The 57,671-nt window shown below is 43.8% G+C and carries 56 protein-coding genes and 1 riboswitch (1 of these 57 cut by a window edge); of the genes, 37 read left to right on the top strand and 19 right to left on the bottom strand.

Features of this window, described 5'->3' with window-relative positions; translation table 11 throughout:
* The 13 genes from ACR65F_RS02805 to ACR65F_RS02745 all read left to right on the top strand — a co-directional run.
* Positions 1-866, top strand: partial view of a M20 family metallopeptidase gene (locus ACR65F_RS02805; RefSeq protein WP_440503213.1) — the 3' portion only. The gene continues 562 nt to the left of window position 1, outside the view; the window shows 866 of its 1,428 coding nt (coding positions 563-1,428); its start codon lies off the left edge, out of view; its stop codon occupies positions 864-866.
* Positions 867-880: 14 nt separating this feature from the next.
* Entirely contained in the window at positions 881-2,404 is a 1,524-nt protein-coding gene (locus ACR65F_RS02800) for an AbgT family transporter (protein WP_125101841.1), read from the top strand.
* 18 nt (positions 2,405-2,422) lie between these two features.
* Entirely contained in the window at positions 2,423-3,709 is a 1,287-nt protein-coding gene (locus ACR65F_RS02795; protein WP_440503169.1) for an amidohydrolase, read from the top strand.
* 390 nt (positions 3,710-4,099) lie between these two features.
* Positions 4,100-4,786, top strand: coding sequence for an MgtC/SapB family protein (locus ACR65F_RS02790; RefSeq protein ID WP_039042511.1), 687 nt, complete (start codon positions 4,100-4,102; stop codon positions 4,784-4,786).
* Positions 4,787-4,870: 84 nt separating this feature from the next.
* Entirely contained in the window at positions 4,871-6,511 is a 1,641-nt protein-coding gene (locus ACR65F_RS02785) for a glycerol-3-phosphate dehydrogenase/oxidase (protein WP_440503168.1), read from the top strand.
* Between the two features lie 63 nt (positions 6,512-6,574).
* A complete protein-coding gene (locus tag ACR65F_RS02780) occupies positions 6,575-6,961 on the top strand; it encodes a DUF302 domain-containing protein (protein ID WP_440503167.1) in 387 nt (128 codons plus the stop codon).
* A 341-nt stretch (positions 6,962-7,302) separates the two neighbouring features.
* A complete protein-coding gene (locus ACR65F_RS02775; RefSeq protein ID WP_039042406.1) occupies positions 7,303-7,599 on the top strand; it encodes a rhodanese-like domain-containing protein in 297 nt (98 codons plus the stop codon).
* Between the two features lie 38 nt (positions 7,600-7,637).
* Complete coding sequence (locus tag ACR65F_RS02770) at positions 7,638-8,201, top strand: sulfurtransferase TusA family protein (protein WP_440503166.1); 564 nt, start codon at positions 7,638-7,640, stop codon at positions 8,199-8,201.
* A 4-nt stretch (positions 8,202-8,205) separates the two neighbouring features.
* Positions 8,206-8,601 (top strand): DsrE/DsrF/DrsH-like family protein, encoded by a 396-nt coding sequence (locus ACR65F_RS02765; protein ID WP_039042404.1) that lies wholly within the window; start codon positions 8,206-8,208, stop codon positions 8,599-8,601.
* A 33-nt stretch (positions 8,602-8,634) separates the two neighbouring features.
* Positions 8,635-9,756 (top strand): MBL fold metallo-hydrolase, encoded by a 1,122-nt coding sequence (locus ACR65F_RS02760; RefSeq protein ID WP_440503165.1) that lies wholly within the window; start codon positions 8,635-8,637, stop codon positions 9,754-9,756.
* A 19-nt stretch (positions 9,757-9,775) separates the two neighbouring features.
* Positions 9,776-10,003: a sulfurtransferase TusA family protein gene (locus ACR65F_RS02755; RefSeq protein ID WP_039042402.1), complete on the top strand. Its 228-nt coding sequence runs from the start codon at positions 9,776-9,778 to the stop codon at positions 10,001-10,003.
* A 61-nt stretch (positions 10,004-10,064) separates the two neighbouring features.
* Positions 10,065-10,841 carry a sulfite exporter TauE/SafE family protein gene (locus tag ACR65F_RS02750; protein ID WP_440503164.1) on the top strand — a complete coding sequence of 259 codons (777 nt, stop codon included), beginning with the start codon at positions 10,065-10,067 and terminating at the stop codon, positions 10,839-10,841.
* Positions 10,842-10,903: 62 nt separating this feature from the next.
* Positions 10,904-11,785 (top strand): DMT family transporter, encoded by an 882-nt coding sequence (locus tag ACR65F_RS02745; RefSeq protein ID WP_440503163.1) that lies wholly within the window; start codon positions 10,904-10,906, stop codon positions 11,783-11,785.
* Between the two features lie 59 nt (positions 11,786-11,844).
* Here ACR65F_RS02745 and ACR65F_RS02740 read toward each other — a convergent pair whose 3' ends face one another.
* Entirely contained in the window at positions 11,845-12,132 is a 288-nt protein-coding gene (locus ACR65F_RS02740) for a hypothetical protein (protein WP_039042399.1), read from the bottom strand.
* Between the two features lie 76 nt (positions 12,133-12,208).
* A riboswitch (SAM riboswitch) is annotated at positions 12,209-12,306 on the bottom strand.
* An 83-nt stretch (positions 12,307-12,389) separates the two neighbouring features.
* On the opposite strand from ACR65F_RS02740, the gene ACR65F_RS02735 reads away from it, so the two are divergent.
* The 5 genes from ACR65F_RS02735 to ACR65F_RS02715 all read left to right on the top strand — a co-directional run bounded on the left by ACR65F_RS02735 (position 12,390) and on the right by ACR65F_RS02715 (position 16,354).
* A complete protein-coding gene (locus ACR65F_RS02735) occupies positions 12,390-12,512 on the top strand; it encodes a hypothetical protein (RefSeq protein WP_440503162.1) in 123 nt (40 codons plus the stop codon).
* 530 nt (positions 12,513-13,042) lie between these two features.
* Positions 13,043-13,387, top strand: a complete 345-nt coding sequence (locus ACR65F_RS02730; RefSeq protein ID WP_440503161.1) for an antibiotic biosynthesis monooxygenase — start codon at positions 13,043-13,045, stop codon at positions 13,385-13,387.
* 123 nt (positions 13,388-13,510) lie between these two features.
* The gene (locus tag ACR65F_RS02725) at positions 13,511-14,521 is read left to right on the top strand and encodes a dipeptidase (protein WP_440503160.1); all 1,011 of its coding nucleotides are present in this window, start codon (positions 13,511-13,513) and stop codon (positions 14,519-14,521) included.
* Positions 14,521-15,747 (top strand): DUF819 family protein, encoded by a 1,227-nt coding sequence (locus ACR65F_RS02720; protein WP_440503159.1) that lies wholly within the window; start codon positions 14,521-14,523, stop codon positions 15,745-15,747. Before ACR65F_RS02725 ends, ACR65F_RS02720 begins: the two co-directional genes overlap by 1 nt.
* Positions 15,748-15,853: 106 nt before the next feature.
* Complete coding sequence (locus ACR65F_RS02715) at positions 15,854-16,354, top strand: DUF1648 domain-containing protein (RefSeq protein WP_440503158.1); 501 nt, start codon at positions 15,854-15,856, stop codon at positions 16,352-16,354.
* A 37-nt stretch (positions 16,355-16,391) separates the two neighbouring features.
* Here ACR65F_RS02715 and ACR65F_RS02710 read toward each other — a convergent pair whose 3' ends face one another.
* The 3 genes from ACR65F_RS02710 to ACR65F_RS02700 all read right to left on the bottom strand — a co-directional run bounded on the left by ACR65F_RS02710 (position 16,392) and on the right by ACR65F_RS02700 (position 17,309).
* Entirely contained in the window at positions 16,392-16,577 is a 186-nt protein-coding gene (locus ACR65F_RS02710) for a hypothetical protein (RefSeq protein ID WP_125101823.1), read from the bottom strand.
* A 28-nt stretch (positions 16,578-16,605) separates the two neighbouring features.
* Complete coding sequence (locus ACR65F_RS02705; RefSeq protein ID WP_440503157.1) at positions 16,606-16,869, bottom strand: excalibur calcium-binding domain-containing protein; 264 nt, start codon at positions 16,867-16,869, stop codon at positions 16,606-16,608.
* 113 nt (positions 16,870-16,982) lie between these two features.
* The gene (locus tag ACR65F_RS02700) at positions 16,983-17,309 is read right to left on the bottom strand and encodes a hypothetical protein (protein ID WP_440503156.1); all 327 of its coding nucleotides are present in this window, start codon (positions 17,307-17,309) and stop codon (positions 16,983-16,985) included.
* A 106-nt stretch (positions 17,310-17,415) separates the two neighbouring features.
* On the opposite strand from ACR65F_RS02700, the gene ACR65F_RS02695 reads away from it, so the two are divergent.
* The 5 genes from ACR65F_RS02695 to ACR65F_RS02675 all read left to right on the top strand — a co-directional run bounded on the left by ACR65F_RS02695 (position 17,416) and on the right by ACR65F_RS02675 (position 23,472).
* Positions 17,416-18,255, top strand: a complete 840-nt coding sequence (locus ACR65F_RS02695) for a MurR/RpiR family transcriptional regulator (RefSeq protein ID WP_039042392.1) — start codon at positions 17,416-17,418, stop codon at positions 18,253-18,255.
* 111 nt (positions 18,256-18,366) lie between these two features.
* A complete protein-coding gene (murQ, locus tag ACR65F_RS02690) occupies positions 18,367-19,260 on the top strand; it encodes an N-acetylmuramic acid 6-phosphate etherase (protein WP_039042391.1) in 894 nt (297 codons plus the stop codon).
* Between the two features lie 50 nt (positions 19,261-19,310).
* Entirely contained in the window at positions 19,311-20,690 is a 1,380-nt protein-coding gene (locus ACR65F_RS02685) for a PTS transporter subunit EIIC (RefSeq protein WP_039042390.1), read from the top strand.
* A 68-nt stretch (positions 20,691-20,758) separates the two neighbouring features.
* On the top strand, positions 20,759-21,841 hold the full coding sequence (locus ACR65F_RS02680) for a DUF871 domain-containing protein (protein ID WP_440503155.1): 1,083 nt from the start codon (positions 20,759-20,761) through the stop codon (positions 21,839-21,841).
* A gap of 197 nt (positions 21,842-22,038) precedes the next feature.
* Positions 22,039-23,472, top strand: coding sequence for a GGDEF domain-containing protein (locus ACR65F_RS02675; protein WP_440503154.1), 1,434 nt, complete (start codon positions 22,039-22,041; stop codon positions 23,470-23,472).
* Between the two features lie 122 nt (positions 23,473-23,594).
* Here the strand turns inward: ACR65F_RS02675 and ACR65F_RS02670 are convergent, their stop codons facing one another.
* The 8 genes from ACR65F_RS02670 to ACR65F_RS02635 all read right to left on the bottom strand — a co-directional run bounded on the left by ACR65F_RS02670 (position 23,595) and on the right by ACR65F_RS02635 (position 32,268).
* A complete protein-coding gene (locus ACR65F_RS02670; RefSeq protein ID WP_440503153.1) occupies positions 23,595-25,328 on the bottom strand; it encodes an AMP-binding protein in 1,734 nt (577 codons plus the stop codon).
* 92 nt (positions 25,329-25,420) lie between these two features.
* Complete coding sequence (locus ACR65F_RS02665; protein ID WP_440503152.1) at positions 25,421-26,899, bottom strand: aldehyde dehydrogenase family protein; 1,479 nt, start codon at positions 26,897-26,899, stop codon at positions 25,421-25,423.
* 257 nt (positions 26,900-27,156) lie between these two features.
* Positions 27,157-28,305, bottom strand: a complete 1,149-nt coding sequence (locus ACR65F_RS02660) for an acyl-CoA dehydrogenase family protein (RefSeq protein WP_440503151.1) — start codon at positions 28,303-28,305, stop codon at positions 27,157-27,159.
* 22 nt (positions 28,306-28,327) lie between these two features.
* Positions 28,328-29,521, bottom strand: coding sequence for an acyl-CoA dehydrogenase family protein (locus tag ACR65F_RS02655; RefSeq protein ID WP_440503150.1), 1,194 nt, complete (start codon positions 29,519-29,521; stop codon positions 28,328-28,330).
* Positions 29,522-29,744: 223 nt separating this feature from the next.
* A complete protein-coding gene (locus ACR65F_RS02650) occupies positions 29,745-30,179 on the bottom strand; it encodes a Zn-ribbon domain-containing OB-fold protein (protein WP_440503149.1) in 435 nt (144 codons plus the stop codon).
* Positions 30,180-30,192: 13 nt separating this feature from the next.
* Positions 30,193-31,356 (bottom strand): thiolase C-terminal domain-containing protein, encoded by a 1,164-nt coding sequence (locus ACR65F_RS02645; protein ID WP_440503148.1) that lies wholly within the window; start codon positions 31,354-31,356, stop codon positions 30,193-30,195.
* 17 nt (positions 31,357-31,373) lie between these two features.
* On the bottom strand, positions 31,374-31,817 hold the full coding sequence (locus ACR65F_RS02640) for a MaoC/PaaZ C-terminal domain-containing protein (protein ID WP_440503147.1): 444 nt from the start codon (positions 31,815-31,817) through the stop codon (positions 31,374-31,376).
* 1 nt (position 31,818) lies between these two features.
* A complete protein-coding gene (locus tag ACR65F_RS02635) occupies positions 31,819-32,268 on the bottom strand; it encodes a MaoC family dehydratase N-terminal domain-containing protein (RefSeq protein ID WP_440503146.1) in 450 nt (149 codons plus the stop codon).
* Between the two features lie 138 nt (positions 32,269-32,406).
* On the opposite strand from ACR65F_RS02635, the gene ACR65F_RS02630 reads away from it, so the two are divergent.
* Positions 32,407-34,449 carry a helix-turn-helix domain-containing protein gene (locus tag ACR65F_RS02630; RefSeq protein ID WP_440503145.1) on the top strand — a complete coding sequence of 681 codons (2,043 nt, stop codon included), beginning with the start codon at positions 32,407-32,409 and terminating at the stop codon, positions 34,447-34,449.
* Between the two features lie 52 nt (positions 34,450-34,501).
* Here the strand turns inward: ACR65F_RS02630 and ACR65F_RS02625 are convergent, their stop codons facing one another.
* Positions 34,502-34,828 carry a DUF378 domain-containing protein gene (locus ACR65F_RS02625; RefSeq protein ID WP_440503144.1) on the bottom strand — a complete coding sequence of 109 codons (327 nt, stop codon included), beginning with the start codon at positions 34,826-34,828 and terminating at the stop codon, positions 34,502-34,504.
* A 143-nt stretch (positions 34,829-34,971) separates the two neighbouring features.
* Positions 34,972-35,472, bottom strand: coding sequence for a competence protein ComK (locus tag ACR65F_RS02620; protein ID WP_440503143.1), 501 nt, complete (start codon positions 35,470-35,472; stop codon positions 34,972-34,974).
* A gap of 445 nt (positions 35,473-35,917) precedes the next feature.
* Between ACR65F_RS02620 and ACR65F_RS02615 the strand changes: the two genes are divergently transcribed.
* The 5 genes from ACR65F_RS02615 (at position 35,918) to ACR65F_RS02595 (ending at position 40,960) form a co-directional block, all read left to right on the top strand.
* Positions 35,918-36,364: a DUF4385 domain-containing protein gene (locus ACR65F_RS02615; RefSeq protein ID WP_440503142.1), complete on the top strand. Its 447-nt coding sequence runs from the start codon at positions 35,918-35,920 to the stop codon at positions 36,362-36,364.
* 174 nt (positions 36,365-36,538) lie between these two features.
* Positions 36,539-37,261 (top strand): GntR family transcriptional regulator, encoded by a 723-nt coding sequence (locus tag ACR65F_RS02610; protein ID WP_440503141.1) that lies wholly within the window; start codon positions 36,539-36,541, stop codon positions 37,259-37,261.
* A gap of 129 nt (positions 37,262-37,390) precedes the next feature.
* On the top strand, positions 37,391-38,797 hold the full coding sequence (locus tag ACR65F_RS02605) for a YfcC family protein (protein WP_440503140.1): 1,407 nt from the start codon (positions 37,391-37,393) through the stop codon (positions 38,795-38,797).
* A gap of 63 nt (positions 38,798-38,860) precedes the next feature.
* The gene (locus tag ACR65F_RS02600; protein ID WP_039042375.1) at positions 38,861-39,952 is read left to right on the top strand and encodes an NAD/NADP-dependent octopine/nopaline dehydrogenase family protein; all 1,092 of its coding nucleotides are present in this window, start codon (positions 38,861-38,863) and stop codon (positions 39,950-39,952) included.
* Positions 39,953-40,063: 111 nt separating this feature from the next.
* Positions 40,064-40,960: a diacylglycerol/lipid kinase family protein gene (locus ACR65F_RS02595; protein ID WP_440503139.1), complete on the top strand. Its 897-nt coding sequence runs from the start codon at positions 40,064-40,066 to the stop codon at positions 40,958-40,960.
* A gap of 446 nt (positions 40,961-41,406) precedes the next feature.
* Here ACR65F_RS02595 and glpK read toward each other — a convergent pair whose 3' ends face one another.
* A complete protein-coding gene (glpK, locus tag ACR65F_RS02590) occupies positions 41,407-42,900 on the bottom strand; it encodes a glycerol kinase GlpK (protein WP_440503138.1) in 1,494 nt (497 codons plus the stop codon).
* Positions 42,901-43,042: 142 nt separating this feature from the next.
* Entirely contained in the window at positions 43,043-44,056 is a 1,014-nt protein-coding gene (locus ACR65F_RS02585) for a YsnF/AvaK domain-containing protein (protein ID WP_440503137.1), read from the bottom strand.
* A 306-nt stretch (positions 44,057-44,362) separates the two neighbouring features.
* Here ACR65F_RS02585 and ACR65F_RS02580 point away from each other — a divergent pair, with 306 nt between their 5' ends.
* The gene (locus ACR65F_RS02580) at positions 44,363-46,183 is read left to right on the top strand and encodes a cation:proton antiporter (RefSeq protein ID WP_440503136.1); all 1,821 of its coding nucleotides are present in this window, start codon (positions 44,363-44,365) and stop codon (positions 46,181-46,183) included.
* Between the two features lie 19 nt (positions 46,184-46,202).
* On the opposite strand, the gene ACR65F_RS02575 is transcribed toward ACR65F_RS02580, so the two are convergent.
* Positions 46,203-47,114, bottom strand: a complete 912-nt coding sequence (locus ACR65F_RS02575; RefSeq protein ID WP_440503135.1) for a methyl-accepting chemotaxis protein — start codon at positions 47,112-47,114, stop codon at positions 46,203-46,205.
* A 343-nt stretch (positions 47,115-47,457) separates the two neighbouring features.
* On the bottom strand, positions 47,458-48,243 hold the full coding sequence (locus ACR65F_RS02570; RefSeq protein ID WP_440503134.1) for a YflT domain-containing protein: 786 nt from the start codon (positions 48,241-48,243) through the stop codon (positions 47,458-47,460).
* Between the two features lie 276 nt (positions 48,244-48,519).
* Here ACR65F_RS02570 and ACR65F_RS02565 point away from each other — a divergent pair, with 276 nt between their 5' ends.
* The 5 genes from ACR65F_RS02565 to ACR65F_RS02545 all read left to right on the top strand — a co-directional run bounded on the left by ACR65F_RS02565 (position 48,520) and on the right by ACR65F_RS02545 (position 53,934).
* Positions 48,520-49,956 carry a carbon starvation CstA family protein gene (locus ACR65F_RS02565; RefSeq protein WP_440503133.1) on the top strand — a complete coding sequence of 479 codons (1,437 nt, stop codon included), beginning with the start codon at positions 48,520-48,522 and terminating at the stop codon, positions 49,954-49,956.
* A 217-nt stretch (positions 49,957-50,173) separates the two neighbouring features.
* Positions 50,174-51,043 carry a tetratricopeptide repeat protein gene (locus tag ACR65F_RS02560; RefSeq protein ID WP_440503132.1) on the top strand — a complete coding sequence of 290 codons (870 nt, stop codon included), beginning with the start codon at positions 50,174-50,176 and terminating at the stop codon, positions 51,041-51,043.
* An 8-nt stretch (positions 51,044-51,051) separates the two neighbouring features.
* A complete protein-coding gene (locus tag ACR65F_RS02555; RefSeq protein WP_440503131.1) occupies positions 51,052-51,576 on the top strand; it encodes a GGDEF domain-containing protein in 525 nt (174 codons plus the stop codon).
* A gap of 249 nt (positions 51,577-51,825) precedes the next feature.
* Positions 51,826-52,632: an SDR family NAD(P)-dependent oxidoreductase gene (locus ACR65F_RS02550; RefSeq protein WP_440503130.1), complete on the top strand. Its 807-nt coding sequence runs from the start codon at positions 51,826-51,828 to the stop codon at positions 52,630-52,632.
* Positions 52,633-53,292: 660 nt separating this feature from the next.
* Entirely contained in the window at positions 53,293-53,934 is a 642-nt protein-coding gene (locus ACR65F_RS02545) for a class D sortase (protein WP_440503129.1), read from the top strand.
* 49 nt (positions 53,935-53,983) lie between these two features.
* Here ACR65F_RS02545 and ACR65F_RS02540 read toward each other — a convergent pair whose 3' ends face one another.
* On the bottom strand, positions 53,984-55,390 hold the full coding sequence (locus ACR65F_RS02540) for a trypsin-like peptidase domain-containing protein (RefSeq protein ID WP_440503128.1): 1,407 nt from the start codon (positions 55,388-55,390) through the stop codon (positions 53,984-53,986).
* A gap of 307 nt (positions 55,391-55,697) precedes the next feature.
* Here ACR65F_RS02540 and ACR65F_RS02535 point away from each other — a divergent pair, with 307 nt between their 5' ends.
* A complete protein-coding gene (locus tag ACR65F_RS02535; RefSeq protein WP_440503127.1) occupies positions 55,698-56,885 on the top strand; it encodes a hypothetical protein in 1,188 nt (395 codons plus the stop codon).
* Between the two features lie 28 nt (positions 56,886-56,913).
* A partial coding sequence (locus tag ACR65F_RS02530; protein ID WP_440503126.1) for a hypothetical protein occupies positions 56,914-57,671 on the top strand: 758 nt, incomplete at its 3' end.

The following is a 57,671-nucleotide window of genomic DNA, read 5'->3' as shown; positions in this document are numbered from 1 at the left end:
GCTTTAAAGGTGTACCATCACACGCCGCGAACTCACCGCATTTAGGACGTAGTGCACTTGACGCTGTTGAACTCATGAATACGGGTGTTCAATATTTGCGAGAGCATATGCCGGACCAGGCACGCATTCACTATGCCATTACGAATACAGGTGGATTTGCACCAAACGTCGTTCAAGCGAATGCGGAAGTGCTGTACTTAGTTCGTGATGTCAATACAGAACGTGTCATGGATTTGTTTGAGCGAGTGAACAAAATTGCAGAAGGAGCAGCCCTTATGACGGAAACTAAAGTAACCGTTGAAGTGGATAAAGCCTGCTCGAACTACATTCCGAACCGGGCACTTGAAGAGATTTTGTATGAAAGCTTACAAGAAATCGGAATTGAGCCGCCGACGGATGATGAAAAAGAGTATGCAAAAGGAATCTTTGAATCGCTATCAAAGCCAGAGCAGAAAGATTACCTTGGCGTGATGAAAGGGTTTGGCTATGTAGGGGATGGTTCTGAATTCGTAGGGAAATACGTCTCGGATTGCATTGCACCTTATGAAATTACAACTGAAATTTTGACGGCGTCTACAGACGTATCGGATGTTAGCTGGATTTTGCCGACCGCACAATTGTCGACTTCTACATCAGCCCTAGGAACACCGTTGCATACGTGGCAGATGACGAGCCAAGGGTTATCGTCAAATGCACATAAAGGAATGCTGCGAGCAGGGGCATCCATGGCACTCACAGCACTCAAAATTTTTGAAAACACAGATTTACTGGCGCCGATTCGAGATGAGTTTGTCGAGTTTGCCAAAGAAAATCCATACACATGTCCGATACCTGAAGGCGTTCAGCCTTCACCGCTCGGTAGCTGAAAAGAATAGGGGGAATGAGAGTGGAAACAGCAAAGAAGGGGTTTTTTAACAAAGCATTGAACGGCATCGAACGAGTGGGGAACCGTTTACCGGATCCGTTTATTCTATTCGTAGGCATGGCCGTAGCGGTCATGATTGCATCGTTCATCTTCAGTCTGTTTGACGCATCGGTGAAGCACCCAGGTACAGGAGAAACATTGCCGATCAACAACTTACTCTCGGGTGAAGGATTAAAGTACATTCTAGAATCCATGATTACGAACTTTACAGGCTTTGCACCACTTGGTATCGTGCTTGCGATGATGCTAGGGATTGGTCTTACTGAAAAAGTTGGCTTGTTCGATTATGCTATAAAGAAATCGATTATGAAGTCGCCCCCTTGGTTGCTTACATATGCGGTCGCATTCGTAGGGATTATGGGGAACATTGCGTCAGACGCAGCGATGCTTCTTGTTCCACCGCTTGCTGCAATGATTTTCTACAAAGTAGGACGTCACCCACTCGCAGGTCTAGCAGTTGGTTATGCTTCAGCGGGTGCTGGATTTACGGCGAACCTATTCATCGTTGGAACGGACGCTTTGCTTTCTGGTATTTCAACAGAAGCTGCAAAGATTGTAGATGACTCAATAATCGTAACACCAGTCGATAACTGGTATTTCAATATTGTTTCTGTTTTCATGCTTACATTGCTTGCAGGATTTATCACATCTAAATTCATAGAGCCGCGTTTAGGAAAATACAAAGGCGATGCTGTTGAATTGGAAGTGGAAGAAGAAGATCCACGGTCAGGAAAAGCCTTACGCAACGCAGTAATTGCAGGTCTCTTATATGTTGCAATCCTTGTAGTAGGAATCTTTTGGCCAAACAGTCCGCTTCGAGGCGAAGGTGGCACAATGATTCCATCGCCGTTCATCTCAGGGATTGTTCCAATTATTTTATTCCTATTTTTAGTAGTAGGGATTACATTCGGAATATCGGTTGGGAAGATTAAGAGCGGAAAAGATATCGCGGGTTATATGGCTGAGTCTATGAAAGACATGTCAGGCTATATCGTGCTGATCTTCGCGATTTCACAATTCATTGCCTACTTCGGATGGTCAAACATTGGAACATGGATCGCAGTAAACGGAGCGATGTTCTTAGAATCTATCAACTTTACTGGAATGGGTCTCATTATTGGCTACATTATTTTCACGGCACTTATGAACTTCCTCATTACCTCCGGATCTGCAAAGTGGGCATTGGAAGCACCGATTTTCGTCCCACTGTTCATGCAACTCGGTTATCACCCAGCATTTACACAAGTCGCATATCGGGTTGCCGATTCATCGACAAACATCATTACTCCGCTATTACCTTACATGGTTGTCGTTCTGACATTCATGCAGAAATACGATAAAAAAGCAGGAATCGGAACGCTCATTTCTCTAATGCTTCCATTCTCAATTTGTTTCTTGATTGCTTGGATTTTGCTCATTCTGTTATTCTTCTATGCAGGCATTCCATTCGGACCAGGCATTACACCATTTTTGAAATAACGGTTAGGGGGTAGCAAGATGGTTGTAAAGTTACACGAACAACTAACAGAATGGCGACGCGATTTGCACCGTCATCCTGAGCAAGGATTTTTGGAAATGCGGACAGCTTCCATTGTCGCAGCTGAAGTGACGCGTCTCGGTTTTGATGTCCGACTCGCAAAAGACGTAATGGTCGAAGATGAAATATTAGGTAAACCTTCAGATGAACAGATAGCAGCTCATGTAAAGTGGGCTGTTGAAAATGGAGCAGTCGAAGAGTTCTTGCCTTATTTCGAAGAAGGATTTACAGGCGTTGTAGCGGATTGGGATTCAGGACGTCCAGGGCCTGTCACTGTGTTTCGTGTTGATATGGATGCGTTACCGATAGTTGAATCTACAGATGATGAACACGTTCCTGGCAAACTTGGTTTCCGCTCCATCGCAGAAGGCTCCATGCATGCGTGTGGACATGATGCACATACGACAATAGGACTTGGGCTTGCGACACTGGTAGCGGAAGATCCGGAAAACTTTAACGGAACAATTCGCATTGTATTCCAACCGGCTGAAGAAGGGGCTCGCGGTGCGAAATCGATGACAGAAGCAGGTGTGGTCGATGATGCGGATTTCTTCATTGCAATCCACATCGGCACAGGTGTTCCGCACGGTGAGTTTGTTTCAGCGGCGAACGGATTTATGGCGTCTACGAAAATGGATGTGACTTTCAAAGGACGTGCATCTCACGCAGGAGCGCAGCCGGAAGAAGGGAAGAACGCGTTACTCGCAGCTGCCAGCGCAACGTTGAATTTGCACGCGATTTCTCGTCACTCAGGAGGAACGTCTCGTGTGAATGTTGGTGAACTCAAAGGTGGCGGTGGACGTAACGTCATTGCAGATACGGCATCTATGAAATTAGAGACTCGCGGTGAAACTTCCGCTGTGAATGACTTCATTCGCAGTCAAGCAGAAAACGTACTGCGTGGTGCGGCTGTCATGTATGACGTGGAGTGTTCAATCGACATCGTCGGTGAGGCTATCAGTTGCAAATGCTCAGAAGGTCTCGCGGCAATGGTAGGTGCAGTAGCAAACGAGACGATGGGTATTACGAAAGTGCACAATGCAGACAATGCATCAGCAGGTTCCGAGGACGCGACCTACTTTATGGAACGCGTGAAAAAGAACCACGGCCAGGCGACGTACTGTATTTTTGGTACAGAGCTCGCAGCGGGTCATCACAACGAACGCTTTGACATTAAGGAAGATACATTGCCAGTGGCAGTCGATGTATTGTATCGGACTGTACTTGCTTTGAATGGTAGAGAATAGAATAACAGATCCCCGGTCGGGCCGTTTATGAAACGGTCAGGCTGGGGGTTTTTTGATGCGGAGATCGGTCATCTTTAAACAAGCGGAGCGCTACCAATAAATCCTTTAAAGAAGTTGAATTGTGTCTCGTTATCGAGAAACTGAGCTAGGTGTCGGAGAAATGGCCAGAGGTGATCGGGAACTTCACCCAAGTGTCGGAGAAAGCAGGGGGGTGTCGGACAATGACCCACAACTGTCGGAGAACCTGGAAGGAGCCTTGCAACGAGATAGATCGCCTACGAAACTACACATCTGTATTCACTTTCTAGCATGTTGTGGCATTCTTCGAGTACACTGAAAATACACTTATAGAAACAATCGGTTCAGGAGGTGGGGCAAATGGACTTTTGGATGGAAGCAGAAATGATCATGAAGTTGAGCATATCTGCAGTACTTGGGTTAATAATTGGATTGGAACGGGAACTGAAAAGTAAACCGCTAGGATTAAAAACGAGTCTTGTTATTAGCATCGTAAGTTGCTTGTTGACGATTGTTTCCATTGAATCGGCGTACACGTTTCCGGATAGTATGAGCGGAGTCAAAATTCAGATGGATCCTCTCCGTTTAGCTGCACAAATTGTATCGGGTATCGGTTTCTTGGGTGCTGGTGTAATTTTACGCCGTGGGAATGAGAGAATCTCTGGGCTAACAACAGCTGCTATGATTTGGGGAGCGGCTGGAATTGGGATTGCAGTAGGTGCAGGTTTTTACATGGAAGCCATTTTCGGCGTGTTATTACTCATCCTGAGTGTCGAACTGATCCCATACATTATTATTAAATACGGACCAAAACGGTTGCGTTACCAGGAACTTACATTCCGAATCAAAGTGAACGAACAGTCGAGTATCGAAACGGTGATGTTGGAATTACAACGGCAACGATTTAAAATATTCCAATCCCGCATTAAAGATCTTGATGAGGAAGATATGCATTTGTTGGAGATCAAAGCAAGAGTGTCTGCCAAAAGGACCCTTCCAGAAATCTATAATTTAATTAAACAAATTGAATTCGTTCACACAGTTGAAGTCATGACCTAGTAAATGCAGGACTTTGCACAACGGAACGCGTACAGTAAGGAGAGAATCTATTAATACGGTCTAGAAAAAGGAGACGATTTGCTCATGAAGCCATTTTCGCACACGAATCGAACTCATATTTTACAACAACTTACGAACGCTCATTACGATGTCATCGTCGTTGGCGGCGGTATTACTGGAACTGGGATTGCGCTGGATGCCGCATCGCGTGGGCTAAAAACGCTACTTATAGAAATGCAAGACTTTGCGGCGGGAACTTCAAGCCGGTCAACAAAATTGGTTCATGGCGGCCTTCGCTACTTAAAACAACTGGAAGTGAAGCTGGTTGCGGATGTTGGGAAAGAGCGTGCAATTGTCTATGAAAATGCACCTCACGTGACCCATCCGGAATGGATGTTACTACCGTTTTATAAAGGCGGAACGTTTGGCAAACTATCGACGTCATTCGGTCTTAAAGTGTATGATTTTCTGGCAGGTGTGAAAAAGTCTGAACGAAGAAAAATGCTAACGAAAGAAGAGGTGCTCACACATGAACCACTCCTGAATGAGGAAGGATTAATTGGTGGCGGCGAATATGTGGAGTATCGAACAGATGATGCCCGATTAACGATGGAGGTCGCAAAAAAAGCCTATGAGCAAGGGGCAGATTTGATTAATTACACAAAAGTTACTGAGTTTTTGTATGATGAACAAGGGAAAGTGAATGGTGTCAAGTTGGTCGATCAGCTCACGGACGAATCGTCCAATGCGCATGGCACAATTGTCGTGAATGCGGGAGGACCGTGGGTGGAACAAGTGATGGACCTTGACGAAAAAGTGGAAGGCAACAAATTGCTGTTGACGAAAGGCGTCCATTTAGTATTCGATCGTTCCGTATTGCCACTCCATCAGCCCATTTACTTTGACACGCCAGACGGTCGAATGATCTTTGCAATTCCGCGCAATGGGAAAACGTATGTCGGCACTACGGACACAGTCTATGAAGCTGATCTGAAAAACCCTAAAATGACTAATGAAGATAAAGAATACTTATTACGCGCAATCACTACAATGTTTCCAAAGGCGTTTGTCGGAATGAATGATGTCGAGTCTACATGGGCAGGCGTGCGTCCGCTCATCCAAGAAGAAGGAAAAGGAACATCAGAAATTTCCCGGAAAGACGAAGTGTGGGAATCATCGACAAGCTTGTTAACCATCGCGGGTGGCAAGTTGACTGGATATAGGAAAATGGCGGAAGAAATCACCGATATTATAAGCAAGAAATTGAAGGTTCAAGGCGTTAAAGTAGGTCCTTGCGTGACGAGAAATTTGCGTTTATCAGGCGGAGAGTTCAATAGATCCAGAGACTACCGAGCATATGTGGAAGATCGTGCCAAGGAACTGACGAAACTCGGTTTATCTTTCCAGGATGGCCTCAATATCGCATCCATGTATGGTACAAATACGAACCAAGTCGCACAACTCGTGAGCCGTGTAAATCCATCTAGTCAACTTCCACTCGCTATCCAACTGACATTGCTCTATGCAATTGAGTATGAAATGGCGATAACACCAGTAGATTACTTCATGCGCAGAACAGGTGCCATATTCTTTGATATTCACTGGGTCGAGAAATGGAAAAAGGATGTCATTTCTTATATGAAGGAAGTTCTTGATTGGTCAAGTGAACAAACAAACCAGTACAGTGAAGAACTCGAAGCAAGGCTAGCAGACGCGAAGGGGTAAGTTTACTTGCTAGTTGTTTAGGGAAAATTAAGGACAGCCTTGAAGTAGAGGAGGAACTATTCTATGAGCACATATGTTAAAGAAACTACTAAAACACGAAACGAAGCGATACAAGCGATTGAAACATCTTTGAAAGAAGCAAAATTTGGGGTGCTTTGGAACTTTGACTTGAGTGCGAAACTGGAGGAGAAAGGGGTTCAGCCGCCAGCGCCGTATACAGTTCTTGAAGTGTGCAAACCTTCTATCGCAGCAAATGTATTGAATGAGAATTTGCTAGCAGGAGCCTTCTTACCATGTAAGATTGTCGTGTTTGAAGAAGATGAAGCTGTTAAGATTGCCATGCCTTTGCCTACGAAACTGATGGAAGGCTTTGGTGACGAACGTATACTTACCACTGCAAAAGAAGTAGAGCAACAACTAATCAATTGCATCAATCAAGCCGCTGAATAATGCACGAAACATTTTAAACGCCTCCTTGGATGGAGGCGTTTTTTTGCTGTGTTAGAGGGGGAAGATATAGTCAACCTGCATGAGTGTTTGTGAAAGTTGTAGATTGCTCATATATCTTGAAAAGTGATCATAAAGCTGAGATTCCGCTCATAAATCACGGAAAGTGCTCAGAAACTTGCCCTCCCCAGAGCATGAGGGTATCTAATTTCCCAATCAGGCAAAACACGTTCTTTGACAATCAAAGATACACCGTGTAATATACGGTGTAGGGTATTCAATCCCGCATATATTTTTTATCTAAAATTATACCCTTGGGGGTAATTGGAGGGCGGAAGATAGCAATGAAAGAAATAACACCACAAGAAGTACAACAGCTACTAGCTGATAAGCAACCTATTCATTTGATTGATGTGCGAGAAACCGATGAAGTTGAAAGTGGCAGGATTCCTGGAATTACACACATTCCGCTTGGTCTTCTTGAATTCAAACTACAAGACTTGGATAAAGCAACAAACTACATTATGGTATGTCGCTCAGGTGGACGCAGTGGTCGCGCCGTGCAACTTCTTGAAGATCACGGTTACCAAGCAACGAACATGATAGGTGGAATGATGGCTTGGGACGGTTCTACTGAATAAATACATTTGCATTTACAGATGAAAAAGGAGGCGATCGTATGATTGAAACTGCTCATACCCTAGATGCAAAAGGGCTTGCATGCCCGATGCCAATCGTGCGCACGCGAAAAGCAATCCAGGGTTTGTCACCGGGGGACGTACTGGAAGTATTAGCGACTGACAAAGGTTCTACAGCTGATATAAAAGCGTGGGCCACGAGTTCAGGTCATGCCTATCTAGGAACTGAAACAGAAGGTAATGTGCTGCATCACTTCTTGAAAAAAGATAGTGCTCTGATTGAAGTGAAAGAAGAAATTCCTGTAATGGATTTGGAGTCTTTTGTGAGAAAAGTGGAAGAAGACAGATCACTCACAATCGTTGATGTGCGGGAAGAGCAGGAATACCAAGAAGAGCATATTCCAGGCGCACTTCATATTCCATTAAGTGAAATTGAATCACAAATGCATGAATTGAACAAAAGCGAAGACATATATCTCATCTGTCAAACAGGCAGAAGAAGTGGAATCGCAGGGATCCAACTAGCAGAAAACGGATTCAAAAACCTATACAACGTCGTGCCTGGCATGACCGAGTGGACAAAACAAACAAAAAAGGGGAACTGAAATCATGACTACACGTACAGCAATTATCGCAGCAAATGGAGAACTTTTTGACGCATACAAAGTATTCAATATCGCTACTGCAGCGGCTGCAAGCGAACACGAGGTAACAATCTTCTTCACGTTTGAAGGGTTGAACTTGATCCACAAACAAGCATCAGCCAACCTTCCACTACCTGAAGGGAAAGAGCATTTTGCAGAAGGATTTAAAAATGCAAATGTACCAGCCATTCCAGAACTGATTGCGATGTCGCAAGAGCTTGGTGTGAAATTCATTGCGTGCCAAATGACAATGGACGTTATGGGATTGGAAGTTGACGCATTTGTAGACGGTATCGAAGTTGGCGGCGCAGTAACATTCCTGGAGTTTGCGAAAGAAGCAGACGTGACACTAACATTTTAACTAGTGAATTAATCATAGAAAGGGGTAGCAATCATGGCAGTTCGTATTATGAAACCAGTAGAAGTTGCAAGGTACAGTATCGACAAAAAGCCTCTCTTCATCCTAGATGTGCGTAATGAAGATGCGTTTACAGATTGGAAAATTGAAGGGGAATCTATTGAGTACTTGAACATTCCATACTTCGATTTATTGGATGGTGTCGATAAAATCAAAGGAGAATTACCAGCGGACCGTGATATTCTGGTTGTCTGTGCTAAAGAAGGATCATCACAAATGATAGCGGAAATGCTCTCTGATGAGGGGATGGACGTTGCATATCTCGAAGGCGGCATGAAAGCTTGGAGTGAATACTTGGAGCCTGTGAAATTGGGCACGTTGAAAAGTGGTGGAGAACTCTATCAATTTGTCCGTCTAGGCAAAGGGTGTCTCTCTTATATGGTGATTGACGCGGGTAAAGCGGCAGTCATCGACGCAACACGCATGACGGATGTGTTCCTCAACTTCGCGAAAGAAAAGGGCGCAACGATTGAGCACGTATTCGACACGCATTTGCACGCGGATCACATTTCTGGTGGACGTGTCATTGCCGAAGTAACAGGTGCGACCTATTACTTGCCGAGTCAGGATGCGGAGGAAGTCGTCTTTGACTATCACAAACTAGCAGATGGGCTTCGCGTCACTGTAGGCAAAACTTCAGTAGAAGCGGTATTCTCACCTGGTCATACGAGCGGATCGACGTCGTTTGTCGTGGATAAGGCTTACTTACTCACTGGAGATATTTTGTTCATTGATTCGATTGGACGCCCTGACCTTGCAGGGATGGCGGATGATTGGGTAGGAGATTTACGAACAACACTCTACAGTCGCTATGAACAGTTATCTGAGGACCTCATCGTGCTACCAGCGCACTTCATGGAGATGAAAGAAGTGAATGCAGACGGCAGCGTTGCTAAGCAACTAAGTACATTATTTTCAGAAAACCACGGCTTGCAAGTTGAGGATGAAAACGAATTCCGTGTTCTTGTAACTGAAAACTTGCCCCCACAGCCAAATGCCTATCAGGAAATCCGAAAAACCAATATGGGAGTGCTCACTCCAGACGCTGAAACACAGCGAGAGATGGAAATTGGACCGAATCGTTGTGCCGTACGATAACTAAGGAGGAATTTTAAAAATGAAAGCAGATCACTTTTTAGACGCAACGGGACTGTCTTGCCCGATGCCAATTGTAAAAACACGCAATGCGATGAAAGAAGTCAACTCAGGAGAAATCCTTGAAGTGAAGACGACAGACAAAGGTGCGAAAGCTGATTTGACCGCTTGGACAAAGTCAGGTGGACATGAATTGCTGGAGCAAACAGAGTCAGACAATGTCTATACATTCTTCATTAAAAAAGGATAAGTTTGAAAAGAGAAGGGGGATATGTGTGCCTCCTTCTTTTTCTTGAAAGAAGGTATTAGAGATGAGTGTTAGTTTCATTGTCGTTTTATTTTTAATCGGGTTTGTCGGTTCGTTTTTATCCGGAATGGCAGGTATCGGCGGCGCCATCGTCAAATATCCGATGCTCCTATACATCCCACCGTTATTCGGATTAACCGCATTAACTGCCCATGAAGTGAGTGGAATCAGTGCAATAGAAATCTTCTTTGCTACGATTGCGGGAGTTTGGGCATATCGTGGAACAGGACTTCTGCACAAGACGCTCATCCTTTATATGGGTGGAGCGGTTCTAGTTGGGAGTTTCATCGGAGGGCTAGGTTCGAGTTTGCTATCTGAGCAAGCGGTCAATATGGTGTACGGTGTGCTTGCAGTGGTGGCGGCAATTCTGTTATTCATTCCAAGGAAAAAGGTGGAGGAGCGACCAGCGAGTGAAGTGATGTTCAATAAGTGGCTTGCGGCTGGACTCGCCTTTGTCGTCGGAATAGCATCAGGAGTTGTTGGAGCGGGGGGAGCGTTTGTGCTCGTTCCAATCATGTTAACGGTACTCGCAATCCCGACCCGAATAACAATTGCCTCATCTCTTGCAATCACATTCATTTCCTCAATTGGTTCTGCGACAGGTAAAATCGCGACGGGGCAAGTATTATGGGGACCGGCGATTGTCTTGATTGTCGCGGCACTCATTGCTGCACCACTCGGCGCGAAATTCGGACAAAAAGTGAATCCAAATGTGCTGAAATGGATTCTTGCGGTGCTGATTTTAGCGACTGCCATCAATATATGGAGCGATTTGTTATAACTGATTCGGTCATCGGTGTATGATAAGATACGACTTGTATTGTTTTTCAACCGGAGGCTCTTATGACAAATCGCAACAAAGGAATTTTATTACTATTAGCGTCGGCACTCGGATTTTCACTTATGACCGCATTCGTGAAGTTATCGGGGGATGTCCCGACGATGCAGAAAACGATTTTCCGCAATGGCGTATCAATGTTCATTGCATTTTTCTTCGTTATTCATTACAAAGAAAGACTGTTCGGCAAGCGTGAAAACCAACGTTTGTTGCTGTTGCGTTCTTCACTCGGTGCGATCGGCATCGTGTTATATTTCTATGCGATTGACCATCTCGTACTTGCGGATGCAGATATGCTGAATAAAATGAGCCCGTTCATTACGATTGTGTTTGCGGCGATATTTTTGAAAGAGCATGTAAAACCATTTCAGTTGTATAGCATTTTAATCGCGTTTCTCGGGACGTTGTTCATCATCAAACCATCGTTTTCACTCGATGTTGTTCCGTATGCAGCTGGTGTTTTATCCGCAGTCTTTGCAGGTGGTGCATACACCGTATTACGAGCACTTGGTGGCCGTGAGCAGTTTTACACCGTCGTGTTTTACTTCTCGACATTCACGACCGTTGTGCTATTGCCGTTCGTGATTTTCACCTATCAACCCATGTCGCTGCAACAGACCGTGTATTTACTAGCAGCAGGAGTGTTCGCCACAGTTGGTCAATTCGGGATTACACTTGCGTACAAATACGCACCGGCAAAAGAGATTTCAGTGTTCAACTATTTCACGGTCGTGTTCTCTGCAATCCTCGGATTTGTGTTACTTGGACAAATTCCGGATGTCTATAGCTTCATTGGCTATTTCATTATATTCGGCGCGTCATTTTACATGTTTTTACGCAATCGAGGCGGGGAAGAAGTGCCTGCAGAATTGGCAAAGAAAAAATAGTTTTGTTATGAATAAAACCCTCTTTCTCACGAGTTTTCGTGGGGAAGAGGGTTTTTGCGTTATTTGAATAGTTGAGTCGCATCAGGTCCGAACGTGTCTTTGAGCAACTTCTGTTTGCGTGTTTGAATCTGCAGTGCAAGTTCGTCAGCCTGTCGTTGCAATTCCGCAATCTCTTGCAGTTCTTTTTGCAACGCTTTTTTAGAAAGTAAATCGCCTTGGTCGAAGTAATCGATCTCCTGCTGTACACGTGCAAACGTTTGATGACGCTTCATGGCTCCTGCAGAGCTATGTGGTTCTTCCTTTATAACCTGTTCCTTTTGTGCAGTAAATCGTTCAATCGTACCCACTTGGATCACTCCTCTAAAATTTGCCAAACAAAAAACTCTTCCCCCGAACAGAGAAGAGTTGCTTAAGCGCAAATTCTCCTCATCGGCCAGGTTTCCCTGTTGGCAGCAGCACCTTGCGTGAGCAGGTTGCTGAGACGTCATCGGGCCAAGTCCCTCGGTCTCTCTGGATAAGAAAAGAGTCGTTCATTTAGTTAAAGCAAGTGTAGCATATCGCGGTGGGCAGGGCAATATGCCCTTCGGTTGGAGGAATCGGAAAGATGGGGACGGTTATCGGAAGTTTGGTAGTAGTTATCGGCAACATCCTGGCAACAATCGGCATTATCCAGCAAAGAATCGGTAGCATCGTGGAATTAATCGGAATCGAGACACAACTCATGTAGTTTTAGGGATTAATTGGTAGCGCTTCGCTTGTTGAAAGCTGGGCAATCCCGCTGTGTGGAAGAATCGGCAAGAAGGGGCCAGTTATCGGCAATTGGGCAGTGGTAATCAGCAACATTCAGGCAACAATCGGCATTATCTAGCAAAGAATCGGTAACATCGCAGAATTAATCGGAATCAAGACACAACTCACCTGGTTTTAGGGATTAATTGGTAGCGCTTCGCTTGTTGAAAGCTGGGCAATCCCGCTGTGTGGAAGAATCGGCAAGATGTGCTCAGTTATCGGCAATTCGGCAGTGGTAATCAGCAACATCCTGGCAACAATCGGTATTATTTAGCAAAGAATCGGTAACATCGCAGAATTAATCGGAATCGAGACACAATTGAGCCAAGGGAAATCCCTATTTCAGTGGTGGGAGCGTTGTCTGGGGATTCGGGTAGGCGTATGCTTGAGTAAGAAGTCATTAGCACGTTTGCAGTGACACATGATCTCAAAAAAAGTGGATTTGCCAACTACAAAGGAGGCGCTCGTATGAGCCAGATGACAGCAGTGAACGTGATTCGTATCGAAAAAGGAAAAGGAGCCGAAGTTGCGGAACGCTTCGCAAAACCAAAATCCGTCCATACTTTTCCGGGATTTGTTCGGATGGAATTGTGGATGAAAGAAAGTACTGAAGATCATGATGAACTCCATGTTTGCACGACTTGGGAAGACGAAAAATACTTCACAGAGTGGCGCGAAAAGCGTGCAATCGAAAAGGCGAAGATTCGAGCTGAACAAGAGAAGAACCAAACTGGTAAACCGCCGCATAATCCGATTCTTGGTACTGAATTATCTACGTACGTCACAATGGTTCAACATTTACCAGCAAAATAAAAATTGATTCAAAAGCTTTGCCACGTGCAAAGCTTTTTTTATGGAAAAGTAAAAGTAGCTATTGATAAATATGATACAATGTATAAATTCCAATATATTAGAATATTTATAAGGGAGGATTCTATGAAAGTTTTCGACTTACATTCAGATTTGTTTACGGACATCGCCTTCCGAAGAGCACGTGGGGAGACGAACGTTTTTGACAGAATCCATTATCCAACACTGAAAAAAGGGGGTGTAAGTTCAATCATATGTGTGTTTTGGACAGAACCTATTTTTTCTCATCAACCACTAGAGCGTTTGCATGATCTTATCAAGTTCGTTGAGGCAGACTTACTAGAGTCAAAGCACGCGGTTGTTCAGCCTATCGATGGTATTCAGGAAGAGACTATTTCAGATGGGAAAGTTAAGGTTTATCTAGGTATAGAGGGTTTATCCTCCTTAGATCAGTGGATTACCAAGTCAGAAAATGAAACGATCGACACCGCTTTCGCATTCATGAAAGAAAAAAATATTCAACACATCATCATGGCTTGGAACGAACAAAACGCTTTCGCGAGCGGGACGGGAGCATCTTCTATCAAGGGGGAACTAGGGGTAACTTCACTTGGGCTCGATTTGCTAGCCCAGTCGGAAAAGTCAGGCTTTATCATCGATGTCTCCCATTTAGATGAACCAAGTTTCTGGGATGTCATCCACAACACAACCTCTCCCATTATCGCTTCGCACAGTAACGCCCGAGCTGTATGCAATCATGAACGGAATTTATCGGATGATCAAATCCATATCGTCTCCGAACGAAAGGGGTTAATCGGGTTGAATGCTTATGGTGAATTTGTAGATGAACGGCATCCAAACGTTGACCGATTTATTGATCACATCGACCATATCGTATCCATTGCAGGCATCGATCACGTTGCGTTTGGCTTCGACTTTCTTGATTACTTAAGTGATCATCCGCTAGGCGGAGGGATGGATGTATTAACGGAAGGGCTAGAAGATGTCACGAAAGTTCCAGCATTACTGGAACAGATGAAACACCGTGGGTATTCTCAAGATGACATTGAAGCAATCAGTTACAAAAATGCAGAGCGGTTCATGGCCAATCTGATATCAGAAAGAAGGCGTACATAATGACGAATACATGGATTCAGCCTGACGACACGCTCACACTATGGGGAATCATTGTCGTCGTGGCATCTCTCAGTATCTATTTAGAACAACGTTTCAGTTGGGCCTCCAAGATTTCTGGTGCAATCATTGCGCTAGTTGGCGCTATTTTTCTCTCAAATACAGGCATCATACCTACTGAATCTCCAGTATACGACGCAGTGTGGGGTGTCATTATCCCACTCGCAATTCCGCTCTTACTTTTCCATGTAAACATTAAGAAAATATGGACCGAGAGTGGTAAACTACTCGCGCTATTTCTATTAAGCTCAATCGGAACTGTCGCTGGAACCATCATTAGCTTCTTTCTATTGAAAGATCACATCCCTTATCTAGATAAAATCGGAGGGATGATCAGCGCGTCGTACGTCGGAGGCGGTGTGAACTTTGCGGCAATGGCAGGAAAGTTTGAAGCACCTGGGGATCTCGTTTCAGCAACAGTCGTCGCAGATAATTTGATGATGGCTGTCTACTTTGTCATCTTGATGCTAATTCCGACAATCGGATTCTTTAGAAAACGTTATTCTACACCACATATCGATCAAGTGGAAAACGGAGTTACGCAAGAAGATGGGAAGACGTTAGCGGAAAGTTTCTGGAAGAGAAAAGACATATCGTTAAAAGATATCGCAATGGCGATTGGTACAGCTTTCTTCCTTGTTATCGTATCTTTCAAACTAGCAGAGTTTATTGGGGGGCTAATTCCTTCTGGTGAGAATGTTTCAGGAATTATGAACTTGGCACATGCGATTTTTGGCGATAAATACCTTGTATTGACTACGGTGACGTTTATTGTATTAGCATTGTTTCCATCTTATTTTGAAAAGATCAATGGCAGCCAAGAGTTCGGGACATTTTTGATTTATTTATTCTTTGTGGTAATTGGGATACCGGCATCGATTCCATTAATCGTACAAAATGCACCATTGCTTCTCGTTTTCGTATTCATCATTGTCATGGTCAATATGGTCGTTTCGTTGACGGCAGGAAAACTGTTGAATGCTAATTTGGAAGATACACTTTTAGCGAGTAATGCTAACATTGGTGGGCCAACGACTGCCGCTGCATTAGCAATCGCAAAAGGGTGGAAAGACTTGATTGGCCCAATATTGGTCGTTGGGACCCTTGGCTATATTATCGGAAATTACATCGGTACGGTGCTAGGTCTTTGGTTTTCAACATTAATTTGAGCATGAAAAGGTAAAATAGAATCTTAGAAGTATGAGTGCATTAACTGAAACTTTCATTACATCTTTTCGTAAATTAAAGAGTAGATAAGAAAAGGAAGTGAACGACATGCAAAAGCTACCCCAACATGTAGAAACCCACAAAACAAGGATCAATCGAGTTTTTGACCTCATTGCCATCGGGCTCTTTATCGCAGTTATCTTCTATACCCTTTTTCAATGGAATCAGCTACCTGAGCAGGTTCCAATCCACTTTAACGCATTAGGGGAAGTAGATAACTATGGATCGAAATGGGTCTTGTTGTTAGTACCGATGATTAGTGTGGGACTGTTTGCGTTGCTTGAATTTTTGGAACGTCATCCAGAGTGGCATAACTATCCCAGGCGTTTAAATGAAACGAACGCGCCGCGTTTTTATCAATCTAGCCGGGAACTCTTAAACCGAGTGAAAAACCTCTCACTTCTTTTAATGGCTTATACCCAGTGGGAAATCGTTCGCGTCGGACTTGGTGATTCAAACGCGATGAGTCAATGGGGTTTCGGCAGCATACTTGCGCTAATGTTTATCGTAATCTATATAGGTGTGGTTCAACAGAGGAAGATAAAATGAAAAGAAGCATCCTCCAGACTAGTGGAGGATGCTTCTTTTACTGTTGGGACTTCAATTGTCGTCTAGGACGAATTATATAAATATAGATTTGATAGACACCGAATAACAAGGTGAGTGCCAAAACGGGAGCTAGAATATTTTGTGGTTCGACGATGAAATAAGCACAAGCTAGGGCAATTACGTATATAAGGTATCCAATGGAAAAGAGTTTCTTACTCGTCAATACAATCCCTCCCCCGCGTTTAAATAATTTATCGTTCGCAAGCGATGCCGTCTTTGTCTCGATCCAGGCCTTTATTATTGTTATACAAGGCAGTGTTTACAGTCGGCGCATATTTTGTCTTTCCACCTTTGTTGCGTACAGTAGCGTTCTTCGCCACTCCGCCTTTGTACGTCTGATTCAGCATTGTACAATTTTTGAATTTAGTGGGTGCAGCATCAGCAGGTGGTGCAGGGATTGTTGCGACGCCGAGTGCTAATACTGTAGTGGTCAGAACAGCTCCAATTTTTTTCATCATAAGCGCTCCATTCAATTGTTGAATTTTAAGATAATCATACAACATTTCCAGTTGGATGGAAAGACAAATTATTGAATAAATTGATGAATTATACATGGATTTCGATTAATTTACTCATGTGGCCGATTCATCATGCATTTTGGTCGATTGTACTTGTCAACTGACTGATAATAGGCTTGCTCTGGCCGATTCGACTCGCGCATTTCCATTCCTAAACGCGCGAAGCGCCACCAATTAATCTCTTTAAGCGATTGAATTGTGTCTCGATATCGAGAAGCTTCGCTAAGTGTCGGAGAAATTAGCATATGTGATGGAGAAACTTCGTCCAGTGTCGAAGAAAACTCACCATATGTCTGACAAACCTTAATAACTGTCGGAGAACGGAGGAAATGTAGCTGACAGAGAGGTAGCCCATCCTTAAACGCGACAAGCGCCACCAATTAATCGCCACAGTTCCAGCAATATCAGTAACTTGCAAATGAACATTGTCAAAAGGCTCTCACTTCGGTCATAATGGAAAGAATAGAGTAGGAGGCAATCAGAATGTTAGGACAAATTAGGAGTCAATTGAATCGATTTTCAAAAACAGAGCTAAGAATTGCGGAGTATATCCTGAATCATGCGGAACTGATCCCAACGATGACTACGAGAGAATTGGCTGCAAAGACTGACGTCAGTGAAGCCTCTGTTGTTAGGTTCACCAAGTCAGTGGGGATTGGTAGTTTCAAAGCGTTCAAGATTTTATTGGCACAAGAGCTTGCAACTACGGAAGAATACATAACTGACTTTTCAATCACACAGAAAAAAGATTCTCCATATGAGTTGTTTCAAAAGGTAGTACATGTGAATCGTGGAGCAATCGACTTGTTACTTGCTTCAATTGAAAAGAAAGAACTCGAAAAGGCGGTAAAAGCATTTCAATCGGCGCACCGGATATTGTTTTACGGAGTTGGTGGCTCAGCGATTGCAGCGATGGATGCTCAATTCAAGTTTGCTAAACTCGGGTACCAAGTGGAGTATCATGCGGATTTCCATTACATGCTCTCGGTTATCCCTTTTTTAAGCGAAAATGATGTGTTTGTCGCAATCAGTATGTCTGGTGAAACAAAGGATGTTGTTGAACTCGCCAGGTTTGCGAAAAAGCAAGGAGCTACTCTAATTACTATTACAAACTTGAACAAATCTCCTTTGTCGAAGGAATCTGATATTCAACTCGCAACACCGAATGTTGAGAAGGATTTTCGCGTTGGAAGTATTACGTCTCGCATGACTCAACTTACAGTAATCGATAGCTTGTATATTAGTTTAGTAAACCAAATGGGCGAGTCCATTATAGATCGGTATCAGAATGCTCGGGAACAGGCGGTGAAATTAAGAAGATAATGAGTTTTGCATAAAATGAAATTACATTTCATATAATTCAACTAAACTATTGACTTGTAATTTCCTTAAAGCGTACAATGAAGCCAATGAGAAGTTGAAAGGAGTGGGCGCATGCTTGAGAAGTTAGGCACGGAACAACGCAATGCACATACGATGTCATTAGATACGATGAGTGTTGCAGATGTGTTGAAAGCAATGAATAAAGAGGATGGATCCGCGATTGAGGTGATTCATGCACAGTTGCCGACGATTGAAAAAACGGTCAAGGCAGTTATAGATTCGTTTCAAAAGGGTGGAAGACTGATTTATATCGGTGCTGGAACAAGTGGACGTCTTGGTATTTTGGATGCTGTTGAATGTGTGCCGACGTTTGGGGTATCACCTGACATGGTAGTCGGTTTAATAGCTGGGGGATTGAAAGCGTTCACAAAGGCTGTGGAAGGTGCAGAAGATGATCCAGAGCTCGGAATCCAAGATTTGAAGGATATCCAGCTGAACGAAACGGATACTGTCATCGGTATCGCAGCAAGCGGTAGAACACCTTACGTCATCGGCGCACTGGACTATGCACGTAAGACTGCCGCTCATACAATTAGTATTAGTTGTAATGAAGGCGCTGAAATGAGTAGTCATGCTGACATTGCAATCGAACTTGCAACAGGTCCTGAAGTGTTGACGGGTTCAACACGACTGAAAGCAGGGAGCGCACAGAAAATGGTGCTGAATATGATTTCAACTGCTGCGATGATTGGGATCGGAAAAGCGTACGAAAACTTGATGATCGATGTGCAAGCGACGAACTTGAAACTTCAAGAACGCTCGAAACGCATTATTATGGAAGCAACTGGGGTGGATCTACATACTGCAACGTCTTTCTATGAAGCTTCTGGCAAGCACGTGAAAACAGCGACCGTCATGATCCTGCTCGATTGCTCCAAAGAACAGGCACAAGAACGGATTGAAGCAACAGGTGGATTTGTTCGAAAAGCTACACAGCAAGCATAAAGGGTTTTGATAAATCATTCACTAGTAAGAAGAGAGAGGGAGGGTTCAGGATGAGAAAAGAGCAACAAATGGCGACGGGCATACTGGAACACGTTGGCGGCAAAGATAATATTCGTAAAATCGCCCACTGTATGACGCGGCTTCGTCTAACACTGAAGGACGATAGTAAAGCAGACATCGCCGCATTAAAAAAAGTTGAAGGTGTCATGGGGGTTGTCGTCGATGAAACACTACAAGTCGTCATTGGACCAGGAACTGTAAATCGGGTTGCGGATGAAATGAGCCAGTTGACGGGTCTTGGCATCGGCGAAGAGTCTGAGCCGGAGTACGACAGTCTAACATTTGAAGAACGCGCTGCGATTGACAATGAACGTAGAAAAGAGAAAAACCGTACACCGTTTAAAAGTTTCCTAAGACGTATTGGTAACATTTTCATCCCCCTAATCCCAGGACTTGTCGCTTCAGGGATTATCAATGGAGCTGCAAACTTTGCGAAAAACGCAGGTGTAGATCCGACCCAGACATGGATGCAAATTTTACTACTTCTCGGATCGAGTGTCTTCACGTACTTAGCGGTGATTGTTGGTTGGAACACTGCGAAAGAATTTGGTGGAACACCTGTACTAGGTGCAATCGCCGGAATGTTCTTATTCAATCCATTCCTTGCAGAAATTACGATTTATGGTGAACCTTTAGTTGTCGGTCGAGGTGGTTTATTCGGAGTCATCTTTGCAGCATTCCTCATGACGTTTGTCGAAAAGAATGTGCGCAAAGTTATGCCTGCAGCGGTTGATATCATCTTTACTCCACTCGTTACCGTACTCACTGTCGGTTTCTTCTCACTCTATGCAATTGTACCGGTTGCGGGTCTGCTAGCGGACGGGATTACAAAAGGTTTGATCGCCGTTCTGGACGTAGGTGGAGTTGTCGCGGGTGCTGTCCTTGCAGGATTCTTCCTTCCGCTCGTTATGGTCGGATTGCATCACGGACTCACACCAATCCACTTGGAATTGATCAACACGTATGGAAATACGGCATTGCTGACAGTTCTCGCAATGGCTGGAGCTGGTCAGGTCGGTGCAGCAATGGCAATCTTCGTGAAAACGAAAAACCGTCGTCTCCGTAACATCATCAAGGGAGCATTGCCAGTTGGCTTCCTCGGGATTGGAGAACCATTGTTATACGGGGTTACGTTACCGCTCGGTCGTCCGTTCATCACCGCTTGTATGGGTGGAGCACTTGGTGGTGCATTCCAAGCAGTGATGCACACAGCAGCGACAGGAATCGGTGTATCAGGGATTTCACTCATTCCACTAATCGATGATGGCAAGTATTTGTACTACTTCCTTGGGTTGCTCATCGCATATGGTGGTGGGTTCCTATTCACGTATCTATTTGGATTTAAAGAAGAAATGGCACGCGATATTTAACAAAAACAGCATTCATCTCCATTAGCTATAATGGGGATGAGTGCCTTACTTTTTTATACGAGAAAAGGATGGTGAACGAGATGCTTGGCATGTCTGTCTATTTAGGAACAGTAAGCTTTGAGGAACACGAACAGCGTATACGAGAAATGAATGCTGCCGGCTTCCAGTCTATTTTTACGTCACTTCATATTCCGGAAAATGATGCATCTGCCTACAAGGATGAAGTTCAACAACTTGGGAAATTAGCAAGTGAATTCGGGATGGAGCTGATGGTGGATGTGAGTCCAAGTGCGCTCGATAGTCTTGGATTCACATTGGAACAATCAGAAGGATTACTAGAATGGGGCATCAGCGGATTACGTTTGGATTATGGGATTTCTCCAAAAGTAATTGCTGAGTTGTCGCAAGTGATGCGCGTTGCGTTGAACGCCAGTACAGTGACACACGAAGAACTGAGTGAGATGAAAGCTGCAGGACTTCGACTTGAAGCGACCGAAGCGTGGCATAATTTTTATCCACGACCGGAAACGGCACTTGGTCTCGAAGATTTCATCAAACGAAACAACTGGCTACATGAGGAAGGTGTGCGGGTCATGGCTTTTGCACCAGGTGATGGACAACTTCGAGGGCCGTTGTTTGAAACGTTGCCGACACTCGAAAAACACCGTCATGCATCTCCACTTGCAACAAGTTTGGAACTGATGAGCGCTACATATGTCGATAAAGTGCTCATTGGAGATCCAGGATTAAGTGAGGCGAGCTTAACGCAATTTGAAGCATATCAAAAAAACATCATTCGTCTCCGTGCAAAGGCAGCAGAACAAGCAGATGACCAAGCACTTGAAACAGCTGCGACCCTTCATACGAACCGTCCAGACAGTGCGCGCGACGTCATTCGGTCCAGCGAATCCCGTCCAGCGGCTATGAAATCAGGCAGTTCCGTTTCTGCGCAGTATTGCGCATCGCGACCTGCAGGAACGATTACCGTCGATAATGAGCGCTATTTACGTTATCAAGGTGAGCTCCAAGTGACGAAAACAGACTTGGCTGCTGACGAGCGCGTGAACGTCCTCGGACAAGTTATCGAAGAAGACGTAGCTTTACTGAATCATATCGGTGGCAATCAGCAATTTGAAATAGTTTGGGTTTGAAAACACCTCCTCTGACGATGTGCAGAGGAGGTGTTTTTAGTTAGCTTAAAACATCTGAATCAGTAAAAATTAGTGCGAGGTGGTACTATTTTTCAATTTAATGAGTCTATAAGCGTCGGACTATGTTACTATAAGAGGAAATAAGTTTTTAGTTTTTATCCCCACTGCTATCTAGTGTGATTACGGAGGAAATGCGAATGACAGACGAATTGTTGACTCCCATGCGTGAAAAGGCTTTAAAGTTACGGGTGGAAGGTCGTTATAAAGAGTTAATTGAGCATTGTGATGTATTACTAGAAAAAGGATTGAAACAACGAGATCATAAAGCAGTACTGTGCGCACATATTCATCATGCATCCGCTTTCTATAGCATCGGTGCGATTGAAGAGGCGTTTTTAAGTGTCGACTCGCATCTACAATATTGTTCCCAATTTGGAGATGAAAACGAACAACTGAACGGCATCAATATCCTTGTCATTTTGTACGATTATAATAGAGAATATGAAAAAGCAAAAGGCGCATTAATGCGAGGCATTGAATTGGGGACACGTCTTAAGCATTGGAACATGGTTAGTAATGCCTACAGTAATTATAGCCATATTTGTGCAAGTGAGAAGGATTATGAAGGTGCTCTTGAAAATGCTCTGATAGGGCTTGAAATGGCAGAAAGGTACGTGCCTGACAGTCCGATCCTCAAATTCCGAGTGATGTTGAACATTGCCAATGCTTATGTGGGGCTTGGCGATACAGGTCATGCGGGACCGATGATTGAACAGATGTTGGCAGACCCTATCTTGTCCACACATAAGCGAGAAAAAGCGCAGTGCTACGATTTGTATGGTCGTTATTTAGTGGAGAACAAAGAGTTCTCAAGTGCTCTGGAATCGTTTGATATTGCCAAAAATGAAGCGTCGGAGATTAAAGATCTTCTATTGTTGAGGGAGATTCAAGAAAGACGCTGTGATTTATGTGAAATTCTAGATGATCGACAACTAGGATTTGTCGTGCAGCAAGAATATATTAAGGTGTTAAAGACGTTACAAGAACAGGAATTAGCGATGACTGCGCTGAAATTGGAAGTGAAGCATAATGTTGCTTCCATTGAACGTAATGCAAAAATAGATTATCTGACTAGATTATTCAATCGCAGACACTTAGAAGAAGTAGCATCAAATTGGTTGGCACAAGCAGCTGAAGCGGGCAGTTCTGTTTCCTGTATTGCACTCGATCTCGATAATTTTAAGTCGATCAACGATACATATGGTCATTTAGCTGGCGATGAAGCGTTGCGCGAGATTTGTACTATATGCCAAAGTGTATTATGGAAATCGGACTCAACGGAGTTATTAGCACGATATGGGGGAGATGAACTGGTCTTCATCTTAAACGGGGATTCTTTGGATAACGCGAAGGAACGAGTCAACCAACTTCTAGCTGAAATCCAGGAACTGAGGATTACTTTCAATGAAAAGCCCATACCTGTCACTGTGAGTATCGGCATGGCAGACAATGCGAATGGTGCGTACTCAAAGTTTGCAGATGTATTTTACCGTGCGGACCAAGCATTATATCAGTCAAAAGCGAATGGGAAAAATCAGGTATCTGCATTTGAAAGCTCTACGATGCAGTAATGTTGAATGAGCGAGCACCTTCTATCATGAAGGTGCTCTTTGCGTTCTAAAGTGGAAGAGAAGTGGGCATTGCACTTGCAGGGTATCAAAAACGCCTCGCCATTAGGGCGAAGCGTCTAGAATCATTGGTTTTCAAGCTCCATCTTTTTCAAATGGATTTTTGAAATCTTTCCTGCTGCTGTCATTGGAAATTGGTCAAGGAATTCGAGTTCACGCACCTTAGAGTAGTGGACGACCCGCTCATTCGTATATGTCATCAGCTCTTCAACACTAATCGTGCTTCCTGGTTTGACGATCACAAACGCTTTTGGAATCTCACCGACACTTTCTACCGGCTTTCCGATGACGATCGCATTTTGTACCGCAGGGTGGGAGACGATTACTTCTTCAATTCGACTCGGATAGACGTTGTATCCATTGTAGATGAGCATTTCTTTTTTTCGATCCACGATCGCAAGATATCCGTCTTCATCCATGATCCCGATATCACCTGTGTGAAGCCAGCCATCCCGAAGAGTTGCGGCTGTTTCTTCCGGCTTGTTGAAATAGCCCCTCATTACTTGTGGACCGTGGATACAAATTTCGCCACTTTCACCGTAAGGAAGAGGCTCTTCACTCAGCCCATCAAGTGAGACGATTTTAATTTCGGTATTACACGTAGGCAAGCCGACGGTACCAATTTTGTGAATTCCACCAGTTAGGCATACGCTACCTGCAACAGATGCAGTCGCTTCCGTAAGACCATATCCTTCACCAACCCGTGCATTCGGGAACATCTCCTTCAGCAGTGCCAACTCTTTTTGAGAAAGAGGTGCAGCTCCTGAGCTAATGTTCCGTATCGTGGAGAAATCATAGGAATCGATCCCTGGTAAGTTCAGCAACACATTCCACATCGCCGGCGCTCCATTAATGGAAGAGACTTTATACTTCTCGATTAGTTCCAGGAATTGTGTCGGGATGAAGCGGTCAGGTAAAAGTGTCGTAACCCCTAGGGACATTGGAGAAACTATCATTCCAATCCCACCTGTAATGTGGAACAAGGGGGACGGGCTTAACCGAATCTCTTCACCAAGGGGGATCAAATACTTTTCCTTGTAGACATCAGAATCTTGCTCAACCGCTACAAATAGAAGTGCACCGTCGTCATCGACTACAGGCAATGCGCCTGCCGTCCAAGCAGCAATTTGGGTTATGTTGCTAACTAGGTTTGCGTGGGTGATCATGACTCCTTTTGGACTGCCAGTTGTTCCGCCCGTATACGCGATGTGGACTAAATCTTCTTGTGGGTCTATGCCAGGATCGAATTCTTCATCAGACGAAGAACTTTTGAGTGCAGCAAAGCTGTGCCATCCTTCGTGCATGGATACATCCACAGGGGTCTCGTTCGTATAGATCTCAGAGTCACCTGTCATAATGACATGCTGAACACCTGTATCCGTAAGTACATCCGCGATAGAACCAGCAACCGATTCATGCGTCACAACAACTTTTGTTTCAGAATCATTCAGCTGATACGTTAAATCGCCTGCGGGTAAATACGGATTAAGAGGAGAGTAAGCAGCCCCAGATAAAATAATGCCATAGTAAGCCGCTACGTATTGCGGACAGGTAGGTAAGTGAGTCGATACCGTCATTCCGCGCCCAATGCCGAGTTCGCGCAAGGAGTTCGCAAAACGTTTCGCTTCTGTGTAAATATGGTTGTACGTAATCGGTGTATCGCGATAAATATAGGCATTTTTAGCGCCGTATTGTTTCACACTACCTTTTAATATGGCACCTGCCGTGACGTTCGGAATGTCGAGTGTTTCTGGCAAATCTTGATCGTAGTTTTCTCTATTCGAAAGTTTAACGTTCATTTGACCACCGCCTTCTCGAGATATGATCTAATCCATGCATCGTTCGAAGTTTTAGAGTCTCGGCAGATGGTAAAACCAACCGAGACGCTAGATTACAATTCAATTACACATGCTTTTTCTCGAGAATAGTCCTCGATTGAGTCAGTTCCGAATCCACTGCTCTTTACACCACCAAATGGGAGATCCACTCCAACTCGCGCATATGTGTTTACCCATACATTTCCCGCTTCAAGTGATGCAACCATACGATGTGCGCGACTTAGATCCTTCGTCCAAACGCCTGCAGCTAGTCCGAATTCTGTTCCGTTGGCTAGCGCAATCGCTTCTTCTTCCGTGTCGAACGGAATCATAACCGAAACAGGACCGAAAATTTCTTCCTGACAAACTCTTAATGTATTGGACTCTGTTTTAAGAAGAGTTGGTTCGATCCAATAGCCGTCTGCCAAGTCGCTTCGGTCTGGAATGAGTTCAGATCCACCAGAGCGTCCACCGTAAACTAGCTCAGCGCCTTCGTCCAACCCAAGCTGGATATAAGAACGTATACTTTCGTACTGAGATTTATTTGCGATAGGACCAGTAGTTGTTGTTGGATCCATCGTAGGTCCAAACTGTTTCAACTCTGGATTTTGAAGATAATTTTTAATTCCGTCAGCTACCTGATCAATAATTGACCGGTGCACGAGCAGGCGGGAACTTCCGACACAAAGTTGACCTGAGTTTCCTGTGAAAATACTGTAAGAACTGATTGCCTCGACCGCTTTTTCTATATTGGCATCTTCAAATAGGATATTGGCAGATTTTCCACCAAGCTCAAGAATCATAGGCTTTGGCTTTCCAGCCGTTGCTCTAGCGATTGAGGTAGCAGTGCCGCCTGAACCTGTTAAACTCACTTTATCAACAGCAGGGTGTTCGACGAGTGTGTCTCCAATTTCGGAGCCTGGGCCACAAATGACGTTGAGAACGCCTTCAGGGAAAACATCCTTTAACAAGTTAGCTAGGTGAAGAGAAGAGACCGCTGATTGTTCGGAAGGTTTGATGACAACTGTGTTCCCCGCAGCAAGTGCATAAGCCGCTTTAATTGAAAATGTAAACAGAGGTGCGTTCCACGGTGTAATGCCAACTACGACACCATAAGGTTCACGTAATGTGTAACCAAGACTTGTTGGACTCATAGGAACGGTTTGACCTCGATTTGCTTCTGAAGCCTTACCCGCTGCATCTAACCAAACTTGTTGCAAGACAGGAATCAGTCCGTATGATGTTTCACGAATCACCCATCCGTTGTCTTGTGTTTCAAGTCCAGCAAGTTCGCCACCATTCGATGCAATAATTTCAGCAGCATCACGCAAACACGCAGCACGCTCACAAGCAGATAATGCTTTCCACGCAGGAAATGCTTTCTGTGCCGCTTCGATTGCCGTTACTGCGTCTTCCTTGGAGCTTTTCGGAACTCGTGCCCATGCTTTACCGGTAGATGGGTCAATACTATCTGTAAGTGCACCCCCAGTTGCTGCACGCAATTCTCCACCAATCAAGTTCTGATACTCTTTCAAGTCTGTTGACACTGCCATATTCATTCTCCTCCTTATTTAGCTGCCCTTTTTTCTTGTGTATCTTCAATAACTATTGGAGAGCACCAATGAATTTTGGAATGTGCTCATAACCCGCGGAATATGCTCATAAATTACGATTTGCGCTCATAAACCCAAGAAAGTGATCATAAACTCCAGAAAGTGCTCATAAGCCGCAATAAGTGATCATAACCGTTGAAATGTGCTCATAAACACATCAACCATGAGCCCTATCCAGCCATTCACATGCTATAAATTCAAGAAACCGGTACGGCATCACGTTTGGCGGGAGTTGAATGCCATTCGAGTGATTGTGCGGTTGCTCTACGAGAGTCGCGCACAGAACCGAAATAGTTTTCATAATAGCGTGCGCGCTTCAAATACAGCTGCACGTCGAGTTCTTCAGTGAATCCGATGCCACCATGGATCTGAATCGAATCTGCTGCTGCTTTGATAAACGCCTTGGAAATGAACGACCGAGCGCTATGGACGGCAGCTGCTTTATCCGCAGCATTCGTTTCCACTGCCCAAGCTGCATAGTGGGATAGGGAACGTGCTGTCTCTAAATCCAGTTTCATGTTGACGATTCCGTGCTTGATCGCTTGGAAACGCCCAATCGGCTGATTGAACTGCACACGAATCTTCGCGTATTCTGCCGTCATTTTGACAAGCTCATCCATTCCACCAACCATGCTGGAGCATAGAGCTGCATTGAAATGTAACAAACCTTCTTTCAACATTTCAACGGCATGACCCGGTTCACCAAGCAACTCACCGGGCGCTTGATTTAACGTGATTTCTGCGAGTTGTTGGGTTTCATCAAGGACAGAAAGCATACGGAATGATGCAACATCACTCGCTTTTACGAGGAATAAAGACTTACCTTCAGCAGTTTGTGCCCCCGTAATGAATGTATCTGGATCACCTATAACAGGGACAAGAGTTTTAGTACCTGTCAGCGTATATCCGCTTTCCGTTTTCGCTGCAATACAGCTGAACGAGTTAGGGAACAAACTGCCGTCACGCTCATACCAAGCGATGGAGACAGAACTTTCTCCTGAAGCAACTTTCGGAAGGCGGGCTGCCTTTTGTGCAGGCGTTCCGAACGACTCGAGTAAAGGAACTGCGAGTGCAAGTGTCTCAAGTTGAAGTCCAGGTAACAAGACTCGTCCGATCTCTTCGAAAACTGGAACGAGATCGAGTGCGCCAAGACCCAGACCATCCACTTCTTCAGAAACGGGAATGGCTGTCACGCCCATCTCAGCAAGCCCAGATGTAGCATTAGCAACAACATCCAATTTGCCACTAATGACGGAACGTGCGAATTCTGTTCGGTCAAGATCATTCATATATTTACGAATCGCTGTACGAAAGAGCTCTTGTTCTTCGCTTAATGCAAAATCCATAGTAGTCACCTCACCTTTTCCGTTATCGTCCTAAGTCTTTCGGGAGTCCAAGAATGCGTTCACCAATCGTATTGCGTTGAACTTCGCTCGTACCTCCACCAATCGTTGCTCCGAATGATGCGAGATACTGGCCTTGCATCTCCGCGCTGAAGACAGAATCATCATTCATTAACACGCCAGCATGACCTTGAATTGTCATTGCGAAGTCGAAGAGTTCTTTCGTCAACTCACTAACAAGTAATTTATCGAGCGAACTTTCAGGACCTGGACGACCATTTTTGAGTGTGTGTGTGATATTCCTATAATAATTCAGCTTGGCGCCATTAATGCGCGCATACAAATCGGCAAGTCCGTCTTCAACGAAAGGGTCCTCGATAAGAAGACAGCCGTTCACACGGACGGTTTTCGCCATTTCAATGACACTGTCAAATTGCTGTTCAAGCGTAAACACTTGCGCCGCAATACCTGAACGTTCGTGAAGCATGAGCGCAATGAGGACAGCCCAACCTTTGCCTTCTTCGCCGACAATATCCTCGTCCGTCGCTATAGCATCTGTCAAATAGACCTCATTGAATTCCTGATGCCCATCCATTTGAACAATTGGACGCGTTTCAACGCCTTCTTGGTCCATATCGAGAAGGAATACGGTAATACCTTCGTGTTTCTTTTCCGACTGACTCGTTTTCGTTAGTAGGAAACAACGATCAGCAAGATGGGCAAAACTCGTCCAAACCTTTTGTCCATTAATGACCCATTTGCCATCTTTTTTCACGGCAGTAGTCTGGAGAGCGGTCAGGTCGGATCCAGCACCCGGCTCTGAATACCCTTGACTCCACACCTGTTCACCGGTTAGGATTTTTTCGATGAATTCCTCTTTTTGTGCATCCGTTCCCATTTGCATGAGCGTCGGTGCGACCATATGAATGCCGATATAGTTCACCAGGGGAGGAGACTGGACGCGAACCATTTCTTGGTGATAAATGATTTCTTCCATAAGCGTCGCATCACGCCCGCCGTATTCTTTCGGCCAAGAAATCGCTGCCCAACCGCCTTCATATAACGTTCGCTGCCAATCGCGCAGGAATTTCGAGTAGTGTTCATTGTCTTCAGGAAGCTTCCGATCACCTTGCAGCCAACCTTTCGGCAAATTCACCTCAAGCCAGCCACGCAGTTCCCCACGAAACTTCTCCTCTTTTTCCGTAAATGTAAAATCCATTGAGACACACCCTTTCTCTTAACTGAGATAATAAACAGTGTTGATTTGCGCTGCAGACGGACGCTTTCCGCGGGCTCGATCTCAGCCTCCTCAGTCGCTAACGCTCCTTGCGGGGTCTTCTATCTTCGCTGATTCCGCAGGAGTCGCCGTCTTCCGCCCCAATCAACGGATCTCCTATAACAAGTAGATTATTTTAATAATGATAGAGGATATTAAAGAAACGTTACCCCCGAGCCAGCACCCACTGCGGCAACGCGCGGTCATCTGTAACATCCACCCACGTCATCTTCAATGGCATCCCAATCTCGACATCCGCCGGATCACACTCAATAATATTCGCCATAATCTTCACATCAGGCGCCGCGTCCAACGCAGCCACCGTGATCACAGTCGGCAAATCATGTTGGAACCCCGGCAGAAACGGTCGGTACGAAACGATATAGGAATACACCGTCGCCGTAATATCCGAACCCAACAATTCCCACTCCGTCTCTGGACTTCCACATGTCGGACAAGCCGGGCCAGGAGGGTGAATGTATGTGCTACATGCTGAGCACTTTTGTAGTTTAAGTTCATGTCGATCCGCGGCGTCCCAATACTCGTGATTATCTGGGGTCTTCAACGGAATCGGCTTTTCATATGCAGTCTGTTTAGTCATCAAGACGCCTCCTTTAATTTCGTAAAATCATCGCACCTGCAATGTCAGGACCGGCCCATCCAGTTGCGATCCCGAGCTCACAATCCTTCACTTGGCGTTCTGTCCCTTTATAGTCATGTCGTAATTGACGAACCAGTTCCAATACGTTGTTCATACCGTGAGTGTAACCCTCTGAAAGCATGCCGCCCGCAGTGTTGGAAGGGAGACTTCCTCCCATTTTTAAGTTGCCCCCCGCAACGAAATCACCGACTTCACCACGTTTAGCGAACCCATACGATTCAAGCTGTCGCAGCACGACCCAACTAAAGCAATCGTAGATAGAAGCAACTTGAATATCTTCCGGTTTCACACCAGCTGACTTGTACAGATCCGCTGCTGCGTGATCTGCCGCAACTTCATCGACTTGCGTCCAATAATGAACGTGGGAATGTGTTGTACGAGGTGCCATGCCAGCGATGAAAACTGGCTTCGATTTGCAGTTTTTTGCATTCGCAGCAGAAGTCACGATAATTGCATTTGCTTCATCCAACTCCACACAACAGTCATGGATGTTGAATGGCATACTGATGTCAGGCGTTGCGAGATACGTTTCCATATCCAGAGGCTTTCCATTCAAAAATGCATTCGGATTCCGTTGTGCATGCTCATAGAAACTAATACACACATGTCCTAAATGCTCTTTCGTAATTCCCGTTTCATACATATGACGATTCGCGAACATCCCGAACCACTGCGTAGGGGATGCAGAACCGTATGGCATGATGAAACTGCCGCCTGGAAGCATTTCCTGAAGCATATTCGGATCATATCCGCGTCCAACTTTTTCACCGGAACTTCCATTCATCGAACGGTAGATGAGGACGGTTTCTAACATGCCTGCTTCGATTAATGCAACTGCATCTGCAATCAGCAACTCCGTACTACTCCCACCGCCGCTCACATCTTTTACATACTTCGGATGGCATCCCAAGTAAGTCGCCAGCTCGTGTGAAGGGCACGAATCTCCAGCAGTTGAATAGTTCATAATCCCATCGAGATCTTTTGCATCTAACCCTGCATCTGCGAGTGCATTACGTGCTGCAGTGAGTGCCATATGAAGGGGAGTCGTACCGGATTTACGGGAGCGCTGGTTTTCGCCGACACCGACGATTGCGCATTGATTTGAATAAGTTGCCATGTGTGCTACCTCCTTAGTCAGTCGTTCTCGATTTTACAAGTAAGCGTTGCAGATCCAGTTCCAACCCGTTCACCAGGTGCTTTTTCTGCAATCAATTCAAGTTCAGCTACACGATTGCCATCGATTTCAGTGAGTTGCTTCACAACACCACTGCACGTAATCGCGTCACCAGGCTTCGTCATCGCGCCGAAACGCATACTGAAGTTGCTGATGACAGCTTTCGTTCCAGCTAGTTCTTGTACGTATTGTCCAAGGAATCCCATAATGAGCATGCCGTGGGCAATGACACCATCCATGCCGATGCTTTTTGCAAAGTCATCATCTGTATGAAGAGGATTTAAATCCCCCGATGCCCTAGCGTATTGAACCAGTTGTTCGCGTGTTACGGCTGGTTTTGTGAGTGAAGGGAGCTCCCTATCCACGTGTAGTTCAGAAAACGGTATATTTGTAATCGCTTTCATTTCATTTTGCCCCCTTTTTTGCGGGTCTATAGATAATCGTGTTCCGCGATACTGCGGCTAGAACACCATCTTCAGTTTTAATTTCCGTATCGAGAACGAGGAATTGCATCGTTCCACTTTTCCCAACACGATCGTACACGTCTGTAACAGCCATCGTGCATTCAAGGCGATCTCCAATTCGGACTGGCTGATGGTAGATGAATTCCTGTTCACCGTGAAGCATCCGTTTGAAATCCAACTTCAGTGGAAACTCCGCGTTGCTGCTAAGTGCAACTAAAAAAGTGGGTGGCACAGTCACGTCTTCATAAGCAGTGTCAGCCGCGTAGGTTTCATCAAAATAGAGGAGATTATCATCACCAATTGCTTGCGCAAAGCGGGTAACACGCTCTCGATCGACTTCAGCAATATACGGTTTGCTTGCAATCCCAATCATGCTTTTATCTAAATCCATGAGGCACCTCCAAAATAGTCATGTTAAAATTCTGCCTACTTAAAATAGTATGTTAATTTTGTTGACAGTACAATGTATGAATCTCTATAGTTAACAGTAGATAATTAGAGATTGTTCCATAGAGAGAAGGTGAGCACTATGTCATTACCTGTTGAAACTTTAATAGAACGGATTGGAATCACTTCTCCCTATTCAATTTGGGTTGCCAAGGATGACCTGCAACAAGTCTATGCACTCGTCAACCCGAATGGAATGATTCCCCCAAAAACTACGCAAGGGAAGCCTATTGAAGTTATACAAGATGAAGGAAGAAGTGTTGTGCAGTTCACCTATTCACAAGATTATCGGGTCATCTTATTAATAGATGGAGTATTTAATTTGGATGAAATCGAACTTGAAATGCTCTTCGACTTTTTGCACAAAGGGTATTCCGAGTATTCGGATGAAACCGGACGTGCAAAGCTAGCGCGCATTGTTGACAGCATTCGATATACAACCGCGTCACTCGACTTGGAAGACGTATTTTCGAACATAATGACGCATACGCTCGACGTCATTACGAATGCCGATTATGGAACGCTTTGGTTGTTGGATGAAACACGAGGGAAAATTATCTGTAAGGCATCGGAAGGGTATCGATTTGAAGAGATTCAACAGATGGAATTCGACTTAGGGGAAGGCCCAGTTGGTTATGCATTCGAAGTTGGAAGTCCTATTCTAATTACGGATCCACGAGATTTGGAGTATGAGAAAGTCAAACGAATCTCTCTCGAGAACAGGCAACGTTGGGGAAGAAGAGTTGAGGATATAACAAATATAAGATCTGTGATTGCCTATCCAATCGGAGTGGACGGCCGAATTGAATGTGTCATGTATTTAGGGCAGATAAATTCAGAACAACTCCTGACTGAACGGGATTTGTGGCTGTTGCAAATCTTTACGACCCAGGTTGGAATCGCAATTCGCAATGCAAAACAGTTCGCCAACATTCGTGAACTGAACGAAAAGTTAGTGCAGCGGGACGCCATTCACGCAACGCTAACCGAGTTGTCGGTCCGAAATATGGGAACGGAGAAAATGATTGATGAGTTAAGTAAGATGGCGGGGCAACCATTGGTGTTTGCGGATTTGTTAGTCAACGAAATGATCCCATCATCTGCAAATTTACCTTCAGGCGTAACTTATAAAGATTTGCTAGAGAAGATTAAGCTAGAAGGTATAGCAAAAACAATTATACTTACTGGATCAGGTGACATCGTTTTGTATCCGATTCGATCGGGATCTGTTGTACTCGGCTGTCTGATTTCTACATCCTCACAAAAGTTAGAGCGAATTGGCGAGTTAGCAATTGAACAAGGAAGTGTGCTGCTCGCACTTGAACGTGTCCAAAAGCAGAACGTGTTAGCGTTCTATTATAAAACTCAGCGTGAACTGTTTGATGAATTATTGCACGCAACGAATCCAGAAATTTTGAATAAAAAAATGGAAGCGCTCGGTATTAGGAATATGGATGGATTTGCGGTTGCGATGCTCCAAGTAACTGGATGCTCGGACCCACAGGAGCTAGAAGCCCACATATTCAGATTGATTGCAGAACTGCGTTCAACAGCAAGTGGACTCATTCAGACGATATTCGGATGGCAAAACAAAGTGATTTTAGTAGCAGGAGTGACAGGATTATCACAATTGTCATTTATTGAGAAGAAGCTAGAGGATTTAATATTCCAACGAACAAAGGTAGGATCAGACTATGTGCTTCACGGTGGAATTGGTTCACTCGTTCGTGAAATGAGCCAAATCGAGCAAACGTATAGGGAAGCAGAAATTGCACTGACCAATCCGCTTGCAGGACAGAGGAATCATCAGCTCGTACGCTATAGCGAAATTGGAATTAGCCGATTGTTCACGAGCCGCAATACGGAAGAGGTGAGTAAGTTTCTGACAGATATTTTTGATCCACTACGAGAAGCCGATCGGTCAGATGGAACGCTGGAACAGACACTCCTTGCTTACTTTGCAAGTAATCGTTCAGCGGGCGAAGCGGCTAACAAGTTACACATACACATCAATACGTTGTACCAACGGTTAAAAAAGATAGAAGAAACATTAGAACTCTCATTGAAGAATACGGACGACGCCCTCCAGTTGCAACTTGCTTGCTACTTAAGGCAACGAGCTTGATCCATAAAAAATGCCGCCAAAATCGAATGACTCGATCTGGCGGTATTTTCAATTAGAGCATCGTATCGTCATCTGAACGACGTCGAGCGGCATCCCGTTGCTCTGTGAAATCAGGTTCCTCGCCAAATTCTGTTCCGTAATTCGGATTTGAGAACCGAGAGTGCTCCACATCAGAATCGGTTGCATCATTTGTTTCAAACAATATCCCGAGACTGACGATTCCACTGATCCCGACCAATGTGTAAACAACTCTGGACAAAATAGAAGCCTGTCCGCCGAACAAGGTAGCAACTAAGTCGAATTGGAATAATCCAATAAGACCCCAATTTAACGCTCCGATTATGACGAGAACGAGTGCAATTCGCGTAACGATTCGCATGTTTTCAACTCCTTTTCTAATTAGGACTACATTTTCTAGTTGTAGAAAATCATCCATCCTTAGCTTTTGTCAAAAGTTGTTTTTCATACATCCATAAATATTAAAAAGCGACCAAAAGAAGGTCGCTGAAAAAGTTCATGGAGTTATCCATTTAACCGCTCGTTATTAAATAAAAATTGCTCAAAGTAAAGCTCGTTCTTAGTTTGGGCAGAATGACTAAGTAACGTGTGCAATCGGCCATTTTGTTGATGAATGATATGTAAAGAGGCTGCTACTATTACTCTAATGCCTGTTGAAAACGTTAGTTCAGTCGTCTTTTTGTCGATTTCCCTAGTTGTGAAGAAATGATTAAAAATCCAGCAGCACGTTTCATGTTTAGAGGAGCTGGTCGGAAAAACTCCGACACCTTCAGAGAGAATGAATGGGGGTTTTTGCTTGAACTTCAACACTTCAAAAGCCGCTTGTTTTTGTATTCGTTTAGTCGTTCGGTTATGCAAGCAGGCTAAGTTGAGAAGTTCCACAGGTGATTTTTTTGAAGTGTATGTTCCATGCAGTGTGACAATTTTGGATCGACTTCCATAATCATCTTTGTGAGCCATTAGTGCTAAAGCTTGGCTATCAAGCAAATAGCTTTCACAATTCATTCCGAATCATCTCCTATAACTGTTTAATAGTTCCATTATACGACAAATTATGAAGTTAGAATAGAGTGAAAATATAATTAATTATCGACAAAGTTCGACAAGTTAGTGGGCCGTTGGATGTAGTTGATAAGTACACGACGAGAGGCTTACACATCATCTCAAAGCCCAACATGATTTTAATACTGTAGGATGGGGTTTCTTGGGAAAATTAATGATTCTACACAAAATGAACAGTTCTGTAAGTGTACTTCTAAAGTTCAAATAAATATTATAGGCTGTCGACTGAAATTTAGTCTCTATTTGAGATTTTTAAATGACTTCATAAAGTTTAACATGATTTCCATGAGGCAAACATATTAACTTTAAAGGTAGGTAGACTTTGTGGATAAAACTTGTTTTGTCAATGAATTGTAGGGGAAATGAGTGAAAAAGGATGTGACACAGTATGGCATTCGACTACGATCTCGACTATAAAAACCTAGATCTCCACAAACATCCTGAACTTTATAAAGTAGGCAAAGGGGAGCAAGGCGTATTGCTTGTGGAACCTTATAAGAGTGAGATATTGCCGTTTTGGCGTTTTAAAACGCCTGAAATCGCTCAAGAATCTGCGGATAAAATCTATGAACTGTTTGAAGAGTATCGAAAGAATGATGATTTTGTCGGTATGGATATGGCGCGAAAGTTTATCCAAATGGGGTACACGCGATCTCGCCGGTACACGAATTACAAGGGTGGAAGAAAATATAATGAAGATGGATCTGTGAAAGAACGTCAAATTGATGAAGAGAAAGCGAAGTCTGCAGCGATTTTTAAAGAACGATGGGATGAAATTCGTGAAGATGATGATTACTTGAAGCGCAAGAAAGCTCATCAGAAAGAGTATGGGTGAAGCAGGGAGATTCTTTGCTTAGAACGGTGTATAAATTCTGAAACACCATGCATAAGATAGGCATGTTCAAAATTAATTGTAAACGTTTTCAAAAAACTCTTTACATATTTCTGTTGAACCTGTATAGTTTCGAATAGTTATAATATTATAACCTAATAGACAGAGGTGGGATGAATGAAAATTGATAAAACGGTCACGACACCTTTATATTCACAAGTAGAGGTTACTTTGGAAGAAAAGATTCTTTCAGGTCAATGGGATGAAGGTTATCAAATCCCGACAGAAACCGAGTTGGCTAAATCTCTTGAAGTGAGTAACATCACGATTAAGCGCGCCATTATGAACCTAGTAGATAAAGGAATGCTTATTCGCCAGCGAGGTCGCGGAACGTTTGTAACGGGTCAGCAAACAGAAAAGAACATCCATAAGTCTGAGTTCATTAAAATGGATGAACAAGTGAGCAGCGCCCACGATTTACTTTCAAGCGGAAGTCATGGAGTTTATCCGAATATCGCCAAGAAGTTAGGGAAGACCGTGGATGCTGAATTTGTTTATTTAGAACGTGTCGGTTATGAGGAAGGTGAGAAGGTTTCTTTGGAATATACGTATATTCCGCAAGAGATTTGGCCAGAAAATGAGCCAGTTATTAACAAAGATGCATTCATATACGATGTCTTGAAAAAGACTTGTGGTATCACTCTTAAACGATCTAAAAACTACTTTTCTGGTGCAGTTGCAAATGACAAGGAAGTAAAATTACTAGGGGTTCGTCCGAATACCCCTCTATTTGTATGGGAACGAATTACGTTTTCAGAGGATGGCAGCGGTGTTGAATACTCTAAATTCGTGATGAAACAGGATAAAGAGAAGTATTATTTGGAACTAGAACTCACGTAACCAGTAGAAACTGTGCATTGCATAGTTTTCTATGTTATATAAAGTTATAACATTATAATTTATTATTTCTTAGAACGTTTGTCTTCAATTGACTAAATAATTAATTAATAAGAAAGGGATGGTGGGGGAATGGAAAAGGGGAATATGAAGTGGAAGGTGAAACCGCCTACAACTACAGCGCTGCTAATGTTCATGATTGTACTTGTGGCTCTGTTGACGTACATCATTCCCGCAGGTCAATTTGATCGGGTGATGGATGAAAAGACTGGGCGGGAATTGATTGTTGCAAACAGTTTCAGCTATACAGAGCAATCACCAGTTGGAATCGGGGGAATTCTTTCATCCGTTTTTGGGGGGATTGTTGGCGCTGCTGAAATTATCGCATTTGTTCTAATCGTTGGAGGGGTTTTTGGAGTAATTGTTAAAAGCGGAGCCATTAACGCCGCACTGGCAAGACTAATCCATCGGTTAAAAGGAAGAGAATCTATATTCATCATCATTGCGATGACGGCTTTTGCAATTGGCGGAGCGACATTCGGAATGGCAGAAGAGACGCTGCCGTTTGTTGCGATTGTACTTGCTGCGACAATCGCTATGGGGTATGACCGGATTATCGCAGTTTCCATCGTTGTTGTAGGCGTTTACGCAGGATACTCAGCTGGACCGTTAAATCCGTTCAACGTGGGAATTGCTCAAGGAATTGCGGAGCTGCCACTATTTTCAGGAATCGGATTGCGCTCAGTAATGATGGTTGGCGGGTTGATCATTGCGATCCATCACACATTGAGATACGCAAAAAAAGTGAAAATGGATCCCAAAAACAGTTTGCTTGTGAATGAAAAGGAAATCGAAGCAGATAGCTCTCTGTTAGACGATCTGACTATGACAAGACGACATAAATGGATAATGACGATTCTTGGCTTATCCCTCGTAGCACTCGTGTTTGGTGTATTGAAATATGGTTGGTATTTAGGAGAAATCTCCGCGCTTATGCTGCTTATGGGAATTGTCATTGGAATGATTGCGTTCAAAGGGAGCTTTAACCAGTTCACGGATGAATTCATGAAAGGTGCAGCTGAGATGACAGCGGCCGCATTAATTATCGGGCTATCCAGGGCGATCCTCGTTGTTATGGAAGAGGGCCAAATCATTGATACATTGGTGTACGCAGTTTCAGTTCCGCTTGGCAGTCTTCACAGCGTCTTTGCGGCATGGGGCATGTATATCTCTCAAGGGCTCATCAATTTCATCATCCCGTCATCTACCGGGCAAGCAGCAGTGGTCATGCCGATTATGTCTTCAATCAGTGATGTCATCGGAATTAATCGCCAAATAGCTGTTCAGGCATTTCAGTCAGGTGATGGCTATTGGAACATGATTACACCGACACATCCTGTACTGATGGCTGCACTTGGAATCGCCGCAGTACCTTTCGGAAAATGGGTTCGATTCGCAGGCCCGCTCGTTTTTAAATGGACGATTTGGACGATGATTATATTGGCAGTGGGGGTTTGGATTGACTGGGGACCATTCTAATGCAATCAAACATTATAACATTATAAACAAATAGATAAACCATACAACTAGGAGTGATGACAGATGGGTAAAATGCTGAAATGGACGATTATTGGTGGAGGAAATGGCGGACAGACGACAGCTGGACATTTAGGAATGATGGGGTTTGACGTCACGATTTACGATATTTTTGAAAAAACGATAAATGCAATCAAAGAACAAGGTGGCGTTCACCTTCAAGATGCTTTAACGGGATTCGGTAAAGTCGCTTGTGCAACAACGAGTATGGAAGAGGCGCTGAAAGACGCAGACATCGTATTTGTGACGGTACCTGCAACAGCCCATACATCGGTCGCAAAATCATGCGCCCCGTATTTGAAGGATGGTCAAATTGTCATCTTGAATCCTGCCGCGTCATTTGGATCACTAGTTTTCCGGAAAACGCTGGATGATGAAGGGTGCAAAGCTGATGTGACATTAGGGGAGACCAACACATTGCTATACGGCTGCCGTATTATTAAGCCGGGCACAACGCAAGTATTCGGATTAAAAAATCGTATTTTAACCGCTGCGTTGCCCGCGACAGAAACGGATAGAGTCGTAGAGACACTTCAAGCTGCATTCCCACAATTTGAAGCATGTGATAGTATCCTTGTTACGAGTTTTGATAATACAAATCCTATCTTGCATCCAGCAACCACGTTGTTTAATACAGGAATCATCGAATCTGATCAGGATTGGAGATTCTATGTGGATGGGTTTACGCCGAGCATCGGACGTTATGTGGAGAAGATGGATGAAGAACGGATTGCAATTGGCAGAGTATTTGGGTTGGAGCTGCTATCGTGCTTGCAGCAGATGGAAGTTGAGTATGATGTATTTAAAGATACATTGGCCGAATCAGTTAGTAGTAATTCGGTATATCAAGATATTGGCGGGCAGAAGACGTTGGAAACCCGATATTTAACAGAAGATATTCCAATGGGATTGGTTCCATTTATTGAGCTTGGAAAGATGGTAAACCTTCCGACAATCCATATGGAAACCGCTGCAACTATGGGGCAGTTGCTGTTGGGGCGTAGCTTGATGGAAGGTGCACGGACACTCGAAAACTTAGGGGTAGAAGGACTGTCGGTGGATGAATTCCTGGAATTTGTTCAAACTGGACGTAAGTGATCGGAGAATTGTTGAGATTTATTAGCGTTTGAAACTTTTTAGGATAGGTTATCTAGATATCTTTTTAGGGAATATTACATTTAACAAATAACCCTAAAAGGAGGAAACCTAATGCACACGTTTAACAAAGCGATGCTTATCTATAATGAGCATGCTGGGAATGAAGACGTGGAGGCGAAACTTGCAGCAGTTGTACCAGTACTTGGGCGAGCGGTGAAAGAGCTGACGATTAGTAAACCCGATAATCCGGAAGAAACCCGCCGTTTATGTGAAACTTCAGGTGACATGGAATTGATTGTCATCATGGGCGGCGATGGGACGGTTCATCAATGTATAGACGCTATTTCGAAACTAGACGTGCGTCCGCTGCTTGCGATATTACCGGGAGGGACGTCGAATGATTTTACGCGAACGTTGGGCATTCCTCAAAACTTGAGAGATGCTGCTGAAGCCCTGCTCGCTGGGGAAATCCGTGCAATCGATGTAGGAAGAGAAGGAGATCAGCATTTCATTAACTTTTGGGGAATCGGACTCGTTGCAGACACGTCTGAAAATGTCGATGACGGACAAAAGAAAAGCTTCGGACCCCTAAGTTATATGGCAAGTACGATACGAACGATGCGTGAAGCGGAAAGTTTTCCGTATCATATTGTTTCTGATGGAATCGACATAGAAGGTGAGGCCATTGCTATTTTTGTGTTGAATGGTAGCTCACTCGCGACGACTCCAATTCCAATAGAAGCAATCAGCCCATCTGATGGCAAACTGGATGTTCTCGTAGTCAAAAATTCTAATTTAGCGACGCTTCGCGAGTTGATGTCGTTAAGGAAGCCTGAAACGGATACGTCACAACTCAATATGCTGGAGTATGTGCAGGTGAGTCAGTTGCAGATAGATGCTCCGAGTCAGCGGAGAGTGGATATGGACGGGGAGCTATACGATTTTCATTCGGGAAAGATTGAAGTGTTGCCAGGCCACTTGAAGATGTTGGTTCCTATATTAAAATGAGTAATATTGAGCGCTTCATCTTACGGGATGAGGCGTTTTTTGATGATTTTATTGGAAAAGTGGGGGGAGGAAGTGAGATTGACTAAATCAACATATTAATCGGCCATTTGGAGCAAAGAATCGGCAATATGGGAGAATTAATCGGCATTGAGACACAATCCAACAGGTTTAAGGGATTAATTGGATGCGCTTCGCTTGTTTAAGGACGGACTAGTACTGTGGACTTGGACAATCGGAAATATGGAAAGGGAAATCGGCAATTAGGAGAGTAGAATCGGCAAAATTACATGCAGTATCGGCCATTTCGAGCAAAGAATCGGCAATATGGGAGAATTAATCGGCAACGACACACAATTCAAAAGCATTAAGGGATAAATTGGTAGCGCTCCGCTGATTTAAAAACACAAAAAAACGCACCCAACTTACTAGGTGCGCTTCCGAAACTCTCACTTAAACATCTGTGCAGCCTTCACCGCTTTTTGCCAGCCCTCATACAATTCATCGCGCTCTTCCTCATCCATCGACGGCTCAAACTCACGATCTAGCTGCCAGCGATCCGCAATCTGCGAGCAATCTTTCCAAAATCCGACCGCAAGGCCCGCTAAATAAGCAGCCCCGAGAGCGGTTGTTTCATTAATAGAAGGACGTTCAACGGGTACGCCTAATAAGTCCGCTTGAAATTGCATTAAGAAGTTGTTCGCGACAGCACCGCCGTCCACTCGCATAGACTTTAACGAAATTCCTGAATCGGCTTCCATCGCGTCCAATACGTCTTTTGTCTGATAGGCGAGAGATTCGAGCGTTGCCCGGATGAAATGCTCTTTCTCCGTCCCGCGTGTCAATCCGAATACAGCCCCGCGGACATCGCTGTCCCAATGGGGTGTACCGAGCCCGACAAACGCTGGGACCACGTATACGCCATCGGAAGAAGTGACTCGCTCTGCATAGGCCTCGCTTTGTTCGGAACTGCGCAACATCCGCAGTCCGTCGCGCAGCCATTGAATCGCTGAACCAGCTACAAAAATACTTCCTTCCAACGCATACTCAACTTTTCCGTCAAGTCCCCAAGTGATCGTCGTCAATAGACCGTTTTCGGATTGCACGGCTTCTTCACCCGTGTTCATCAACATGAAACAACCAGTGCCATACGTACTTTTCACCATACCTTTTTCAAAACAAGCTTGTCCGAAAAGTGCAGCTTGCTGATCTCCGGCAATTCCTGCAATTGGAACCGCACGACCGAAAAACTTACTCGGTTCAGTATGCGCATACACTTCCGAGGAGGGTCGGACTTCCGGAAGCATCGCGGCAGGGACATTCAAAATATCAAGCAATTCTTCATCCCACTGCAAATCATGAATGTTGTACATCAGTGTACGGGATGCGTTTGAGTAATCCGTAATGTGCGCCTCACCACCCGACAATTTCCACACAAGCCAAGTGTCAATCGTTCCAAATAACAAGTCCCCACGTTCCGCCTTCTCCCGAGCGCCTTCCACATGATCGAGAATCCACTTCACTTTCGTACCGGAGAAATAAGGGTCAATAAGAAGTCCTGTCTTCTTGCGGATCAAATCTGCATGGCCGGCTTCCTTTAACTCTTCACAAATACTAGATGTTTGACGGGACTGCCAGACAATCGCATTGTAAATCGGATTGCCCGTCGCTCTATCCCAAACGACCGTCGTCTCGCGTTGGTTCGTAATGCCAATACCTGCGATTTGATCGGGAGACAGGTTCTTCTCGGATAATACACCAGCAATCACGGACAAAATTGAACTCCAAATTTCGGTGGCATTATGCTCAACCCATCCATTTTGTGGGAAAAATTGCTTAAATTCCTGTTGCGCTGTGAACACAGCTTCCCCTTGTTCATTGAACAAGATAGCCCGTGAACTGGTTGTTCCTTGGTCGAGTGCAAGCATGTACGTCTCTTTCATACAACTTCCTCCCAGCGTAAATTGCCTCCGTCAAGGAAGCGTTTTCTTCAGTTTATCATAATACGAGCAGAGTCAAGTGTTCTTCGGAAGGTAAATTAAAACCCCTTGCCTACAAAGCAGGCAAGGGGAGAGGGAAGTACGATTAGAACTTATCACGACGATTGCGATCGGTATTAGTGAGATCGCCTTTTAAGTTCACATCACTCGTTTCACCTACACGATTCACTTCAACTTCTTCACGTTTCACAGTTTCATCGATATGCTCAGTATCTGTAACTCTTTTTTTGTTGATGACAATTTCTTCAGTGACCACAGGCTTTTTCTTCACTTCAATCTGTTCTTCCGTAACGGGGACGCGAATTGTTTCATCATCGAACGCATTAGCAGTACGGAAATCCTCTTCTCCTGTCTGATCATCCAGTACTCCATCGACCGGTCTACGTTCAATTGTAATCTCTTCGTGTTCAACAGGGATGTCCACTTTTTTGCGATCTTCCACAACATTTTTGTCGACAGTAACTTCGCCTTTGCGGACTTGCTGTTTGTCTACGCTGAGACGTTCTTCGTGAACTTTCATCGTTTCAGGGACTTCTTCGATACTGCGGTTGAACTTACCTTCACTACGAACGCGGTCCGTATCCACCGTCTTCAGTTGTGCGTCTGCTGTATGATCATAATTGCCATGCAACGAACCAGGCTCGCGGTTGGCTTCTAGACCACTTGTCATGTCAAGTGTTTCTGTAGAAGCACTTGCCTGCAAGTTCGCATCGTTTGCTAAATCGTTCGAAGCGTATCGAGCGTTATTTTCCCGGCGATATGTATCTACTTCACCTTCATCTACATAAAGCAACATTGCGCCATCATGAATCTCACGTGTGTAACGGTCTTTTTCTGCTTCACTCAAACCTGTATCACTCAATAGATTATAAATATGGTCTTCACCGGATATGAAGTTCATGAACTTGTCCATCCAAGAGCCCTCCGGCGTTTTCACCTCGGCATCGGTCCGGCTGCGAAGCATATGCAGATCATGGTCATCTTTTGCGATTACGTAAATATTATCGTCTGAAACTCCGGTAGCTTTTAACTCTTGCACCTTTGTGATGAGTTCTGTTTCTGTCTGGAATGTCCCAACAAATCTTTTTTCAATATTCATATCTAAATTCCTCCTCAAATTTTGTGGTCAATCTCAATATATTATTTTCGGTCTTGGATAATAGTTACCCGGCGTTACATTTCTGAAAACCTATTTAAAGACTAAAACAAAAAACGTCATCATCTTGTAATCTTGCTGTCACATGAACTAGTGCATGTTTCTTACGTATTACCGCTATGGTATGAAGGGGGATGTAATGGGGGGATTATACAAAAAATAGGATTCAGATTAGGCAGGAGTCCTTTGGTTTGGTACACTATTCTCTAATATAATCCATGATTTAATATCTGGTTAGGAAGTGGGAGAATGGAAAACTTAGCATTAATCAGCGTAGTCGCAGTACTCGCACTCGGAATCTTTTCCCAGTGGCTCGCCTGGAGGATTCAGTGGCCATCAATTGTTATCATGTCGATCGCAGGATTGCTTATTGGTCCAGTTTTAGGATTGATCAATCCGGAAGCTGCCCTCGGTGATTTATATGGACCACTCATTTCACTTGCGGTTGCCGTTATTCTTTTTGAAGGTAGTTCGAATCTCGATATTCGTGAAATTAAAGGAATCTCTAAATCCGTTACACGTATTGTTACGATCGGTGCGTTTCTCGCATGGATTCTCGGATCCCTTGCGGCGCACTATTTTGCTGGACTGCAATGGGAAATTGCCTTCATTATAGGAGGGTTATTTGTAGTAACTGGTCCTACAGTGATCATCCCGCTGCTTAGGAGTGCGAAATTGAAATCTCGGACAGCGGCTGTATTGAAATGGGAAGGGATTATCGTCGATCCTGCGGGGCCGCTTCTTGCACTGTTTGCATATGAAGTAATTAAAGTGTTGAGCAATGAACATTTGACGATGAGTAATTTGCTCAGTTTCTTTGGAGGCGCGGGTCTTGCGATTCTCCTAGGACTTGGAGTGGGGCTTCTCATCACGGTTATGGCGTCAAAAGGACAGTTTCCTGAGTACTTGAAATCACCGATTGTACTTGCCTTGGTCTTAGTCTGCTTCATGCTTGCAGAAGTAATCATGCACGAAACCGGCATGCTCGCAGTCACCGTGATGGGTCTGACTATTGGTCGTTCTAAGCAATATGTGTCATCGATCGGAAACCTTGGGCATTTTGTTGAAAATGTCTCTGTCATGTTAACTTCTACGGTGTTCATCCTCTTAACGGCGTCTTTGCCGAGAGAGACGATTGCTCAAATGTTTACACTACCGATTCTGGCATTCGTGTTAGTGACGTTGTTTGTCGTCCGTCCGTTGTCGATTTGGATTTCAACGATTGGTACAGAACTCGACCGGAATGAGAAGATATTAATCGGTTGGATTGCGCCACGCGGTATCGTGGCACTTACTGTTGCCGGATACTTTTCGAGTATTCTAGTCAATGATGGATATGAAGAAGCGAGTCTTCTTACAGCCTTGACGTTTGCGCTTGTCATTATAACTGTATGTGCACATGGCTTCACAATCGGTCCGCTTGCGAAAAAGCTTCATTTAGCGAGCAATGAACCACCTGGAATCCTGATTATAGGAGCAAGTAACTTTTCAGCATCACTCGGTGAGGAATTGAAAAGATTGGGGATTCCCGCACTGATCATGGATCCCTCTAGAGGGCGCTTGAACTTAGCTACCGCAAAAGGAGTTCAGACGTTCGAAGGGCAGATTTTGTCGGAACAAGCGAGATTTGCAGTCGACCTAACGCCTTATAGTACGATTTTGTCGATGACAGGTGACGCGTCGTATAACGCGCTTATATCCCAATCGTTTGCACCTGAATTCGGCTTTAACAATACGTTCTCACTGCCAGTTGCAGTAAATCATCAGATGAATGAATCGGAGCTGCCGACTTCATTGAAAGCCCATTTACTCTTCAGGGAAGACGCGACATTTGCGGAACTCAACCGGAAAATTAATACAACATATGAAATCGGGGAGATCGCCACCAACGAGATTGAAAATGTCGATAACTGGTTGGATGAATTGCCAGAGCAAATTACTCCGCTTTTCATTAAGAAAGAGAATGAATCAATTGTATTCGTTACGTTGCGTAAAAAAATCAATTTAGAAGAAGGCGACGTTCTTGTCGTCATGAGGCCTAAAAATGAGAAAAAGGAGCCTTCCGCTTAAGCGGGAGCTCCTTTTTGTTTTAAACAATATTGGTTACTTCGTGCGCTTGGCTTTCCAACTCAGCGGCAGACGAGGCAAGGTGGAAAAATGCATCCATCGCAACTTCTACTTCTTTTTTACATTCATCGATGTTCGCTTGAGCACGCTCAGTACCGGCAGCAATTAGACCAACTTCTTTGGTAATCGCTTCAATACCGTCCCTCACTTCGACAATGGAAGCCTCCACATTAGAAGATAGTTTCCTTACTTCTTTAGCAACGACGTCAAAACCACGACCATGCTCACCAGCACGTGCAGCTTCAATGGCAGCATTCAAAGCAAGCAAATTTGTTTGTGAGGCTATGGCACGAATGGTCTTCACGATACCTTGTATATTTTCGGAATGCTTTTGGAGCACTTCTAAGTTATTTGTGTTGTCATGGGAAACATCGGATAATTCACCAATACGTTTCAGTAATTCCTCGTTTCGATTTCTACCTTCGTCTGCCTGTTCGGTGAGAGATTGCGCCATTTGGTTTAGTTCAGCAACAACACCTATGGAAGCATCTTGACGCTTCGTTACATCTGTCGCGACTTTTGCCACACCGAGAACAGTACGCTTGTCCTCACTAAAGACAGGCATATAGGTCGCTTCAAGCCAAACGACTGATCCATCTTTGGATTTACGTTTGATTTTTCCAGAAGAAGAGATCCCTCTAAGCAAGTCTCTCCACATGACTCCATAACTTGGACTAGAAACATATTCGGGGAAACATAGTTTTTCATGGTGCATGCCAATCATTTCTTCGGGACGATACCCAACAGCAGATGCAAAATTCTTGTTTACATAAGCGACGCGTTTGTCGATTCCAAATCGAATAATCGCAAGGTTTTCTTCTAAAGCGCTTACAACGAGTTTGTCGGAAACAGATTCAGATGCTGATAAGTTCAATTATTTTCCTCCTAGGACTTCTGTAATGAATTGTTATCCATTATACGCGTTGTATATCAAATGTACTAGCATGATTGACTGTTCGACATGGAATGTACAATAATTCAAATGGAGAATGGCTTAATAGAACTAGTTTTTGAGTGAATTATTATCTCTAAATAATTAATTAGAGGACAAACTAGTTTTTTTGAATAATATAAACTAGGTAAAAGGAATGACCTTGACTTTCATTTATTTCCGATAAAGAAAAATCAAATCTCTTAACGTATAGAGGTGTTTTGAAACAAAGAAACAGAGGCTAAGTGGAAGCCTCTGTTTAAATTTGATTTACGAAAAGGTGTTGTTAGTAGTCTCGTTTATTCAACTGTTCATCAAAGATATCACCTTGTACAGGTTCATTCTCTCTACGTTCTTTACGGGAGAGAAGTGAATCTCTTTCAAGTTCTTCGGCAACTCTACCCGGGCTACCATTCACAGCGTCTTGAAACTCTTGGCGACGCTGTTCCTGTTCAGGATCACGTCCCAGTTCACCAGCAAAATCAGTCGTTTCTAATCCGTTGGAAATCGTATCGTCTGCTGCTACGCTGAATTCAGAACGCTCGATTGGACGCTTGTGTACTGGTGTCACTCGCTCTTGTGTATGTTGGGGTGTTGTATCGCCGAATGCTGGCTGTTCAGGCACACGCGTGACGCCGTCACCTGGAGGTGCGACCCATGTGTTTGCTCCAAGATTTGGATCGCCTACATTCTCTCCGATGCCAAATTGTTTTCCTACCTCTTGATGCTGTCCAGGCATGTCGTTCGTTTCATCCAAGTATAGCAACATGCTGCCATTGTTAACGTCTTGGTAAAATCCTGCCTTCTCATCTTCAGTAAATCCAAGGTCATCCATCATACTACGAACGCGATCTTCACCTGTCATGAAATCCATGAATTTATCCATCCAAGATTCATGAGTCGTTTGAATCTCGGCATCTGTTCGACTTTGCAACATTTTCACATTATCTTCACTTTTAGCAATAACAAAAATTTGATGGTCTACATATCCTTCTGCTTTTAACTCTTCTACCTTAGCTAATAGTTCCGGCTCAGTATGAAACATCCCGATGAATCGTTTGCCTTGCTCCATTTTTAAACGCCTCCTGTTGAGTGTGTTTGCTAGTATTCTAATGATTCGTTGTTAGTGTTTGAATACCCGGGCAGGAACGAGCAGAAACCTCGGATACAGCTGGAAGGACAAATGTCATCTAATTGTAATCAAGGTGTCATGGAGCAAGTGCCATCAATACAGCAAAATTAATGGAAGGGTCAACCTATTAAGGTTAAATTCAAATGAAGTATTGAATTTAAAATCAGAACATTTATAATAGTCTAATATACAATTCCAAACCAAGGAGGTATAACATTGCTCACATTTGTTTCAGCAATCGTTTTGTTGTTCGCAGGATATTTTGCGTATTCCAAGGTCGTAGAAAAGATTTTTGTAGTGGATGATGCTCGTAAAACTCCGGCTTACACGAAGACGGATGGTATGGACTATGTACCAATGAGTTGGTGGAGAGGATGGCTCATCCAACTCTTGAATATTGCAGGACTCGGGCCGATTTTCGGCGCAATTGCAGGTGCTCTCTATGGACCAGTCGCATTCATATGGATTGTCCTAGGAAGTATCTTTGCTGGGGGTGTCCATGACTACTTCTCAGGAATGCTCTCGCTGAAACATGGCGGGGCGCAATTTCCGAAGTTAGTTGGAGAATACTTAGGGAGCATAGTGCGCAAAGTAACGAGTGTCGTCTCAATTGTTTTAATGGTGTTAGTGGCAGCAGCGTTTACAGCAGGCCCGGCTCAACTGATCGCTTCGATAACACCAATCACATTCACGATGGCATTAGTACTTGTTTTCGGTTACTTTGCATTAGCGGCAATTCTGCCTATCAATAGAATTATCGGACGGATCTATCCGATTTTCGGTGCGATCTTGATTATCATGGCAGTTGCGATAGGTGGGGCATTACTTTTTGGAACTGCTAAGATTCCCAATTTAACGTTCAAAAATCTGCATCCCGGTGAACTTCCAATCTGGCCACTCTTAATGGTGACAATTTCATGTGGCGCCATTTCAGGCTTTCACTCAACCCAAAGTCCGATTGTATCGAGAACGATGAAGAAAGAGTCGGAAGGGCGTAAGATTTTCTATGGAGCTATGATTGGAGAAGGAGTTATCGCTTTAATATGGGCAGCTGCAGGAATGACATTTTTCGGAGGAACGGGAGGTCTGCAAAGTGCATTAGCAGCTGGCGGACCAGCTGGTGCTGTTAACGAAATATCCAGTACGCTTTTAGGGACGTTTGGCGGTATTTTGGCAATCCTCGGTGTCATCATCTTGCCAATCACTACAGGGGATACGGCATTGCGTTCAGCACGCATGATGCTGACAGAAGCCACGGCTTCCAAGTTCAATCCTGATAAGCGATCGGTCATCTTGATCGCAACTGTGATTCTAGGTGTCCCGATGTTTTACTTGTCAACAATCGACTATTCATTTTTATGGCGTTATGTAGGCGGGACCAATCAATTCGTCGCAGCGATCATGCTGTGGACTGCTACCTCCTATCTTTTACGGGAAGGACGCCAGCACTATATTGCTGGAATACCGGCCTTGTTCATGAGTGGTGTCGTCACAACCTATTGGCTGTATGCACCAGAAGGGTTACAGTTAGGATACCACCTTTCTGTGACACTCGGTTTATTAGTGGTCGCAGCACTCGCTATCTTCTATGCTCTTAAGATCATTCAGTCGAAAAAAGCGATCGCAGAGCAAATCGTACCAAAAACTATCTAATGAAAGAAGGTGCTGTTTATGCACCTTCTTTTTTGTGCTGGAAAATAGGTGGACACATGGAATTAATCTACCTGTAAATTAAGTAAGTTAAAGGTCCTGTATTATAAATGTACACTTAATATGACTATATATCCATAAAAAAACAGAAAATGTTTATTTTCATGGTACTATGGGTATATAATGAAGGATAAATAGAACAGTATAGGAGAACATAAAGATGAGCGAACACATCCGGGAATTACAAGTATCCATACAGACACTGCGAAACCAAGGCAAATATAAAGAAATGATAGAAGGGTGTTATCAGCTTTTGCAATATGCAACTGATTTAGAGGATAGGCAATTGCAAATGGATGCTTATGCGAACTTTGCGCTTGGTTTTTATAAGATTGGTGATATTAAAGATGCTTTTTTCTATATTGAAAAGCATGCCATGCTGTGTGAAATCTATGGAGATAAAGAAGATGAAATGGATTCCAATCATATTTTCTTCTTGCTTTATGAGTACACAGGTAACTATGTGAAGGCTAAAAAAGTACTGGAAAATAGTATTGAGCTGGCTGCGAAACTAAAAAAGGTTAATCTAGTCAGTGAAAATTGCAGTGAATTAAGTACTGTACTGAGCCGGATGGGGAAATATGAAGAAGCATTGCGAGTAGGTGAAAAAGGGGCAAGCATTGCAGCACAACTTGAACCCTACTGCCCTTTTTTGGTGATGAAAGCAATTCTGGCGATGGCGCAAGCTCACCTAGGAAAGTCTGACTTTGAAACAGCCAATTCACTTCTGCAGACAGCAGTTCAAGATCCCGTCTTGCAAGATTATGCGAGAGAAAAAACAAAGTGTTATCGGCTGCTTGCCCATTTGCAAAGATTACAGAAACAATCAAAAGAAGCGCTGGTAAGTTTGGCAATCGCAGATGAAAGTGCAAAAGGTTCGAAAAATTATATGCAGCAAAAAGAAATTCAGGAAACTCAAATCGAATTATATCGTGAACTAAATGACTTTGAAAAAGGATTTGAAATTCAGAATTTACATATCCAACTTCTTGAAGAAATACATCGAATGGACGCTGTAATTCAGCGATGAAGCTTGAAATGAACTTGAAATTACAAGAGCTAGAGAGACAGGCAAACACCGACTATTTAACGGAAGTATCTAATAGAAAAGCGTTGGAGGAAACTGCAAATGAATGGTTGGATCAAGCTGCCCTATCTGAAGAGAATGTGGTTTGTATTGCTTTTGATATTGATAATTTAAAGACGTTGAATGACACATATGGCCATCCATTTGGTGATCAGGTGATTCGCCGTGTTGCGCACGAGTGCAGTGGTCTGCTCCGCAGAAGTGACAAAACAGGGAGAGTTGGCGGAGATGAATTCGTATCAATATTAAGAGGGATTTCTATTGAAGATGCATCCAAAAAAGCTCAACAAATGCTTGAGGCAGTAACAAACCTTTCAATCGAGCGAAGTGGAGACCCAATTCCTTTAACTTTAAGTATTGGCATAGCCGAAAGTTCGTGTGGAAAGATAACAGAGTACGGCAAGCTTTATCACAAAGCAGATATCGCGTTATACCGTGCTAAAAATAGTGGAAAAAACCAAGTATGCATTTATTGATATGGAGTATATTTAATAATTCGGGGGCGATTTCAACTTTTTTAGAGGTATGGGATAAAGTAAAACGGTGCTCAATTGTGAACAAAACAGCACATAAAAACTTCTTAAAATGGTTAGGGAAAAGACACAGAAAACAAGGGCGAAACAGTAACATTTAAACTATTTTCATGTTAAAGTATTCAACGTTGAAAATTAATTAAGAGGTTACAGTCCCTTGTGTCTGCATACCACAAAAAGGAGATTTTATAAATGGGAAGAGTCGATCAGAAAGTCGCATTGGTAACAGGTGGAGCATCTGGGATTGGTCTTGCATCTGCACAGTTACTCGCTAAAGAAGGCGCTAAAGTGGTTATCGGGGATTTCAACATCGAAGGTGCCAAAGCGGCTGCTGAAGAAATAAAAGCTAACGGCGGTGAAGCATCGGCAATCTTCTTGGATGCTACAAAAGAAGAATCTATTAAAGAAGCGGTTGAGTTCACAGTAAACACTTATGGTTCACTAACAGTTATGTTCAATAACGTTGGAGGAACGAATCTTAAAAAAGACCTGGACGTTGTGAACCTTGACTTGGATGAGTGGGATCGTTTGATGAACATGAACTTGAAGAGTGTATTGATCGGTGCTCGTTACGCAATTCCACACATGCAAAAAGCGGGTGGAGGTTCTATCATTAACACAGCGTCAACTGCTGCAGTAGCTGGAGACGCAATCCGTTCGGCATACGGCGCGTCTAAGACAGCTGTAACTGGTTTGACTCGTTATATTGCAACTCAATATGGAAAAGACAAAATTCGTTGTAACGCAATTGCACCAGGGTTAATCTTAACTCCTGCTGCAAAAGATAACTTGCCAGCAGAAGTACGCGAAATCTTCATGAAGTATAATGCGCTTCCATACCACGGAGAGCCTGAAGATATCGGTAACACAGTTCTGTTCTTGGCTTCAGATGATTCTAAATTCATGACAGGCCAATTGCTTGTAGTTGACGGTGGTCACTACATGACAAGCCCAACAATTTCAGATGTTAATGCGTATGCAGCTAGCATGCAGAAATAAGTTGTAGTGAACGAACTCCTTCTTTGCCAATTCTGATTGGTGAAGGGGGAGTTTTTTTGTGCAAGTGTAAAGGGGACGGGGGTGATTTGCGCTTCATGCGGACGCTTTCCTAGGGGCTTGCCCTAAGGAGTCGCCGCATTCCGCTTCAATCAACAGAACATGTGGGAGATAGTTACTTCATTACAAGTTATAAGAAATAGAAATCAAAAGATGGAGTTGAAAAGAAAATATAAAATAGAAAGTTTCGATTTGAATGTGAAAAAGATAGGTTAGGTGAGGAGAATTAAGGGAATGTTTCTGTAGCTATTTGTTTAGGGAGAGGGGAATGTTCGGCGGTTGCTTAACGATGCAGAGGGGCGCTTTCCGAGGGGATCGATTTCAGCCTCCTCGTCGCTGGCGTTCTCTGCGCGGGCTTCCACCTTAGATTATTCCTCCGGAGTCGCTGTCTTCCGATTCACACAACAGGAGTTACCGCGAAAATTGCTAGTATGTAAAACAATCCAATCATCCAGACGGAAATTGAATTTGATACAGTAACTCACAAAAATTCATCGAATCAGTCAACTATGCTGATGTTGAGCATAGCTTCCTACTAGTAGGCGCTGGACTGCGAATCGGTTCATCAAAAAAACGTAATTGAAGGTAAAGGGAGGAGAGGAAATGAAAAAGACAGTACGATGGATCGGAAACGTTTTGCTCCTTGCAGGTGTTTGTCTGCTCGTCTGGCAATTTATTGGAACGAAACAGACAGGAGATATACGGAAACAACAGTTGGATGCGTTCGCTAATCTGAAAGCGGAAGCTGAGACTGAAGTACAGCCTCAAAAAACGAACAATAAGGAATTTCAGAAGCAGAATGACGAAGCGGCAGCGACAACAAAAGTGCAAGAGAAGGAAATCGGCGACCTGATTGGTGTACTTTCCATTCCGCAAATTGATATCCATGCCCCGGTGTCCTATGGCGCAACACCTAGTATTTTAGACAGCGGGTTTGGTGCGATTCCGAGTAAATATGAGCCGGGAACTCAAGATGGGAGCTACGCTATTGCGGGGCATCAGTCACACGTATTCGGTCAGTTTTTCAATCGGTTGGACGAACTCAAAACAGGCAGCCGATTCGATTTGGAAACAGTGGATGAAACACAAACCTATGAAGTGTATGAAACCCGCATCGTCTTCCCAGAAGAAGTGGAAGCAATTGCGGAAGAACCCGGAATTTCAAAACTGTCTCTCGTTACCTGTTATCCACAGAACAGTAACAAGCATCGGCTAATCGTCATGGCGAAACGTGTGGATAAATGAAATAAAGTCAAGACAAAAAGCAGATGGATTGCCCGCCTGCTTTTTTTGTTTATTTATCAACTACGTTGCTGATCTGGTAGTCCCCTTCCGCATCCATAACAATGGTATACGTCTTTGTCTTTTCAATGTAATTCTCTTCACCGGCACTATCTGAAACCGAATAGGAAAGGTCCAATGTAACGAGTGCTTGGTTTGCTTCAATAGCAATATCTGTTATGTCAGTTGAGTAGAACTGATAGATCCTTCCGTCCGAAGCCACTTCCTGGATGAATGTTTGGAACTCACTTGTAGTTGGAGCACCGGGTAGTAAGTAACTCATAAGAAAAGTAGAATCGCCCGCTTGTATGGACATTTCATATTCTTCCCGGAATGACGTCATGAAATCTATTAAGTTATCTTCAAAAAATCCACCTTCATAGGACGAGTCCTCATCATAATAGTCATCGGAAACAACTTCATCTTCCTCCTCAACTTCATAGAAATCCGTGTATTCATCATCGTAAGCGATATCACTTTCATAGTCGTGACTAGCTATATAAGTATCATACACACCGAACAATGAGGCTATGGCGGTTTCACTCATGGGAGAAGCTGCCCAACGGTCTACGAGACCAATCACACTATGCATCGGGATGGAGAAGCCGAACAAATTATTTTCTTTGTACAGCAACGAATTGATGCCAATAACTCTACCTGTCTTAGCATCAAGTAATGGACCGCCGCTGCTCCCTTTATCGATTTGTGCATCTATTTGATAAATCTTTTCATACACGAATCCCAGTTCCATATCCCTGTTCAAACCAGTCAAATAACCGACTGAAGCAGAGTTTTCAAATCCTTGGGGGCTCCCAAGTGCGATCACTTCAGTACCAATCGGTGTTTCTTTGCTTTCTATAGAAAGAGGAGGCAAGTTGCTGAAAGCATCCGCACGTATTAACGCGACATCATATCGGTCTGAGATGCCAATGACTTTTCCAGCTACGTCTTTTCCATCAGAGTTCCGGACGACGACATCTGTGAACCCCGCTACGACGTGAGCGTTCGTTACAATGAGTCCGCCTTTCTTGTATAGGAAGCCCGAGCCGAGTCCGTCGCGCGTGAATATTGTAAATACACGAGGCAGAGATTCTTTAATGACTTCTGTCTTTTCTTTATTAGGTTTTACAGTCTTTGTCTTAATTTGTTGTGAGGAGATTGGCTTCAATGGCTTCTCTTTTTCGACAATTACTTCTTTAATTGGTAAAGGTGGGGCATCATCTGACAGATGCAGCAGCTTTCCGAAATTCCAATCTACAATATAGCCGATTCCAGCGATTGAGCCGATTAAGACAATCATGGAGCTTAGGAAAACTGGTAACATCCAACTATTTTGTTTCTTTGTTTTGAGTGGCTTCCCACAATTCGAACAGAACTTCGAACCTTCATCATTTTGCGTTCCACAATGCGGGCAAAACATAAATCATTCCTCCTGTCGTATGAAAAAATTGTTAATTATATAGTATCATAGGTTCAGTTGTAATGAACTATATAATTTAAGTCTCCATTTTATTTTTTAATAGTTAAATTGGCAGATGAAATGATGTGTGATGGAAAGTCCGAGTAGTACAAAATTATTTCTATTGTATGTAACAGCATAGGGACACATTTTCATGTAAATGTAATAGAAATGATAGGTTTATCAGATATACAACTGGGTAAGAGCGGGAGTAATAGGATTCTTACTATTTGAAATCCTTTGCGATGAAGACAAGGGAGGTGAATATGTGCGCAACTTCTTAGTAGTCTTATGTACTATTCTTTTTTTACTTGTAATGCCAGGTGTTGGCTATGCAAATGAAAATCCTCAAGATTCGCCTGAGGAAAAACCAAAGAGAGGTCTTGTTGGAGGAATACTAAATCAAGTGAATGACACAGTGGATAAAACTGTGAAATCTACAGGAAACCTTGTAGAAGAAACGGTTAAATTCACAGGCAATACTGGCGAACGTACAGTGGGTTTCACGACTGAAACAGTGAACATAGTTGCTGATCCAAATCAGAAGAAGCCGGTGAAAGCGGTCGTTGAAAGTACGACGAATTTTGTCGGAGAAACTGTGGAGAAGACGGTACCGGTAGTGGAGCAAACGACCAAAACCGTGCAAACTGTAACGAACGAAACTGTGAAAGTGACAAAACCACTTCCGAAAGTGCCTGTCGTGGCACCTGTTGTTGATATAACAACGGAAACTGTCGATAAGGCAACGGAGCAAGTGAAGAAAACAGTCGATGAAACGGCAGGAACTGTGGCAGATGCGGTCTCGAAACCTCTTAAGAAGGAACCTGTGAAGGACACACCTCCGGTAGCTGAGGGGAAGCCTATTGAGAAACCTAACCTAGAACCTTCCAAGGGGCAGAATTTACCCAAAGAACCTCCATCAATAGAACAAGTGGAACAGCCGAGTCGACCAGCCGTGACTGAAAAGCCGCGCGAAGAACAATTCCTTGCAGCTGATAAAGATAAAGGGGATTCCTTAGTTTCAAAAGAAACGGCTGCAGATAAGGATAAAGAACTCGCCAGTTCCCATTCAATCCAAGGTGCGAAACCGATTGGCGAGCAGTTTGCGATGGAGCGGAAGCCGGTACTGGATGATGGGCAGGCAGAAGTGCCTTCGACGACGAGAGAGTCGATGAAGACCATTTCAAACCATGCGCATCCGCTGAAGCCATCCGACAGAAGTTCTTGGATATCTGATTTCCAACTCATAACGGGATCATCTTCAATAAGTGTAACTGGAATATCGATTACTTCAGGAATGAGTGCCTTTGGTGCAGTACTCGCAGATGATTGGCTCATGAAAGCAGAAATCGTTCGACAAAAATGGTATTTTGAAGATATTTTAGGAGCACTTCAATGGAGTCATGCACCACCAGGACAACCACCCCAATCTACTCCTTTTTTATACATGATTTAAAAAACGATAAAAAAGGAGAGAAATTACTATGAAAATGAATTGGATGAAATACGTTGGAATGACAGCTTTTGCTGGTGCTCTATTGGTAACGATGCCTGCTGCTGGTTTTGCGGAAGAAGGAGAACAATCTACGGGTCACCAGGACGAGAAAACGTCAGTACTCAATATTCAATTGGAAAACTTGCCAATTGTGGGTAACGTTTCTGTTCAGTTGCCGAAACAAACTGAATCAGAGGAAAAATCATTGGCGAAAGTCCAAGTGAATGACGGCCTTGTAGACGATGTCCAAGTCGATGTTGCTCCTGTTACGAAAACGCAAAACGAGGAATCGATTTCAGAAACACATGCAGTTGCTACTTTGAAAGTGGACACCACGTTAACGGAATCGGTGCAAGCAGACGTTGCAACCAAGAAAACCAGTCAGGATGAAACAGGCAGTGAGTCAAGCGCTGCACTCGTAACTGTTCAAGCAGAAGAGTTACCTGTAGTTGGCGAAACAACTGCTAATGTTGTCTCAAAAGACGTCAGTCAAAAAGACGGCGTAACGACAGTTGACAACGGGGTGGTCCAAGCAGATTTAAAAGAATCTGAACTACTTGGAGATACCCATGTAGGGGTTGCTGAAAAACAAGTAGAAACAGATGAAGATGGATCTGCTCAATTGGGCCAGTCGGTAGTTGAAGTAACTGTTGACGACGATCCAATTCTAGAAGACACGCATGTCGGAGTAGTGGATGAACACCTCAATGTAAACGAAGATGGATCATTCAATAAAGACGGAGGCGT

Source organism: Sporosarcina sp. SAFN-010 (genome assembly GCF_059415065.1).
The sequence above is the reverse complement of the archived record's forward strand: the minus strand, read 5'-3'. Positions and strand labels throughout refer to the sequence as shown.

Bases quoted from the DNA above. Each gene is read 5' to 3' on its own strand.
- ACR65F_RS02800 (WP_125101841.1), top strand. From the start codon at position 881: ATGAGAGTGGAAACAGCAAAGAAGGGGTTTTTTAACAAAGCATTGAAC.
- ACR65F_RS02795 (WP_440503169.1), top strand. From the start codon at position 2,423: ATGGTTGTAAAGTTACACGAACAACTAACAGAATGGCGACGCGATTTG.
- ACR65F_RS02790 (WP_039042511.1), top strand. From the start codon at position 4,100: ATGGAAGCAGAAATGATCATGAAGTTGAGCATATCTGCAGTACTTGGG.
- ACR65F_RS02785 (WP_440503168.1), top strand. From the start codon at position 4,871: ATGAAGCCATTTTCGCACACGAATCGAACTCATATTTTACAACAACTT.
- ACR65F_RS02780 (WP_440503167.1), top strand. From the start codon at position 6,575: ATGAGCACATATGTTAAAGAAACTACTAAAACACGAAACGAAGCGATA.
- ACR65F_RS02775 (WP_039042406.1), top strand. From the start codon at position 7,303: ATGAAAGAAATAACACCACAAGAAGTACAACAGCTACTAGCTGATAAG.
- ACR65F_RS02770 (WP_440503166.1), top strand. From the start codon at position 7,638: ATGATTGAAACTGCTCATACCCTAGATGCAAAAGGGCTTGCATGCCCG.
- ACR65F_RS02765 (WP_039042404.1), top strand. From the start codon at position 8,206: ATGACTACACGTACAGCAATTATCGCAGCAAATGGAGAACTTTTTGAC.
- ACR65F_RS02760 (WP_440503165.1), top strand. From the start codon at position 8,635: ATGGCAGTTCGTATTATGAAACCAGTAGAAGTTGCAAGGTACAGTATC.
- ACR65F_RS02755 (WP_039042402.1), top strand. From the start codon at position 9,776: ATGAAAGCAGATCACTTTTTAGACGCAACGGGACTGTCTTGCCCGATG.
- ACR65F_RS02750 (WP_440503164.1), top strand. From the start codon at position 10,065: ATGAGTGTTAGTTTCATTGTCGTTTTATTTTTAATCGGGTTTGTCGGT.
- ACR65F_RS02745 (WP_440503163.1), top strand. From the start codon at position 10,904: ATGACAAATCGCAACAAAGGAATTTTATTACTATTAGCGTCGGCACTC.
- ACR65F_RS02735 (WP_440503162.1), top strand. From the start codon at position 12,390: ATGGGGACGGTTATCGGAAGTTTGGTAGTAGTTATCGGCAACATCCTG.
- ACR65F_RS02730 (WP_440503161.1), top strand. From the start codon at position 13,043: ATGAGCCAGATGACAGCAGTGAACGTGATTCGTATCGAAAAAGGAAAA.
- ACR65F_RS02725 (WP_440503160.1), top strand. From the start codon at position 13,511: ATGAAAGTTTTCGACTTACATTCAGATTTGTTTACGGACATCGCCTTC.
- ACR65F_RS02720 (WP_440503159.1), top strand. From the start codon at position 14,521: ATGACGAATACATGGATTCAGCCTGACGACACGCTCACACTATGGGGA.
- ACR65F_RS02715 (WP_440503158.1), top strand. From the start codon at position 15,854: ATGCAAAAGCTACCCCAACATGTAGAAACCCACAAAACAAGGATCAAT.
- ACR65F_RS02705 (WP_440503157.1), bottom strand. From the start codon at position 16,869: ATGAAAAAAATTGGAGCTGTTCTGACCACTACAGTATTAGCACTCGGC.
- ACR65F_RS02695 (WP_039042392.1), top strand. From the start codon at position 17,416: ATGTTAGGACAAATTAGGAGTCAATTGAATCGATTTTCAAAAACAGAG.
- murQ (WP_039042391.1), top strand. From the start codon at position 18,367: ATGCTTGAGAAGTTAGGCACGGAACAACGCAATGCACATACGATGTCA.
- ACR65F_RS02685 (WP_039042390.1), top strand. From the start codon at position 19,311: ATGAGAAAAGAGCAACAAATGGCGACGGGCATACTGGAACACGTTGGC.
- ACR65F_RS02680 (WP_440503155.1), top strand. From the start codon at position 20,759: ATGGTGAACGAGATGCTTGGCATGTCTGTCTATTTAGGAACAGTAAGC.
- ACR65F_RS02675 (WP_440503154.1), top strand. From the start codon at position 22,039: ATGACAGACGAATTGTTGACTCCCATGCGTGAAAAGGCTTTAAAGTTA.
- ACR65F_RS02670 (WP_440503153.1), bottom strand. From the start codon at position 25,328: ATGAACGTTAAACTTTCGAATAGAGAAAACTACGATCAAGATTTGCCA.
- ACR65F_RS02665 (WP_440503152.1), bottom strand. From the start codon at position 26,899: ATGGCAGTGTCAACAGACTTGAAAGAGTATCAGAACTTGATTGGTGGA.
- ACR65F_RS02660 (WP_440503151.1), bottom strand. From the start codon at position 28,305: ATGGATTTTGCATTAAGCGAAGAACAAGAGCTCTTTCGTACAGCGATT.
- ACR65F_RS02655 (WP_440503150.1), bottom strand. From the start codon at position 29,521: ATGGATTTTACATTTACGGAAAAAGAGGAGAAGTTTCGTGGGGAACTG.
- ACR65F_RS02650 (WP_440503149.1), bottom strand. From the start codon at position 30,179: ATGACTAAACAGACTGCATATGAAAAGCCGATTCCGTTGAAGACCCCA.
- ACR65F_RS02645 (WP_440503148.1), bottom strand. From the start codon at position 31,356: ATGGCAACTTATTCAAATCAATGCGCAATCGTCGGTGTCGGCGAAAAC.
- ACR65F_RS02640 (WP_440503147.1), bottom strand. From the start codon at position 31,817: ATGAAAGCGATTACAAATATACCGTTTTCTGAACTACACGTGGATAGG.
- ACR65F_RS02635 (WP_440503146.1), bottom strand. From the start codon at position 32,268: ATGGATTTAGATAAAAGCATGATTGGGATTGCAAGCAAACCGTATATT.
- ACR65F_RS02630 (WP_440503145.1), top strand. From the start codon at position 32,407: ATGTCATTACCTGTTGAAACTTTAATAGAACGGATTGGAATCACTTCT.
- ACR65F_RS02625 (WP_440503144.1), bottom strand. From the start codon at position 34,828: ATGCGAATCGTTACGCGAATTGCACTCGTTCTCGTCATAATCGGAGCG.
- ACR65F_RS02620 (WP_440503143.1), bottom strand. From the start codon at position 35,472: ATGAATTGTGAAAGCTATTTGCTTGATAGCCAAGCTTTAGCACTAATG.
- ACR65F_RS02615 (WP_440503142.1), top strand. From the start codon at position 35,918: ATGGCATTCGACTACGATCTCGACTATAAAAACCTAGATCTCCACAAA.
- ACR65F_RS02610 (WP_440503141.1), top strand. From the start codon at position 36,539: ATGAAAATTGATAAAACGGTCACGACACCTTTATATTCACAAGTAGAG.
- ACR65F_RS02605 (WP_440503140.1), top strand. From the start codon at position 37,391: ATGGAAAAGGGGAATATGAAGTGGAAGGTGAAACCGCCTACAACTACA.
- ACR65F_RS02600 (WP_039042375.1), top strand. From the start codon at position 38,861: ATGGGTAAAATGCTGAAATGGACGATTATTGGTGGAGGAAATGGCGGA.
- ACR65F_RS02595 (WP_440503139.1), top strand. From the start codon at position 40,064: ATGCACACGTTTAACAAAGCGATGCTTATCTATAATGAGCATGCTGGG.
- glpK (WP_440503138.1), bottom strand. From the start codon at position 42,900: ATGAAAGAGACGTACATGCTTGCACTCGACCAAGGAACAACCAGTTCA.
- ACR65F_RS02585 (WP_440503137.1), bottom strand. From the start codon at position 44,056: ATGAATATTGAAAAAAGATTTGTTGGGACATTCCAGACAGAAACAGAA.
- ACR65F_RS02580 (WP_440503136.1), top strand. From the start codon at position 44,363: ATGGAAAACTTAGCATTAATCAGCGTAGTCGCAGTACTCGCACTCGGA.
- ACR65F_RS02570 (WP_440503134.1), bottom strand. From the start codon at position 48,243: ATGGAGCAAGGCAAACGATTCATCGGGATGTTTCATACTGAGCCGGAA.
- ACR65F_RS02560 (WP_440503132.1), top strand. From the start codon at position 50,174: ATGAGCGAACACATCCGGGAATTACAAGTATCCATACAGACACTGCGA.
- ACR65F_RS02555 (WP_440503131.1), top strand. From the start codon at position 51,052: ATGAACTTGAAATTACAAGAGCTAGAGAGACAGGCAAACACCGACTAT.
- ACR65F_RS02550 (WP_440503130.1), top strand. From the start codon at position 51,826: ATGGGAAGAGTCGATCAGAAAGTCGCATTGGTAACAGGTGGAGCATCT.
- ACR65F_RS02545 (WP_440503129.1), top strand. From the start codon at position 53,293: ATGAAAAAGACAGTACGATGGATCGGAAACGTTTTGCTCCTTGCAGGT.
- ACR65F_RS02540 (WP_440503128.1), bottom strand. From the start codon at position 55,390: ATGTTTTGCCCGCATTGTGGAACGCAAAATGATGAAGGTTCGAAGTTC.